Raw genomic sequence first — 44,427 nt, forward strand, 5'->3', positions numbered from 1 at the left:
GCCGCAGTTCGAAATCCCCATAGCCATCGAACGTGGCCCGCGGGTTCCAGCATGAGAGGCTTTCGTACGCCTGCCGGCACCCGAAACCCTTCACCATGTCGGCCGTTGAGCTGACTTTGCTGTTGCCCGATAGCAGACGTTGCCGGCGACCACCTTGGACATCGTAGTCGCGCCAGGAGCCGACGATAGGAACTCGAAGCACAACGTCTGTTCACTTATCGAGATCTGACCTTGCGAACAGCGATCACTTTTTGGAAAAAGGAATGTCAGGGTCGTCCGGATTCCCCATTCCGGACCGCCCTCCGGCGCTTCGGCGTAGTATTTGCCGCCGACCTGGAAGCTCATTGCCTGCTCGCCGATCTTGAAGACCTGCGAGACGCCGAGGTTGATCGGCACCGTCCATTCCTCGGGTGGTGGCGATGCTGTCGGAATATTTCGACATATTCGAAGACGCGGTTACCGCGCACAATGGCTCCATCATCCAGTTCCTCGGCGACTCCGTCTTTGCCATGTGGAACGCTCCCGTCGCCGACAGCGAGCATGCCGTCAACGCCTGCCGCTGCGCGCTCGCCGTGGAACGGGCACTGGCTCTCTTCAACCAGAAGCAAAGGCTGGAGGGGCTGCCGGAATTCCGCACGCGATTCGGGATACACACCGGGACGGCTGTCGTGGGCAGCGTGGGCGCGACCGACCGACTTCAGTACACCGCCATGGGCGATACCATCAATGTCGCCTCGCGCCTGGAAGGACTGAACAAGAACTACGGAACCTCAATCCTCGCAAGCGAGGCCGTGGTCCAGCAGTGTTCGGATCGCATTTCCTTCCGATCCTTGGGAGCAGCGTCGGCAAAAGGCAGAGTTGGCGCACTGCATGTTTACGAGGTTGTGGGACTTGTTCTGCCCGAAAGCATCCGCTCAGCACTGCCGATGCCCGACGCATAAGCCGTAAGGTCTCGCGACGGCTGATGTCCCTATTAATCGAGACACCCACGATGAAACCGGCGACCGTCTTCTGATTGATCCCGTAGCGCTTCGAAAGCGTTCTCAGTCTCTGCTCGACGGATCGCCTATGCCGTCGTGGAGCTACCGTGTAGAATCTGGCCCATAGTGCCTCCTTCCGTTCAAAGGAAAATAATGGACCATCAAAACCTGGGATCAAACACCTAGGACGCTCTTTGGCTCTACAAATCGAGCTGACGCGCTGACCGGATTCGATCGCGCCAGAAGCTATCCTCGCCAAGACGATCTCGAAGGTCACTTAGGGGGCCGAAGACTGTCCCTTGTCGGGATGGCTGGGCTCGAAAGCGGACGGATGCGTCCAGCGTGGCGCCGATCGCTTAGCGCCAACTCCGAACCTTTACCAGTGAGCGAAGGTCGCAGGTCAACCCGTGACATCGTCACCCGCGAAGGCGGACGGCAGCCGTCCGCCCCCGCATTTGCCTGCACTCAGGGCGCCTTTATCATCGGCGGGTGCTTCCATGAGCCGTCGAGGGCTGCCTCCTCCGGCCAGTAGAGGCGCATCGCGACGAAGAACGGGCCCTTGGGGGCGGGCAGCCAATTCGGCTCCTTGTCTTTGCCCGGCGATTCGTTCTGCACATAGAAGGTGTAGCCGCCGTCGGCATCCTTCACGAACTGCGGCAGCATCGGCTCGTTGAGCAAGTAGCGGTTGATCGGATTGGCGACCAGAAGACTTGCCGGCAGATCATACATCGTCAGCGACCAGAAGGCGTGAACGGGCGGCATCTTGTCGGCGTCGAAATGGACGGTGTAGCGATTAGCGCCGTCGAGCTTCTGGCCATCGGCGTCGATGGCGTAGATGGGGTACATTGCCTCCTGTACCGAATTGCCGTAGATGCCGAGAACGGCGGCGGCCATTCGGTACAGATAGTTGTTCTTGAGGTATTCCCGCGTGCCGAACATCTCGCCCGAGGTCACTGTCCCGGCATCGATCTTCTTCCTCAATGCCTCAAGATCGGCCCAGGCATCGGCCACGCCCTGTTCCATGGCGGCTTTCATTTCGGGCGAAAGTGCAGCAACGTCTATGGTCTTTCCCGCGCCGACGCCGATCTTGGCGAAACGCGCCATCAGTTCGGTCTCGGACGGATTGGTCGGGCAGAACTGCAGCACGAAATTCAATATGTTGAAGAACTCGAGCGACTTGCGTTCGTCCTCCGGCGAAAGCGGCTTGACGAAGTCGATCGCCGGTGCGGCCGCAGGCGCGGGCTGGCCGAGGAACGCCGACAACGGCTGTGCTTTGTAAGCGTCCTGGATCTTCTTCACATTGTCGAGATCCTCGGGGTTGAAAAGCTGCGTTCGGTAGGCCGCGGTGACGAGATCGGTCTCCGATTGAAACACCTTCGTCACGCCGGCCGGCGTGTCGCCTTTCCAGCCCGGGCCGGCGACCATGAAGCTGCCGCCGTCGTTGCCGGTGGTGCGGCTGCCGGCGTAGTCGAAGTTGAATGTGTAGGCGTCGATGAACTGGATGCTGAAATAGCGCTCCTTCTCGATCTGCGGCACGGTGAGCACGATCGGCTCCGCGCGCAGGTCCATGCCAAGCATCGAGTAAGGTGTGTCAGAGTTGGGTGTCTGGACCGCCGTGTCGGCCGGCGTGTAGACGCGCGGGATGTTCTTGAGTTGGTTCCAGGGCGCCTTGTATTCCGGGTTCTTTTCGTCGACGAAATAGGCGTGCTGGATGCGATAGCTGTCCACCATCGGGAAGCCGTAGATATAGGCGTCCTTGGCGATGGCGCGGGCCTCTTCCGGCGTCGCATCGGCGGACTGGGCGGGCGTCACGCCCGCGACCGACAACGCGGCTACACAGGCCCATGCAAATTTGCGTCTTGAGAGTTTCATGGCCGTTCCTCCTCCGGGGCACGACCTCACGTTGCGGCATTTTTGCTCGCCGGGCAATCCAAATAACGGTAGCCTACAGGTGTGAGAAGGCTCTGGAACCGGGCGTTCAACGAATCCAATTGCCGCGTCTCACGCAATTGTCCAGCGTGGTTCAAAACGAAAACACCAACCGCTTGCCAGACAACATCTGCAGAGCCCATTCCCAAGCGAGGATGAGCGTCATTGCACGCCAGATCAACGAGCGGCCGCGCGAGATCTTGCAATACCAGACGCCGGCGGAGAAGTTCGCAGAAACCATCACAGTCGGAAATCGCGCCGCCCAGTCGGTATGTGGTGTTTTAAAGCAAAGCTGGTCGACCGAGATCGGGCGCAAAGCGTTCATTTCCCGCGCGTAGGCTAGGTCTCCTTCGGGTCAGTTCACGTCGATGCACGCAGCCCGCCTGAAGGTCCGCTTCTGACATTCCGAGCCTCTAAGCCGCAAGTCCGCTAACGGCCCCCTAACAGACGGTCGCCGCGACAAAATCACCATATTGAAAGTTCAATCGAGTTGGAATCGCAAAAGCCTGAGTTTCGCGACGCTTCACGGTTACGATTTCTGACTGAGATGCCCGTCGGGTGAAGCTGACGCCTGACCATCACCGGCGATATCGTCAGGAATCTCACGCAGAAAGCTCTGTCCCTTCTGCAAGCGGCGTCCGAGTGTCTCGATGAACCCTTCATAACGTTCTCGGCCCTTGGCCTGGGCCGCAGCTTGCGCCTCGCCGGCCAGCGGCGGCGTTACAGACAGCCAGAAGCGCACGAAGAGCGACAGTGTTTCAGCAGTGATGCCAAGATCTCGCTCTAGCCGCTGAGTCTGTCGTGTCAGCCGATCGAGGCGGCGTGTGAATGCGGCTTCGCATTTGTCGGCGCCATCGGGGGATAAGAACGAGGCGACGGCAGCCTCGACAATTGCCGATCGGGAGATTTTCTTGCGGTCGGCAAGATCGGCGATCTGGCGCAGCATATCGGCTGGAAAATAGACGTTCATTCGGTTGCGCATGATTCAAAGGTCCATGTTGTCGTTGGGATCCATAGAAACCTGACGGGCGATACCACTCATCTGGCGGCGCAAAGCTTGCCGCTGGCGAGCAGCGTCTTCCGGTTCGTCATCGAGAATGACGGCGAACTCGTCAGATGGTTTCTGATCGGTCATTTCCCTGGCGATAGCGACATGGTCAGGAAGTTCCGGTTCCCGGCGCAGGCCACCATTGGCAGCATCCTGTTCGGCCTTCTCGATATCGGCGAGCAGATCCTTATCCGGTGCCTGCGGTTTCAGGGCCGACCAGCTATCCGGGTGGGCGAGCGCCGTTTGCGGCTTGAGCTCTGGCGGCGGCAGGATGCGTTCAGTCAGGCGTTTGTCTTCGAAGTAGCGTGCCTTCTTCGCCCGAATCGGCGGAGTAGCAGCCACCATGACGATCTCGTCGGTGGGTGGAAGCTGCATGATCTCGCCGGGTGTCAGCAGTGGGCGCGCGGTCTCGGAGCGCGAGACCATGAGGTGCCCCAGCCAGGGCGACAGGCGGTGGCCTGCATAGTTCTTCATCGCCTTCATCTCAGTGGCCGTGCCGAGCGCATCGGATACACGCTTCGCTGTCCGTTCGTCGTTGGTCGCGAAGCTGACGCGGACATGGCAGTTGTCGAGGATCGAATTATTGGCTCCGTAGGCCTTCTCAATCTGGTTCAGCGACTGCGCGATGAGAAAACTCTTGATGCCGTATCCAGCCATGAACGCGAGCGCGGATTCGAAGAAGTCGAGGCGACCGAGAGCCGGGAATTCGTCCAGCATCATCAGCACACGATGCTTGCGCTCCTTGTAGTGCAGATCCTCGGTCAGGCGGCGGCCGATCTGGTTCAGGACGAGGCGGATGAGTGGCTTGGTCCGCGAAATATCAGATGGCGGCACCACGAGGTAGAGCGTCGCCGGCCGCGGATCCTCGATTAAATCTGCGATGCGCCAGTCGCAGCGCCGCGTCACCTGGGCGACGACGGGATCGCGATAAAGGCCAAGGAAAGACATGGCGGTCGACAGCACGCCGGAGCGTTCGTTGTCGGATTTGTTCAGCAGTTCGCGTGCGGTCGATGCGATCACCGGATGGGGACCGCCCTCTCCCAGATGCGGTGTGGTCATCATCGCCTTCAGCGTGGTCTCGATGGGGCGCTTCGGATCGGAGAGGAAGCGCGCGACACCGGCGAGCGTTTTGTCGGCTTCGGCGTAGAGGACATGGAGGATCGCGCCGACGAGAAGCGAGTGGCTGGTCTTTTCCCAGTGGTTGCGCTTTTCGAGCGAGCCTTCGGGATCGACGAGGACATCGGCAACGTTCTGAACGTCGCGAACCTCCCACTCACCGCGGCGGACCTCCAGCAGTGGATTGTAGGCCGCCGACTTCGGATTGGTCGGGTCGAAGAGGAGCACGCGGCCATGCGTCGCCCGGAAGCCGGCGGTGAGCTGCCAGTTTTCACCCTTGATGTCATGGACAATGGCCGAGCCTGGCCATGTCAGCAGCGAGGGAACGACAAGGCCCACTCCCTTGCCGGATCGGGTCGGCGCGAAGCACAGCACATGCTCGGGACCGTCATGGCGCAAATAATCGTGGTCGAGCAGGCCAAGCACCACGCCGTCGGGTTTGAGGAGGCCGGCCGCCCTCACCTCACCCAGATTCGCCCAACGAGCCGACCCATAAGTCTCGATATTCTTCTGTTCACGAGCGCGCCAGACCGACATGCCGATGGTCACGGCGATAGCGATGAAGCCGCCCGAGGCAGCGATTATCCCACCTCTGGCAAAGAGACCGGGCGCATAGGCGTCGAAGGCATACCACCACCAGAAAATGGCCGGAGGATAGTAGATCGGCATGCCGCCAAGCACGAACCAGGGCACGCCAAGCTGCGCCTGATAGCCGAGTTGCCAGGCGACATACTGCGTCGCGCCCCAGGTGGTGATCAGGATGATCAGAAAGACGACGAGGATCTGGCCCCAAAGGATTTTCGTGGCAGACATGAGCTGCGTCCCTTCCTGTTGATTGCGGCGGTTACAGGCCGAGGCCCCGCTGGCGGCCAAGGCTCCATTCGATGCCGCCGCCCGACTTCGCAACGCCGGTGATGTGCTGACCGAGTTTCTTTTCGAGCGGCGGGGTCCAGGGCACGAGCTGGAAACCGAGGCCCCCATCGCCCTTTGCGATCTCGATCATGGCGAAGCGACCGGAGGAGAGTGTGAGGCGCCGGCGATAGATTCCGGCGACATGCTCGCCGGCCGCAACCTTCACATGCGCCAAGCTCGTCTCCGCCGAGAGCTTCTCGCCAACCGCGTCCAGCTCACGGCGGCGCAGCGTGTTGAGCAGATCGCGCTGGAGGATAATGCGCTGGCCTTGGCGGCGGCCGAGCCCTTCGTCAGCGAGATGTTCTGCGCGCGCCTGAATGGCGTCGCGCGCTTCGCGGCCGAACCCGCCCATCGAGAGCGGCATCTGTTCGCGTTCGACCAGACGATGGTCGAGCCAGGTGGCGCCCGGCGCAGCGATCTGGGCACGAAGATCGAGATCGGAACGGGTGGCGAGCACCAGCGTCGGCCGCTGGTCTTCCGGCCCGCCGAAGCGGCGCACCTCAACGATACCGCCGATCGGCGGGGAATGCTCGAAGGCTTCGATGCCTCTGAAGCGGACATGGTGGGCGCGACCATCGGTACCGTCGATCACGGCATAAGCCTCGCCGGTCAGTTCATCATGTAGGCCGCGATCAACCAGCCGGCCGATGATCGGCGCGCCGGCGCTGCCGCCGTCGACTACATAATCGGTGAAGCCGCGATCCTGTCCGCGCTCGGTGAAGGCACGGTGCATAGTCTTGATGATGTCACCGCGCATGCCAAGATCGCGGAGCGTACGCTCGGCCTCCAGTGCGATGGACCATTCGCCGGAGGCGCCTTGAGTGGCGAGGCCCATCTTCTCGAGATGCTGAAGCCGGCCGACCATCAGGCGTCGGAGTGAAGGATCCGACTTGCCGAAAGGTTCCGGGCGAGTATCGATGAAGCCGACCTCGTCGGCGGCGATCCGAATCTCAATGTCGAGCCCCGTCCACCGTTCGGCGGTGATTTCCTTCTCGAGCGCATTGTGGATTTCGTGCTCGGGCTTTGGGCCGAGCTCGATCGAGACCAGATCCTCCGCACGCGAGCGAATGCCCCGGCTGATATAGTCGCGCGAGATCACCAGATCGGCGCCAGTCTCATCCACACCACGGATCAGCAGGTGAACATGCGGGTTGTCGGTGTTCCAGTGATCGACAGCGACCCAATCAAGCTTGGTGCCGAGATCGGATTCCATCTGGCTGGCAAGGTCGCGGGTAAACGCTCGGAGGTCGCTCATCTCGCCGGCGTCTTCGGGCGAGACGATGAAGCGGAAATGATGACGGTCGTCCTGGCACCAATCGCTGAAGGCGAGATCGTCGGCGCGCTCGTTGGTCGCGTCGAACATCACGCCCTTTTCTCCATCCCGGCTGACTCCTTCGCGTTTGAGGTAGGAAAGATGCGTCGAGAGCGGCGCCGAGCGAAACGCCTTGCCGGAATGACGCGCGATCCGGGCGGCGACTACGACACGGCGGTTGCTGCCGAATAGCCGATTTCGGCTGAAGGTGTTACGGCCGCGGCCGAAGGTCGAGCGGCCACGAGCAATCGTTCCGCCGCCGGAGCGTGACGCCCTACCACTGCCGGTGTGTCCAGCCTTCTTCGCGGCCCGCAGCACCTGATTGATGAAGCTCTTGGGCTTGCCCGCACGGGTGCTCTTGATGCGCCCTGGCCGGACATTGAAATCGCTGTCGGATTCGCTCATGGCCGCGCTCTCCCGCGATCCAAGTCAGGCGCAGTGCCGGAAACAGCCTTGTAATCATTGGAGAAAAAGCGATCAGCGGCACTGTTCCCGACCGACCGGCACGCCAAAAACCCAACCAAGTCAAAGACTTGGGCGACGGTGGACATGGCGCTTTTATCTTGCCTTCCTGCTGTCGTTCTCTTCCGCTCCCCCTGCCATTCTGCATTTCCTCTGCCAGACCACGCCACGCCGCGCCAGAACACGAAACCTCTCATGGACGGTCTCCATCACTGGCACGGTCGACGAACAGGCTGCTTGATGGCGTTACAATGGCAGGCACATCACCTACAGGAATTCCTGCCGACGCGTCGTTGGATTGCGCGCTCGGTGTCGGCAAATCGACGTTCGGACTGCGGGTTGATGGCATTATGAAGAGCGCCGCGTCACGCCAGGCGTCTGGATCGGTGGCTGCGGCCACGACATTTCGCTGCGCGGCTGGGACGTTGCTTCCAACACCGATCAGCGGGGCGAGCTTTGTAACGTAGGCGCGCGTTTCTGCCGGCAAGGGGCGACCCGCGAGAAATTCCTCGTAGCGTCCGGGACCGGCGTTGTAGGCCGCGAGGAAGCCCGGCGAACCGTAGCGATCATGCATCTCGCGCAGATAGGCTGTGCCTGCGAGAATGTTGTCACGCGGGTCATAGGGATCGCGACCGAGGCCGTAACGTGCGCGCAGTTCCTCCCAGGTGTTGGGCATAATCTGCATCAGCCCCATGGCGCCGGCCGACGACAGGGCACGCGCATCGTCGGCGCTTTCGACGCGCCGCACAGACCGTATCCAATGCTCGGGGACGCCGAAGCGCTGGGAGGCTTCAGTGACGAAGGCGCCATGAGGATCGCGTAACGAAGGTTCTAAGAGAGGCGAGCCCTGCGCTGGAGCGGCCAGCAACGCACTTGAAAAAGTCAGGCCGGAACGGAGAAGGAGGATGAAGGGCCATGCAACGCGAAGCCGTCCGATTGGCACCCGTGACACGCATTTCGGACGAACGATCCGCATATCCTATGCTCGTTCGCCGCGCTTCTGGGGACGCGTCCAGTGCAACGACCATGAGGTTACATCAGCGCCATTCTGAAAGAGCCGGGTGCGAATCGGTTGCGGGAATGCGGGATCGTCGAGCAGCAATGACAGATACTCGCCGGCTTTCTCGCCTGTTCGGATCCAGGCGGCGCCGATCTCCGGGCCATTGCCGTCCTTACCCTGATGGACGCGATAGTCGGGAGCATTCTCAGCATCCGACGGTTCAGCAGGGACAATGGCGAGTTCGCAACGGACTGTGAGCGTATGGATGCGTCCGATAAAGCCGGATTTGTCGCCGGTGAATTCTCCGATCTGGGGCATGAAAAGGCTCCTTTGCGATGCTGTGAGGACAGGCTGGATACGCGCGTCATCGCGTTGGCGCGTGCCATTCGAAGCGACCGATGCCGTCTTCGTCGGTGTAAAGTGCTGTTGCCCGACCAATGACCGAACTGGCCGGGATCGGCCCGAGATAGCGGCTGTCGAAGCTCTCGCGGACGTCGGCATTCAGTAGGAAAACCTCGCCCACTGCGATGATAAGGCAGCCCTCCCACCTCGGAAGAGCACGACCCAATCGATCGTGATCAAGTGCCTCCGCTACTTCGATGCCGTCGACCGAAATCGTGCCGCCGGTGCGGCAGGCCGGTTGTCCAGAAACGCCGGCGACGCGCTTCATGAGCGGAACACCAGACGGCAGATAACCGCGCTCGGCAAGGAAGGCCGCAAGTGGTTCCGGCGCGTTGACGACGACCAGGTCGGTGACCCCTGGCGGTTTGCCGGCATCGATCGTGTAGAGACCGATCGGTACGCTCGCGGAGGCGTTCCAGATGAATTTCAGCGGCAATGGAAGGACGGCTGCGACGGCAACGCCTCCTATCGCGAAGCAGGCCGTCACTATGTAACAGAAGCGCCTCACCGCTCGATCTTCCGGCGAAGCTGGAAAGCCCGGTGCTGCTCGATCGTGTAGCTACGCGGCTCGTGACCTGCAGTCAGGCGGTTGTGCACGTGGCGCCAGTGATCGGGCGAAGCTTCGGCTGGATCGACACCGATCGCGTCAACGGCATCGATCGCATGCAGCACACGCTCGACCTTTGGCCAGCCATCGATCTTCAACAGGAGGTCGCCACCTGGCCGCACGAAAGGCAGCGTCTGGAATGGCTCACTTTCTCCGACCGCTCGCACGATATCTATGCGCGAGACGATTGTGCCAAAGTCATTCGCCGCCCAGCGGACGAACGCAAAGACGGTTTCGGGCACAAAGCACACCACGCGCCGTTGACGGTCGAGTATCTGCTCGGAAGCCTTGTGGCCGAAGCGTATCCAATGCTCGATCCGCTTCTCGATCCAGGTGAGTTCGACACGCGTCAGATCGGTTCTCGTTTGAGACGCCGAAATCATGGTTCAACGCCCTCCCCCGGCAGGTCGGAAGAGACTTGTAACCAGTTGGCGCGGCTCTTTACGTTAGATTCTATGTTAGACTCTAAGTTAAGGGCGCGATTTCTCGTTTTTGATCCGCGGCTTACGGCTTGTTTGGGTTCCTGATAGCACGCGCCTGCGGTTCCCGATGGCACGATAGTCCCGGTTCCCGATAGCACGAGGCCGTCCACAGCCTTTTCACTGGTTAACCGTGGTTCGAAAGCAAGTAGCAGACGCCCATTGGCTTCCCCTTCGATGAACAGCGTATATCCGGGCAATGGCTGGCGGCGGATGATGCCGCGGAGTTCGAAGGCAAAACGTTTGAACGGCGAAAGGCTGCCGGATTTCTGGTGAAGGTGGCGGAAATCGAAGCGCCAGCCGGAACGCTGCCTGCCGCCATGCTTGCGCACGAGACGGTAGAGCCAGCGGTCGAGGCCACCGGTTAGATCGAAATATGCCCGATCGATGGTGAGCACGAGCGCATCGTCGAGAATTGAACGGTAGAACCAATCCGGCAGGATCAACTCGATCCCGGCGGGCTTGCCGGATCGGTCGGTACACTCCTGCCATTCGTTGATCCACGAGAAGCGATGGCGGCGCCCTTCGACCGGCTGACGGATCGACGTTGCAACAGTCGTGGATTGGAGCCGGTCCAGGGCCGCTTTCAGGCGCCGATAGTCACGGGCGCCTACCCCGCGGCCGATGTAGGTCAGAATCTCGTAGGGCGTGGCACCCATCAAGCGCGAGGTCCTGAGCCCAGCGTCACGCGCTTCGACGATCTGCGATGCGGCCCAGATGAGGATATCGGCGTCCCAGATCGTTGCCATGCCGTGGTCCGGCACTGCCTCGACGCGGATCGACACCTTGCCGGCTGAGAAGTCGATCGGTGCGATGCGATGGCTCTTCGAGAGCGAAAAGAATGGATAGGCCATGAGATCCTGCGCGTCACGAGGCGCAATGTTGCCGGGAAGCGCACGGAAAAGTTCGAGCTGTCCGCACGCGGCCAGGGGGTGTTGACGTCTCGTCATGATGAGATCGGTTCCGATCAAAGGCCGTGACGACCGATGCGCCCGGGCTGTGCAAAATCGTGCCGCTTGGCAGGCAACACCGTGCCGCGCGGATCGGAAGTCGAAGTGACCGCTCCTCGATTGGCCCATGCCTGCAGATCGTCGACGGCGTAGACCACTCTCCCACCGAGCTTGCGGTAATCCGGTCCTGTTCCGTAGGTACGATGCTTTTCGAGGGTGCGGCCGGAGAGTCCGAGAAAGCGGGCAGCTTCGGGCGTGCGAAGGTAGCGCGGCGGTAAGCCGGTGAGATTGGCGGACATGAGATTGTCTCCGTTGTCGTCAAGGAAGCCGCAGCAAGGGAGCGGCGGACGAAGGCAATGATGGAGAAGGCCAAACGCGTTGTTCAGGTGCGAAAGAAGCCTGGGCTATTTCGCACCTGAAGAGGGATCGCCGGAGGTCCGGCGGCGGAACTTCAACAAGTGTTTGTAGCCGCCATTTACCAATTTGCGGCCATCGCGCACGAGGCGCAGCGTGGTATGCCGGAAGGCAGATTCCTGCCATTCCAGCGCCTTGACAAGCCGCTTGCCAAACAGCGCATGGGCAATGTCGAAATATGAGGCGCCCTCCGAGCGGCCATCAACGGCCCGCAGCATGTGGCCTATTCGTCTTCGCTGAGTGATGGTGAGGCGTTCATCAGGAACATTGCGTCCGGCTTGCATTTTGACAAACCGATAGATGGACGCGAGACGGTCGGACACTTTTGTGTCGAGAGGAATGACAGCGGCAAGCGGCTTGCTCGGATGAGAGCCGTGCAAAAACGTGATCTGCGAATTGGCTACCGAAGCAGGTGCGTGCAGATGCAGACCGACTTCATCCTGTTGCGCATGCGATTGCGACAGGTCGAGCATCATGTCCGATGAGGACGCCATAAGAGGCGGCGTGTTGATGAGATGAACTACACCGGGATTGGCTTCGGCCGTCCAGTAAACCGGCTGTTTAGTCGCGGGTTGATCCGGGCTTGCGACGAAATCGGAGGCCCCAGCGTTGCCGCATCGTTTCGATCGACTGTGCCGGCATGTCGGAGCCTTTTCGTCTGAAACAGGCAAAATCGCTCTGGTATTGCGGATTTCGGCGCAGGAACTCCCACGCTACAGCGTCCGCGGAGGCATCTTTGATGAACTCATACGCAGTCGAACTGCGCCACTGCGATGAATCTGGCTTCATCCACCCCCGTCCCGTTCTTCTTACGAATCGTTCGTAAGGTTGTGGAATACGCCGCGCTATCCCTGAATTCAGGTATTGACGGTCGGCACGGCGGGCCTTTCCAGTTCGCTCCGAAAAGAGGAGCAGCCGGCATGACAACCCTGTTGCAGCCAGGCGATTGCGGGATATTCGAGAGGTGCAACAACTGACCTACCGGAACCGATTGACCTCGGTGAAAGTCTTTCTGCGCGCGATGAAATCGCGCAGCAACGGCAGGAAGAAGACCTTGCTGAAACGGCCGATCGGTGGAGCCGGTTCGAGGTAGAAGGATCTGCCAACAATATCGGTGTTGAATTCATCCAGGATGATCCAAAGCCGTAAATCCAGATTGAGGCCGGCCCGGCGTTTCTCAATATCTGGAATCTCCACAGCGAAACGGGAGGATTCAGGTTGTTTGGTGGTTATGGGGAAAAACAATACCAAGTCGCCATCCGGGCGAGACAACCGGACACCAACGGCGACTGGCCTGCCCTTGCGTCCCTCTGTCTCGCCGCTGGAAGATTGCCTTGCCCAGAGATAAGGGTAGCGGATGACGGCCCCGGTCTGGATGTCGTCATAGCTCATGGCTGTCCTGTCTCGTCTTCCTGTCCGTATTTGCCGACAGCGTCCTCGAACTCGGCGAACAGGTTGTCGGGGATGGTTTCGATCGTGCCGGCGGTACGAACGTCGGACTGACGCATCAGCCGCTTGTAATCTTCGATGTTGAGGAGAACGAGGCGCGGCTTGTTGCGTTGCGTGATCGTCACAGGATGTCGCAACGCCTCGGCGATGATGTCACCGGACTTTCTGGAAAGATCGCTGGTCGAATAAGACCCTGGGGAGCTGGCCATGTCCAATTCCTGTATTTGTTGTATTTACTTGCATATACAGCAAATACGATAATGCTGCAAATGGCCCGCCCGGCGGTAACCGGGCGGGTATCCGTTTCTGGGACCTCAGTCGCCGTTGCGGCGGCTTGGGCGGGACCAGATAAGGCTGTAACCTTCACCGCCTTCATCGTCGAAGAGGTTGGCGAAGATCGGGGCGTTGAAGCTCGGGTCGTCCAGCTTGAGGCCCAGATAGTCTCGGCCCTCATTGGAGCGCTTGGACCAGGCGGCACCGATTTCGACACGGCCGACCACGACGCGATGGCTGGGGGCGTTTTCGCCGGTCGAGCGGGTATCGGGGACGATGCGGACGCCTTTGGCCTGAACGCTGAGGGTGACGATCTCGCCGGTGAATTCGTTGTTTTCGGTCTTCTTGAAGGTGCCGATGGTAGCCATGTCAGTTTCTCCTTGATCTGATGCTTCGAACCCGCACCATGCGGCCTCGATGGTGATCGACCGGCCGGAGGCGATCGACGGCGCATCGCTTGCGACCGGAGCAACGCGAAGGACGGTGCGGGAACGAGTTTCTTGATCCGCGAGGAATGACGGCGCAGCCGTCAGGGGAAGAAAGTCGGTTACGCCCTGTTGCGGCAAAGGCGAGCAAGGCAAAGCCGCCCTTCGGCCAGATACATCCATCGATGAGGCCGTTTGGAGCGGTCGAGATGGGACAGAATATTCTAGGAGAACGTGGCAACCCTGGCGGTCACAGTTGAGCCGATATCGATCTTCGGCGCAGATGGGCACCAGTTTCGCGGCATTTCGGCCCGTGTCTCGAGGTCTCAGCTCGACGCTCGCGTGACACCCGAATGCATTCCCGACGCTCGGCATGAGCAATGACGGCCGCATCCAACGCACAAATGGCCAGGCGCTCTTGAACGGGGAATTCGCCCTTGCCAGTCCTGACACCTCGCAACATAAGAACAAAATAGGAACAAATGCCTTGCGTCGATAAGCAGATTCGTGAGAGAAGTTCCTTCATCAAGGAACTTTCACATGACCGCACCCAAGCCGGCGACGGACGGCGAAGCTATGCCCGAATTGGAATCGGCTGCAGACAAAGCCATAGATTCATGTGACGGCGATGCCCGCGCCGCTGTCATTACGCTTCTTACCGCAAACCGCTTTCTGGAACGTGAGCTCAAACTGGCACGCGTTGCCGTTTCATCAGGCTTTTCCCGCGGCTGGCATCACAGGAACGAGCGATGAATATCAAGCGCAGCAGCCATACCCCGAGCGCCAGCGTCATCGATCAGCAATGGCCGCATCAGGTGGCCCTGCCCGATGATATCTGCACGCAGGACAATTTCTCCATCATCCTCGAATTCTTCCTCGCACGTGGTTGGCGATACTTCACGCGCAATGTGCAAGCCATTTGGCCGAACGGGAAGTATCAGAGCATGCGGCTGTACTGTTTTGCCGATCGCACTTCAGCAGAGGAATTTCAATCTCATTTCGGAGGAGAATTCTTCGATCCGGCTCATGATCGTGACGACGGGCGGGTTCGGGGTGCATGGCGACGAGACGGCGTCTGGACGCGTCTTCTGGAAAGCGGCCCGCTGAAAGTACCGAAGATATTGAGGGATTGATCCATGTGCGGGTGCCATTCGCGATATTGCCGCGGTCCAAAAGCGTATCACGCGGACGGCTCGGCCGATTGGAAGCGAGCTGTGTTCGCTCCTAAGGAGCGAATGGGTCGATTTCACGGATGATCACATCTTCGTCGCCGTCATATTCGCTCGCGGGCACGACGGAGTGGCTGCCGTCACCAGCGCGAAAGATAACGATCGCTGCCATGAGCGTACCGGCGAGGCTGAAGGCGAAGGCGTGGGCGTCGTTGAGAGACATCGTTCCGGCTCCTGTTTCGAGCGGAGAACCATCCCCCGCTGACAGGCGCCCGATGTGTCGGACTGATCGCTGCAATCACCGCGCAGGCGCAAGCCGAAGCGGCGGCACGCCAAGCGTAGCCGACCCCTGGAGGGTTGATGGCCTCAAGCGGTTGGTCTGACCGAGATAGCCGCACGAAAAGGGGGATGAAACGCAACAGAAGCCGTGATGTGGCTCCCGGCCTGGTGCTGAGATATTCTCAAGCAGAAACGCGCTCTGCCGGATGGGGGCGAAGCGAGGGCACGTCAATCGAGAACACATGCTCGACCGCATGCAGGCGCAGCCTCGCGATCACCCGTCCCGTAATATTACGTATGCGTGGCGGCTTCGACCTAATTGCAGCATGGCTGGCTGTCAGGCCTCGACGACCCGCAACACGATACCGATTCTTTCGCCTGTTCGGCCAGCCATCGATCCCGCGGCTTGCAGCTTGCGGGACGAGGTGAGAGTGCCACATGAACCTCACCGTTTACGACAGTCGGCTTGGATGCCTGGTGAAGTTGCATCGGTGCAATGCCGTCACTGACCTCGAAGGTCAACTTGGCAGACGGATCGAGCGCCAGGTGCTCCGTGACCTTGCGGATGATAGCGGTGAACTTGCCTGATGGCATGTGAGTCCGTTCGCCCTCTTCGACATCCCATAACTGGATGAATATTTCTGTCCAGGATTCTGGATTAGCGCCGCAGTCAAGCGCGGAGAACTCTCCAGCCTTGACCTCGGTGACATGATAGCCGGGTTTCACTGCCCGTCCGTCGTAGCTGAACACCAACGGCTTGTCCTTGTGACCTCCGAGGAAGCCAAGAAGGTCACCTATGGTGATGTCGTCGGTCATGATTTTTACAGCTTGTTCAAATTCATGGTTGTCAGGAGTGAGCATCTGCGTTATCCATTGTTTTGACATTTATAGGATTGTTGAAATATGGAAGAACGTCAAGCCCTCATCGCCTTCGGAGCAATGTCCCAGGAAACCCGGCTACGGATCATCAGACTTCTGGTGAAGGCAGGTCAGGACGGCATGGCTGCGGGAACCATCGCCGAGGCAGCGGGCGTGTCGGCCTCGAACGTTTCCTTCCATCTCAAGGAACTGGAGCGTGGCGGTTTGGTTGCTGCCAGACGGGAGGCTCGATCCATTGTCTACACCGCCGAATATCAGGCGCTGAGCGGCCTGATCCGATTCCTCATGGAAGATTGCTGCGCAGGCAATCCCGCCATTTGTGCACCCGCCCTTGTTCCGTCCTGCTGCGAACCTGCGGATACTGTGCAATGAGCCTTGAACTCGAATCGGTCGCGCCTGACGCCTCGGATTTCCTAGCTGCTCTCGAGCTAGAGCAGCTACCCACTGACGATCTGACGGAAAGTGGCCGCCTGTTCTTCCGCTTCAGTCAGAACGGCAAGCTTGTTGGATTTGGCGGCATCGAACTCTGCCAGGGAAATATCCTTCTCCGCTCGATTGTCGTCCTTCCGCAAGCCCGTGGTCAGGGGATTGGCCGCCTCATCACTGAGAGCTTGTTGGAGCAGGCAACCACGTTTGGAGCGAAAGACGCTTACCTTCTGACAACATCCGCCGCCGATTTTTTCGAGGCGATTGGATTCAAGCAAATCCAGCGCGACACTGTCCCGCCAGAGATACTAGCGACAAAGCAAGCGTCTGCACTTTGCCCCTCAACAGCCATGTTTCTGACCCGCCCGGTTTCGAACCAACCATCCCTCCTCCCCCAGGCCTCCAGCACCAAGGAGATCGTACAATGACCGACCGCATCTACAATGTTTTGTTCCTATGCACCGGAAACTCAGCTCGCTCGATCCTTGCCGAAAGCATATTGCGTCAGGAAGGCGCTGGCCGCTTCAATTCCTTCTCGGCAGGCAGCCAGCCCAAGGGCACAGTAAATCCCTTTGCGCTGAAAGTTTTGGAAGCGCTCGACTATCCCACTGACGGGTTTCGTTCGAAAGCCTGGGACGAGTTCGCCGTACCTGGCGCGCCCGAGATGGATTTCGTCTTCACCGTCTGTGATGACGCCGCCGGCGAAGCTTGCCCCGTCTGGCCGGGCCAACCGATGACTGCGCACTGGGGCATCGAGGATCCATCCAATGTCGAAGGCACCGATATCGAGAAGGAACGCGCCTTCAGCACCGCGGCCAGATTCATGAAAAACCGGATTATGGCGTTCCTCAGCCTGCCGCATGCCTCCATCGACCGCATGGCGCTCGACCACCACCTCAAGGCCATCGGCAATCTTGAGGGAACAACCTCGAAAAGCACGGACGCGGCCTAGATCATGTCGACATTTGAACGCTACCTGACCCTTTGGGTGGCCCTGTGCATTGTCGTGGGCATTGCGCTCGGCCACCTTATGCCGGGTCTCTTCCACACGATCGGCGCTGCCGAAATCGCAAAGGTCAACATCCCCGTCGCTGCGCTGATCTGGCTGATGATCATTCCCATGCTGTTGAAGATAGACTTCGCCGCACTCGGTGAGGTCGGCCGTCACTGGCGTGGCATCGGCGTGACGCTGTTCATCAACTGGGCAGTCAAACCGTTCTCGATGGCACTGCTTGGCTGGCTCTTCATCGGCTGGCTGTTCCGGCCTTATCTGCCGGAAACCCAGATCGATTCCTACATCGCCGGGCTGATCATTCTGGCGGCTGCCCCCTGCACGGCCATGGTCTTCGTCTGGTCGAACCTGACCAAGGGCGAGCCACATTTCACCCTATCTCAGGTCGCACTCAATGACGCGATCATGGTGGTCGCCTTCGCCCCGATCGTCGGCCTGCTGCTTGGCCTTTCGGCCATCACCGTGCCGTGGAATACGCTCGTCCTGTCGGTCGTCCTCTACATCGTCATCCCCGTCATCATCGCACAGCTGATGCGGCGCAGCCTGCTCGCATCAGGCGGACAAAAAGCCCTCGACCGCCTCTTGGCGACTTTGCAGCCGCTATCGCTCATCGCGCTTCTGGCGACCCTGGTTTTGCTGTTCGGCTTTCAGGGAGAACAGATTATTTCGCAGCCCACAATCATCGCTCTGCTGGCCGTTCCGATCCTGATCCAGGTCTACTTCAATTCCGGGCTGGCCTATCTGCTGAACCGCATTTCTGGCGAACAGCATTGCGTTGCGGGTCCATCGGCATTGATAGGTGCCTCGAACTTCTTCGAGCTGGCCGTCGCCGCTGCCATCAGCCTGTTCGGGTTCAGCTCTGGTGCCGCACTCGCAACGGTCGTCGGCGTGCTGGTCGAAGTTCCGGTGATGCTTTCGGTCGTCTGGATCGTGAACCGTAGTAAGGACTGGTACGAACGCGGCGCAGCCGTCACAGCCACTGCCACCGCCACCAAAGAAGCCGAAAGGACCGCGTGATGGACGTCACCATCTATCACAATCCCGATTGCGGCACCTCCCGCAACACGCTGGCGCTCATCCGCAATGCGGGCATCGAGCCTACGATCATCGAATATTTGAAAACGCCGCCGACACGCACCGTTCTCAAGGACCTGATCAGCAAGGCTGGTCTCACGGTTCGCGGAGCGATCCGGGAAAAGGGAACACCCTACGCGGACCTTGGTCTCGACGACCCGACGCTGACCGACGACGAGTTGCTCGACGCCATGCTGGAACATCCGATCCTGATTAACCGCCCTTTTGTGGTGACGCCATGGGGTGTGCGTCTCAGCCGTCCGTCGGAGATCGTGCTGGACATTCTCCCGGTCCCACAGAAAGGTCCGTTCGCTAAGGAGGATGGCGAACTGCTGATCGATGCCGAAGGACACCGAATTGCCTGACCTGCCCAACATTGTGGACGAAGCACTTCAGCTTCCCGACCCTGCCCGGCTGTCCAAGCCATTCTCAACACACAAGCCGCGCATCCTGCTGCTCTATGGTTCGTTGCGTAGCCGCTCCTACAGCCGCTTCCTGGCACAGGAGGCAGCACGGCTACTCGAACATTTCGGAGCGGAAACGCAAATCTTCGATCCGACCGGTCTTCCCCTGCCCGACGGCGCGCCGATCGACCATCCCAAGGTGCAGGAACTGCGTGAACTGTCACTCTGGTCCGAGGGCCAGGTCTGGTGCAGCCCGGAGCGTCATGGTGCCATGAGCGGCGTCATGAAATCCCAGATCGACTGGATCCCCCTTGCCGTCGGCTCGGTTCGTCCGACGCAGGGGCGCACCTTGGCCGTCATGCAGGTGTCCGGAGGCTCGCAGAGCTTCAATGCCGTCAACCAGATGCGCATTCTCGGCCGCTGGATGCGGATGATCACCATTCCCAACCAGTCGAGTGTCGCAAAAGCGTATCAAGAGTTCGACGAAGCGGGGCGAATGAAGCCGTCCTCGTATTACGACCGCGTCGTCGATGTCATGGAGGAACTGGTAAAATTCACGCTGCTGACCCGAGACGTTTCCGGGTACCTGACTGACCGCTACAGCGAGCGCAAGGAAGATGCTGAAAAGCTCGAAGCGCGGGTCAAGCTCAAAGCTATTTGATCATCATAGATATCGATTCAGCGGTGCTGCCAAACCTTCACAGCCGACACCATCAGGATCAGGGAAAGGACGGGCAGAAGCACATTGCCAGGCTCTGTGCCAAGCAATCTCCCACCTATGAAGGTGCCGACAATCGAGCCCGCAGCCATGATCAGAAGGAATGTCCGGTTGCGTTTCAGCACGGAGAAGCTCTGATCCCTGCTGTAGCGGGCAAATCCGGCAATCATGGTTGGCAGGCTCACAGCCAGGGAAAGGCTGCCTGCCAGCTTCACGTCGGCACCGAATAGCAAAATCAACGTCGGTATGAGGAGTTCACCGCCAGCTACGCCGAGCAACGAAGCAACAACACCGATAAAGAAGCCCGCCACTGTGCCTGCCGCAATGAGATAGCCTCCGCTCAGGCCAGCCGCGCTGTTGCCACCGTGCCCCAGCAGCAGAACGACGGCGATCAGGACAAGCAGAATGGCAATGATCCTGAAAAGGGTTTCCGAACTGAGCCGCGTCGCCCATCCAGCTCCAACCCATGCCCCGAGAATGCTTCCGGCAAGCAAATTGGCAATCACTCTCCAGTTCTGAAACAATTCCGCGGCGGGGATGGTCTGCATCCGGAACGGCAAAGCCGATGCAACGACCACAAGGCTCATGGCTTTATTGAGAATGATCGCTTCGAGTGGCCCAAACCGAAACAGACCAATGAGAAGCGGCAGCCTGAATTCGGCACCGCCCAAACCTATCAATCCGCCAAGCGTGCCGATGACGGCTCCACCGCCAAACGCTGCCACTCCCGATCGCGAGGAATCCTCGGAATTCTCGCTCACTCGCGTCGTCTCCGTGATGGTCTCGATGCCTGACACCTCAATGCACCATTGCAGGTTCAGTTTGCAAACGCCCTTGCTCGTCTTCGGGCCGCTATATTTCGACAATGTTCGAAATATAGATTGACGACGCTGGACACAGCATCTAGCCTATTTCCATGATTGTCGAAACAGCAGCAAAACAGTTGGAGGCCCTCGGTAATCCGACACGACTACGGGTCTATCGAGCGCTGGTCCGCGCGGGCGAGGAAGGCCTGCCCGTGGGCCATCTCCAGGATAAGATCGGCATTGCCGCGTCAACTCTTTCCCATCATCTCCACCGCCTGATCGCAACGGAACTCGTCACCCAGGAACGGCAAGCAACGACGCTCATCTGCCGTGCTAACTACCCGGTAATGCATGGCCTGCTGGGTTTTCTTGCCAACGAATGTTGCGCGGACGCGGTCTCAATCAAGCGAGACGATACCGCCTGATTCCTCTCTTTTTTGACGTCAATTTCAATAATCCCGGATGAATGGAATATGGCCTCGGCAGTTTCAATTGAGCATCGTCGCAGCGCCATCATCTGGGGATTGGGTCTGACCCAGATCATCGGTTACGGCACGCTCTACTACAGCTTTTCCATCCTCGCTCCTGACATGGCTCGAGATTTCGACTGGTCCCAGGAATGGGTGTTCGGGGTGTTTTCAGCTTCCCTGATTGTCGGTGGACTGGCGGCTCCAACGATCGGCCGCTGGATGGATCGTTACGGGGCTGGCCGCACGATGTCGTTCGGATCGATAATCGCGGCAATTGCCCTACTGCTGTGCGCCTTTGCACCAGAACGGGTAACCTTCATTGCGGGAATGGTGGTCATCGAGATCGCTTCGGCCTTCGTGCTCTACAATGCGGCATTCGCCCTTCTGGTCCAGATCACGCCGCAAACGGCGCAACGAAGCATCACCCATCTCACACTGATTGCTGGTTTTGCCTCGACGTTGTTTTGGCCAATTACCTCCCAGCTTCATGAGCATCTGACATGGCGCGAAGTCTATCTGGTCTTTGCGGGCATCAATCTGCTCGTCTGCCTTCCAATCCATTGGTGGTTGGCATCAACGATGAAGGCGATCAAGGTACGTGAGGCTTCCGCCTCGACGTCGGGGTTTGCAGCGGTGATTGGGAGCATTTCGAATGAAGACCGATCAAGAGCATTCGTGTTGTTGGCTGTCGGCTTCGCGCTGGAAGGATTTGTGCTTTCAGCCCTCCTGATTCACATGGTGCCACTCCTGACCGCGGTCGGCATGGGCGCAACTGCGGTTCTGGTCGGAACCGTTTTCGGTCCTTCCCAGGTCTTCAGCCGGTTTATCAATATGCTGTTCGGGAAAGGCCTGTCGCCACTGGTTCTAGCGGTCATCTCCGCCGCTTTCCTGGTCCTGGGCCTATGCGTGCTGCTGACCACAGCGCCATCGATATCCGGCGGCATTGCTTTCGCCATACTCTTTGGTCTCGGCTCGGGTCTGATGAGCATCGTCCAGGGGTCACTACCCCTGCACCTCTTCGGCTCGGCAGGCTACGGGGCCATGCTGGGGCAAATCTCAGCCATCCGTCTGATCGCCTCCGCCTTGGCTCCATTTCTGTTTTCGTTCCTGATGGCTCACGTCGGAACATGGTCCGCACTTTCCGTCGCCATTGTGCTTGGCGTTGCAGCAGCTATTGCCTTCGCCTGCATTGGCTGGCGCCGTCAGGTACCGGAGTTGGCACCCGAAACCGCTGGCCTCCGAAACAAGTGAGTATCGCGCACTGCGAACTGTTCGAATGAACTCCACATCACGCGCGCCATTCCCAGATCATCGGCTGGCTATGCTCGATGGGAGATGTCGGATTTCTGAAACGCCGATCGAATTGACATTTCCATTGAACTGACGAGTTCCCGGGGAGCGCCGCTCCATTTAGAAAGCACCAGTTCCGAGCTCCCCATTGACGGAAGCAACGTGCTGACATCCTCGACACGGAGGTCTGCAGTCATTGAAACCTGGGGAAGCACGCCCACGGCCGTGCCGGCTGCAATGGCTGCCCGAACGCCCGCCAGGCTCTCACTGGTGCAAACCACACGATAGCTGACGCCCGAAGATTCCAGCAATTCAAGGCAGCGGCTCCGCCACCAACAGGCCTTGTCGAACAAGGCGATAGGGAGCGGGATCCGAGATGAAACGTCCGCGAATGCCGAAGCAGCCCAAACCGCCGGCTCCCGATGAATCACGACGTCACCCGGCAACACGCTCTCAGGTGAATGAATGGCAAGATCGAGTTGTCCTCGTGAAATCATCTCCGGGTATTCCGCGCTGGATCCGCAGCGAACGACGACCTGGGCGTTCGGTTGTGTATCCGAGAACGACGCCAGAATCGAAGCCAGAACCTTTTCCCCGTACTCGTCGGGAATGCCGATCCGAATTTCTCCGCCCGGTTGATGCCCCCGCAGTTCAACGACCGCCTGATCTAAGGTCGAAACCACCCTCCTTGCGATAGCGAGCAATTTTTCCCCGGCTGGCGTGAGTGTCACACCGCGTCCGTGACGCTGGAACAGTAGATGCCCGACCGTTTCTTCTAGTCTTTGCACCTGGAGGCTGATCGCGGATTGCGTCCGCAGCAGACGGGAGGACGCCCGGCTGACATTCCCTTCCTGAGCGACAACAAGGAAGGTACGCAGCAGATCGCTGTCTAGCGAAGACCTCAAGCCATCGTTTGAACTCATGGCTGATATATACCCTATTCGTTTTTCTCATGAAAGCCGGCGACTTAAGCTGAATCCAGTCAGGAGGTCGCCATGCCTGTATCAGCCACACTTCCACGAGCCCGTGATAGACAGATCTGGATACTGGGTGGCGGACTTGCCGCGATCGCCATTTTCATATGGCCTGAATGGGCCGTAGACCTTGCGTGGTTCGTTGGTGCGAGCTTCCTCGACGTTGCCCTGCTGATCGGGGTTGGTCTTTTCTTGTCCGCCTGGGTCGCAGCCAGCGGTGCAGGAGCCGTCACGGCGAAGATATTTCGCGGCCGCCCCGTCGCAACCATTATCCTTGCATCCGCTGCAGGAACAATCACGCCTGTGTGCGGTGTCACTGTCCTTCCGCTGATGACCGGTCTCCTGGCCTCCGGAGTGCCGCTCGCGCCGGTTATGGCGTTCTGGCTATCATCTCCGGTGACCGATCCAGCGATGTTTGCCGCCACATGGGCAACGCTCGGCCTCTCGTTTGCAGTCGCAAAGACACTCAGCGCTTTTGGGCTCGGCATTCTCGCCGGCGGTGTAACAGTAGCCCTAGGAACGACACAGGCGGTGAGAAATCCACTCCGTCGATCAAATCTGGCAGGCGGGGAAACCTGCGGTTCCGTTGTTGCTGGTGGGTTCAAGGCCTGGGTATGGGGCGAGCCGGGTAGAAGCCGCATCTTCTGGACTGATCTCCTGAAGACAACCAGGCTGGTAACGCTCTGCCTGACCCTGGCCTTCGCAGCCGAATACCTTTTGCGCGGCCTGCTGCCGGACCATCTGCTTGGTACCTATGTGGGCGCCAACTCGCCTTTCGCGATTCCCCTGGCGGTCTCGATCGGGGCCCCCATGTATCTGGACGGCTATGCGGCCCTTCCCTTGGTTCGGGCTCTGCTGGACCTTGGCATGTCTCCGGGTGCCGCCCTTGCATTCCTGGTATCCGGCGGTGCCGTCAGTATCTGGGGCGTCCTTGCCGTGGTCCCGGTCCTGAGGACATCCACGCTGATCCTGTTTGTCACGGTGGCCGTCATCGGTTCGGCCACAGCCGGATACTGCTTTGAATGGTACCGGAGCCTGATTTGATGCTCCGTCAGGTCCAAAGGCTCATTGCGGCGATGCGAGGTATGATGTGTCCAAGATGTCGGCCGCAGCATGCACGACGCCTCGCCGAGCTTGATGAGCGGCTGCTCGATGATATCGGGATATCACGAGAGCAGGCGCGAAAGATCGATCAAGCTACCGACATGCCACGGAAATCCTTGCCCAGATCCACACATACGGCGCGATAGCAGCGGACGCGTCGACCGCAAGAAGCTGCATTTGTTAAGGGTCTGTTGCAGGAGAGCACGCCTCATGCGTGTCCGAACCGCAAAACAGGAATGCCAAGCTTGCGAGCCTTGTCGGCAAGATTGTCCTGGATGCCGGTACCGGGGAATACGACGGCCCCGATTGGCATCACAGCCAGCATTTGGTCGTTGCGTTTGAAGGGTGCAGCCTTGGCATGTTTGGTCCAGTCGGGTTTGAAGGCAATTTGCGGCACCTGCCGATTGCCGGCCCATTTGGCGGCGATCAATTCAGCACCCTTGGGCGAACCGCCATGCAGCAACACCATATCCGGATGCTTGGCGCGAACCTGATCGAGTTTCGCCCAGATCAGGTGATGGTTGTCGAAGTCGAGGCCGCCGGTAAAGGCGATCTTCGGACCCGGCGGGATGAGAAGCTGGTTTTCGGAGCATTTCTTTGCCGCCAGGAAATCGCGGCTGTCGATCAGCGAAGCAGTCATCTTGCGATGATTGATCATCGAACCGGCGCGTGGACGCCAGGCTGAGCTGGTGTAACGCTCGAAATGTTCTGCAGCCTGGTCGCGCATCATTTCGAACGTGTCACGGCGCTCGATGAGGGTCTGTCCTTCCGCGATCAGCCGCTCCAGTTCGACCGACTTCACCTCGCTGGCGTCCTGTTCGCTCTGCGACCGGCGCTGTGCCTGCTCGTTGTTATCGAGTTCGCGCTCGATCCTCCCGGCTGCACGGTGAAAGACATTGACGGTAGACCAGAGAAGGGCATCAAGGTCAGGCTCGAGGCGAGTATCTTCAAATGTTGAGATCAGGGCGTCGAAGATGTCGTCAACGGCGCCGGCCACGCGATTGCCTTCCGGCAAGGGCCGCGGATCGGGTTCGTCCTCGAAGGGCCGATAGCCGTATAGCTGAAGCTCGGTCAGTAGATGGTCGGTTGGGGAAGAGGCCTGGACAGTGTCGTGGTCGTGATATGCAGTCATGGGATGCTCCACCGGTTGGACCGCGCTCGTCGCGGCCTTCTAGGCAACGAAGCCGGTGAGCTGGCCGAACCTGCACCCGAAGCGCCAGTATGATTCCTGTCATCACCGGTTCTACGAGTTCGCACAGGCGCGAAAGGCCGAGCGTCAGCGAAGGATGGCGAAGGCCGGCGATTTTGGTTCGCGATGGAAAGTGGCCGGCACTTCCTCGGCGGCCACGCCGGAAAATCGTCGGACGCAGCCATTGCCTGTCCGGTCGGCTTGCCGGTCGATTGCCCTCTCGAAGGCGCGATAGATGCGGCCCCAGTCCAAGGTGGAGTGCATCCAGGGATGCCAACGACCAGACCCAAACCCTCGCCCTCAGAGCTACGCGGACGGCTCCAAAAAACGGGCAACGTCATGAGGCACGAGTTGGACACGAATATTTGCCCGAAACGCATCGATGCCAAGGATGCGTAGGTCCTCGTTGAAATCCCCAAGCGTTGGCGACAGCACGATCGCGTCGATACCGGCAGCATCGGCCCGCTCGATCAAAGAGTCGGATACAGAGTTGCCAGCCGGATCATTGTCGCGAGCAATATATAATCTGCGCAACGACGGTGGAAACAGAATGGCAGCAAGGTGTGCAGCCGAGAGTGCGGCAAGCATCGGCATGTTCGGAAGGATTTGCTGCAGAGACAGCACTGTCTCGATGCCTTCACCGGCTGCGATGACGTCTTCAGCTATTCCGAAGCGCACGGCATGACCGAGCAAGTCACCCATCGCCCGCCGTGGCGTGTCGATCGGCGCCTTGCCGAGCTGGATAGGATCAAAGTCGTCGGGATTGAACAGGGACGGTGCAAGATAAGTACGGTGCACACCTGTGATCTTACCGCCTAGGTCGGTGACGGCAGCAACCATGGCCGGCCAGGTTTGAGTGCGATCAAGCGCGCTTGGCCGATAGTAGCAACGTCGATGGAATCGTAAACAGCCGGCTCCGTGCCCAATGGTGATGCCACGCCCACGAAGATAGGTTTCGGCAAGCGTGCCCGCGATTGGCTGTGACATGGCGAAGAGCCGCCGCGCCGCATCGCTTGAACCAGATGACACGGACGCGACGGCATATTCGTGCTTTGGCCGGTCGGGTGCCAAATGCGTCAGGCTGAGAAAGGTTCGAGCCTCCTCAACGACATCGGCGAAGTCTACCAGACCGCAGCTCTCGCGAATGACGTCAAGCAGATCGCCATGCTCGCCTGTAGCAGCGTCCGTCCATTTGCCGGCCGCGCCTTTGGCGGTATCCTTCAATCGAACGAACATCGAGCGGCCAAGCGTGTTTCGAACGTCACCCACCAGCCAGTAATTGCCCTGACGACGACCATTCGAAAGATAGATGCAGCACACTGTCTCGGCTCGATCAGCGAGACAGCGCGCTAGATCATGCGACCGTAGCATCATGATAACCTCCTTCATACAAAAAGGCCCGCCGTCGCCGGCGAGCCAGTTTCACAAGTCATTCGAGGGGTTATTCGGCCGCGATCGTATGAGGAGTGCCGTCGGCAACCTCATTCTGTGCCGACAGTTCCTCATTCGCCATGACCGTTTCGCCGTCCTTTTCCGCCGATTTCTCCTCGTCCTTGGTTGGGCCAACGCTCTCCGGCATCGGCAGTGCGTCAGGCTCGCCACTTGACGTGCGCAGTTGCTCCGGCAGCCAGCCTGTATCGGCAAGCAGCATTTCTGCTTCAGCAGCCATGTCGCCTTTCCTGAGATGCGCGATCCGGTCAGCCGCGCCCTGCCCTTTTGCCTCGGAGACAGCCTGCAGGATGCGGGCCTTGGTGACGCGGCCAAGGAAAGTGTCCACCGTTGCCCGCCAGCCTGCCGTCACCATGTCGAGGCCAATGGCCTGTGCCAGTCGATCGGCGTGCGCGAGCGCCCGCGGTCGCCGATTCCAGGCCTCATGCACCGCGTTGATCGACAGGCTGACGACATGGGCGAAGAGACCCATGCGGCTGTCGCCATCCCAGCTTGCCAGGGCGTCCCACAAATCGGTCGACTCCCTGGGCAGCGCGTTGGCCCAGCTCTCATGACGGGCACGGATCGCCTCGGCCGAGCTGCTATCGTTCAGCCCCGGCGCCTGGCTGCCGAAGCCTATGCTCTTCAGATCCAGTTCAAGGCAGCTGTCCGAGCCATACTGATAGAAGACCTTGAGGGTCAGGGCATGCAGCGCCGCTAGGAAGGCGACATCCGGCTGATCGCCAAGAGCCTGGCGCAGAGCGAGCGTCCGATGGGCCGTCAGTTCCGTCATCAGGCGATCCGAGATTGGGGACAGGCCGTCTTCTTCTTCACGCTCGGACGGCTGCGCATCGGATTCGACTACAGCTGAATCGCCGCCATCATCGCCGGTAGCGGCAGCATCAACATCGTCCGCCTCGTCGAGCTCGGGCTCCACCGGCCGTTCGTCTTCGGGGCGGATATAGCCACGTTCCACCCGCAGGTTGCCATCATGAGCGATGCTGACAAAAGCGCCGGCGCGTGCAACCTCGGCAGTGTCGAAAGCAAGGGGCCGTTCGTCGAAGCTCTCCAGTGCTGTGTCCAACTCGCCGAAACGTTCATCAACCTCGTCGGAAAGTTCATCAACGTCCGTATTCTCCTCAGACAGGCGATCGTATTCAGCCTGAAGGGCGTCGCGGCTGGCTTGCTCCTCGGCGGTGAGCGGTACACGTTCACCGCGAAGCTGGCGAAGGCCGAAGACATGACCGTAGGCAAAGTCCGGAGAGATCTCGGTCCACTTCCAGCCCTCAGCACGGACTGCTTCCGCTTCGCGTTCGAGCTTCTCCGCAACCAGACGATCGACTAGCGCTACATTCTGCAGCCAGCCGCCATCATCGCCCTGGAACAGGTCACGCATGATATCACCGCCGACCTCGACATAATCATCAATGCCGATGAACTGCACTCGTTTGTCAGACGCCCGCACGGAACCTTCGGTGAGCATGCGGCGGATGGCATAGGGCTGCTTGTCGTAGGAGGACTTCAGCTGTTCGAACACCTGTTCCTGGCGCTCATGGTCACCGGCGACGGTGAAGGCCATCAGTTGGTCAAGCGTCATGCCGTCCTCGGCATAGATATCGAGCAGCTTTGGCGAGACCGATGCGAGCTTCAGCCGCTGCTTGACCACGTTGACCGAGACGAAGAAGGCTGCGGCAATCTCCTCCTCGGACTGGCCCTTTTCGCGCAAGGCCAGAAATGCCCGAAATTGATCGAGTGGGTGGAGCGGCGCACGCTGGACGTTCTCGGCCAGCGAGTCCTCCTCAGCGATACCGCCTTCGCGAATGACGCAAGGAACGGGCGCGGCCTTGGCCAGGCGCTTCTGCTTCACGAGCAGTTGCAACGCCCGGTAACGCCGGCCACCGGCCGGAATCTCGAACATGCCGGTCTCAATACCGGCCTCGTCAGTGACTGGCCGCACGTTGAGGCCTTGCAGGAGCCCTCGCCGGGCAATGTCCTCGGCCAGTTCCTCGATCGAGACGCCAGCCTTGATGCGCCGGACATTCGACTGGCTGAGCACGAGTTTGTTGAAGGGAATGTCGCGTGAGGACGACAGGGTGATCTTCTTGGCAGTGGTCATCAGGATATTCTCCGCGACGGGCAGCCGAGAGCCCATCTCTCGACCTTCCAACCCGTCACGAAAGCAAGCGCCGCCCTCTTCCTCTGGAGGGCGACGCAGCGAAACCGATAATCAGGAATGGCAGGGAGCGGACGACACGGAAATCCGAATCCGCGGTTTCCGGAGTTCAGGCTGCACGCTCGAGCATCTTCTTTGCCTTCGCCTCCAGATCGATACGGGCGTCCTGATGCGGCTTGTGGCGCGCGACAGCGGTTATGCCCTGGACAAAATCGAACACACTCTCGGGCTTGCGGCCTTCTTCGGCGAGCACAGTTTCGATGATCTTCGTCGTCTCTGCCCTTGAGAAGCCGCGGTTGCGCAAGAAGTCGGCGCGGTCGTCGTCATTGCGCGCGACGACCCGCTCGCGCGCCGCGTTGATCCCGTTGACGAAGGGCACGGGCGAGGAATTGGCAAAGCGGGTCAGCGCAGGTGCTGCCTCATGCGCGAAGCGCGAGGCTGCATATTTGGAATGACGGATGGTGATTTCCTGAAAATCTTCCACCCCCCAGAGATTGCGGTTCTGGCAGACGGCGCGAAGGTAGAAGCTCGCCATGCCCAGCGTTTTGGCGCCCACCTCCGAATTCCAGCAGTAGAAGCCCCGGAAATAGAGGTCCGGCTCGCCATTCGGCAGCCGACCGGCTTCAATCGGATTGAGATCGTCCACCAGGAAGAGGAACACATCGCGGTCGGATGCGTATAGGGTCGTCGTATCCTTCGTGATGTCGACGCGTGGATTGTAAATGCCTGTCGTCCAGTCGAGCACGCCTGGAACCTTCCAGCGCGTATCGCCAATGCCATCGCCGGCTATTTTCTGTACGGCAGCGACAAGTTCATGGTCGTAAATACGGCCGTAGTCGGGTCCGGTAACGGCGCGCAATTCGACGCGCCCGTTCTCGATCTCCAACGTCTTCACCTGCTCGGTGCGATGCGATGTGAGGCCGTATTGCAGGTTGATGCCGGCAAGCGATGCCGGGAGCTGACGGAGGTAGGCCGCTGGTGCGCCAACCAGGCTCGCCAACTGACCGAAGCTCCAATGCGTTGGCGCGACAGGCGCGTCTGAACCCGGCAAGATGAGCGCCAGACGCTCGGCATTGTCACGGCTCGCCTCAACCTGGATCGCGGCACTGGCCACCGTTCGCGTCTGGCTACGTTCGGTTCGTCCGTGTACGGCGCTGAACAACTCCGAGAGCGACAGATAACGCTCATCCGCCGGTCGGGAAAACCACTCCGAGGATACGCGTCCGACGCGCTCACCACGATTCACATCCACCTTGTAGCCGCCCGAACGGCCGCGATCGGCGTCCAATATCTCAACATGGGTCATGGGTTGTCTCCATGACGGGCGTCGGGAGCCTCTCTCCCAACCCTCAACCCGTCACGGAAACCCAAATCCAAACTCTAGCTCTGTGCCGAAAGGGGAGATGGCGCGCAAGCGCGAGTAATCTCTTCCCACCATCCGCCAACCTGAAGAGCGCAAGCAATAAGGATCTAAGTGAAGGCGGCGCCTTTTGGCGTAGCGTGTTCTACGACCCCTTTCTAACTCTTTCCGAATTGGTGAGCGCCTCCCCGAGCCGGCCAACCGACTGCTTCATGGCCTTCTCGGCGGACTCTACCAGTGCTTTTGCCCCACCCTCGCAAAAGCCGCCAGCGTCTCCCTGTGCGTTACCATTTCCAGAAACTGTTGATCCGAGAAGGCGGCCGCTGCGCCCATCCACCGTGATCGAGGCGACAAGCTCCACCTCCGTTTCCATTCCCGCAGCCCAGAAACCAGGGACAACGCGCAATCTGCCGCTGATCTCTTCTCCACGCACAATGATCATTCCGCGAGCACCACGCGCGGCAAGGTCTGCACGGTCGACGGGCTGAGCAACGACTTCGGTTTCACTGACCAGTGTCTCAAAGGTCTTCCTGACAGATCCCGTAAACCCGGCGGTCAGATCAAGCGGATAGGTATGAGCAGCGCAATTCATGTCCGAAGGCTTGATAGCCTTCTTCAGGGCGGAAGCGTCGACATATAACAGGTATTTTCCCGGCAGTTTGTCGCCGTATGATGAGTAGACGTTGTAAGCGCCCACGGACATTGGCTCGGCTTTGTATTGGCAAGCCGCTGTGATCGAGGCCAGCGCCGCGACCATGATAATTCTCGATTTCATGCATTTCCCCTCAAGCCCATAAGAAAGAAGCAAACGGGAAGGGAAAAGTCTAGTCAGGTCACAAGACACGCATCGGTTTCGCCTGTCATATTAAAGCGGGCGGAACTTGTTCCTTGCCGCAGGCGCCTCGCGCGATCCTCGTCAGGTTTTGATCAGCATCCGATTTCTATCCAACCCTATCCGTTGTTGCTACTTCCTTCCTCATTGCCTTTCATTTCTCGTCCACACACCTCACTCATACACGTGCGACTGCGTGATCAACAGTTCGGGATTGTTCTCCAACTACTCGCAGCCAGCGGATTGCAACAAAATGTACGACGAGCATATGGAGCCCGATGATGGATGGCAGGAAATTTCTCACACCAGAAGAAGTCACTGAGCGATACCGCGACACGATTTCAGTTGGCACACTCCGGAATTGGCGATCCATGAGAATCGGTCCCGCCTTCGTGAAGGTGGGGAAGTCCGTTCTCTATCCCGCCAACGAACTAGAGGTGTGGGATCAAAAGAATGTCGTGACGTGCGGTGCGGCAAAACGACTCGGAATGAGAAAGGGGGATCAACGATGATAACGCGGGGGTCGGCAAAACCTCTGATCCCCAAAACCTACCCCAACAAATTCATTCTGTCGAATTTCTCTTTATTTTTCAAATAGTTAATTAGATGCGTCGGGTAGTTCATAACGAACCCGCTCGATACCCGTCGGGCATGCAGGATCACGCCGTGTCACGCTCAAATCAAATTCGCTTTAAAAATGTGTGACTTGAGCATCTCTGTCGCGGGCCAAACTGGGCGCGCGACAGGTTGATAGAAAGCAAAATTAGCCCGTTGTCCTATGAGGTCGTGCGCCCTTCCCTGCCCCACAAAGCAACACCGATTTCACGCCCTGCCTGTGATCGGGACGACTGAAAAGGGGCCGACTGCGGACTGTCCGCTCTCGTGTCGCAATCCGGTGAAGCTGCCATTTCCCACCACCTTTATCAATGCTCGCCGGAAAACCGCCGTCTTTCGATTCTCCACCTCTTTGTAAGAGAGGGAGACGCTATGCTCATTGGACGGTTCATATTTCTGTTGGTCATCGGATTCCTTGCTGTCGAAGGCGTCAGCGCCCAAGCGTGGGAGGACATAGATCCCACGACAGTGGGTTGGTCCGCAAAGAGGTTAGAGGCAGCCGAGCAACGGTCGAGAAGTCTCAAGCCGACAGCGCTGATGATCGTCCAGGATGGACGGGCCATCGCTCGTTGGGGCGATACATCCCATAAGGTGAACGTTGCATCTGTTCGCAAGAGCCTCCTGAGCGCGCTGTACGGCATCGCGGTCGCCGAGAGACGGATCAAACTGTCGACCAGCCTTGCCGACCTTGGCATCGATGACAATCCGCCCCGTCTCACGGAGGAAGAGAAGACGGCCACAGTCCGAGACCTGTTGATGGCGCGCTCCGGTATCTACCACCCTGCCGCTCACGAGACGGCTGACATCAAGCGCAAGCGGCCCCTGCGCGGAAGTCACCCACCCGGATCGTTCTGGTTCTACAACAACTGGGACTTCAACGCCTTGGGGACGATCTACCGGCAGCAGACCGGCGAGGACATCTTTCAGAGCTTCGAGGCCCGGATTGCGGCGCCCGTCGGCATGGAAGACTTCTCGGCCAAGGACGGCCGCTACGCCCTAGAGACGCTGTCCGAACACCCCGCCTACCCGTTCCGGCTCAGCGCCCGCGATGCCGCCCGTTTTGGACAATTGTTCCTGAATGGTGGGGTCTGGGGCAACACACAGGTCATTCCAGCTTCATGGATCAGGGAGTCGACCACAGCCTATTCCTGGGCGAAGCGGATACGGCAGGGCTATGGATACATGTGGTGGACGCTTCCCGAGGAAACATGGGGCCGGAACGCTTTCTATGCTTCCGGTTACGGTGGGCAGATCATTGCCGTTGTGCCTTCTAAACGGCTCGTCGTGGTCCAGACCGTCGATCTGAACCAGAACCCCGAGGGGATCCGCACGAGCGCATTCATCGATCTTCTGAAAGAAATCGCCCTCGCTTCACCGTGAAGCGCTTGGTTGCGGCACATCTAGTCGGGCGCCGCTATCGGCTTTGTACAGCTTCGGGGGCCGGAAGGTGACGGTCTGCTTTCGATCTGAATTTGTCGGCAAGCTGCCCTTCGGCTGCCGACCACAGCGAGCCGTTCACCGCTCAACCAGCAGCGTGGCGCATGACGGTCAATTGTGAGGGCTGATCGTTAACCGTCATGCCTGATGGGTTTTTGATCTGCCACTAGGTGCGACCATGATTTGACAAACGCTTGAGTAGAAAGTGCCTTATAGCAATCATTGCGCTGCCGGCACCGGGCAGCTTAGATCGCCTTCCTGGCAGTTCAAATAGGCCTTGAGCTGTTCGATTCTGTTGGCGGTCACAGTAGGGCCAGGTTCTTGTCAAGCGTGGCGAAGAGGACACGACCGCCGGACGCGCTGCCATTGGCATCGTAGAACAGCTTGCCGGTATCGGTCTCATAGATGATGCGGTCGCTGCTGTCCTGCGCCAGGCCAGTCGTGTTCTTGACGAATTGCGCCGCCGTCAGCGTGCCGGTGCCGGAGATGACGGTGAATATTCTCCAGCCGGATCGTATCGTCGGCGACGTTGAAGTCGGTGATCGTGCCGACATTGGGCGACCCCAGTCCCATCGCCTCACAGGGAAGCCTTGTAATGTCAGTGATGAATGAGACGGGTCGCCTCAGTCGATTTGCTGTAATGTGTGTCGGGATCGCCGCATTCGCCTAGATTTCACGTCGAACAGCGACGCAATTAGTTGAGCGGTGTACTCAACTTACGATATGGTGCGTAGAGATGGCCGAGCGCACGCTAGAAGGCGCGTGAATTCGTACGCGGCTCCTTTGTGCAGATTATAACTAAACTAAACAGGAAGGCCCGACGAGTAGGAGTGGCGAGCAAAACTTTAAAGGGGCTGTTTCTCGCTCACCGTCGAGAACTACACGCCTACCTCACCGAGAAGCTCAAGGATTCCGAGACCGCCGCGGATCTCACGCAGGAGGCATTCCTTCGCTTTGCCGAACAGAAGGCTGGCGGCGACACCGCCATCTTGAATGGTCGCTCCTACCTCTACCGCACGGCTCATAACCTCGCGATTGATCATGTACGGCTGCGAACGCGCCAAAGGACGGACGCCGCTTCGCATGACAACATGGCAGCCATACCCGACGATCGGCCCACACAGGAGGATGAGACCGATAGCCGGCAGAAGCTCGACCGGCTGCGGTCAGCGGTGGCGGAGCTGCCTGAGCGAACTCGCCAGATATTTGTACTCAACCGGATTGAAGGTCTGAGTTATGCTGAAACCGCTGATCGCCTCGGGGTGTCGGAAAGCTCAGTGCAGAAACATCTCGCCAAGGCGCTGCTTCACGTCACGCGGCGGTTTCGGCCACAATAGCCAAAAAAGAATCGCCGGGACGTTACCGGATTGGGGCGCGCTGTTCGTCCTATTCTGGAATACGTCTAGGTTGGCGGTGCAAGCAACATGGACCGAAGCGTGGGAAAACGGGACGATTACGAACAAATCGAAGCCGAAGCCGCAGAATGGGTGATCCGCCTAGGGGGTGCATCCGTTAGCGAAAGGGATCGGCGGGAATTCGACGTCTGGCGTTCGAAGAGCCCCAAACATATCCAGGCGTTCGATTTCGCTCTGAAAACGTGGGGAGAACTTGCCAGCTTGCGAAGCGAACCAAGCGCTCTCACAGACGATCTCGAATGGGCGACCCTGCAACGGTCTATTGGCGTGCCTAGTGCGCCTTCGCGTAGCTTCGGTCTCCAACGCCTGTGGCATTTGGCGGCGCTTTCGATCTGTCTCCTTGCGGCAATTGGATTTGGTGGTTTCTGGTACGGAAATCCTGTTACTATGCTGATGGCCGATTACCGAGCGGCACTGGGCGAGACCAGGACGGTTACGCTGCCAGATGGAAGCTCGGTCGACCTTTCGTCAGGAAGTGCGATCGCGCTTCATTTTGACAAGAAGGAGCGGCGCATCGAGCTGCTCCAAGGCGAGGCGTATTTCACAGCTGCACCGATGGTTGGCGATGAAACCCGTCCGTTTGTTGTGCAAGGAGACATCGGCACAGCAACCGCACTTGGCACGCAGTTTCTTGTAGATCGCCATTCGGACGCTGTGGAAGTCGTGGTCGCAGAGCACGAAGTCAGAGTCGCGCTCGCAGGCTCTCATAGCCAAGCCGCGAGCGTTGTTCTGTCTCCCGGCCAATCGGTTCGGTATTCGTCCGCGAAAGGGATGGGCAAGGTCAGCGAACGGAATGTCGAGTTGGCCTCCGCCTGGAGACGCGGACGCCTCGTTTTCGATCAGATGCCGCTTGGCGATGTGGTCGCCGAGTTGAACCGTTATAGGCGTGGGCGGATCGTCATCTCCAATAGCGCCCTGGCAAGCCGGAAGGTAAGCGGCGTGTTTGAGACGAACGACCTTGATGACGCGCTAAATACGATTTCAACCGAGCTTCGCTTACGAGTGGTCGCCATTCCACCGCTTGTGACGGTGCTCTATTAGCTGGCCAGCCGAAGCCATAACCGGAAATTTCTTGCATCCAGACTTCAGCTATTTCAGTCGCTTACGCACACACAAAAAAACCGAAAAAATCTTTACCGAAATACATGACCAGATTCGTCATATTTGCGAACTGGCCGAGGACATCTCTCTGCCGGGCAGATCAACTCGACGGAGAAGGGCTGAGTTATGGGGGTAAAGTCGGAGCGTGGCCGCGATTGCATGAGCGCGCGGCGGTGGCATGTCTGTACGGTGAGCGTAATTGCGCTGGCGGTTGGGCTCAGCGTTGCTTCAGCACCATCTTATGCCCAACAAAGTGCGTCAGGATTGGCCTCACAATCCGCCATCGCGTTCAACATCCCCTCGCAAAGCCTAAACAGCGCAATTCTGGCATATGCTGATCGTGCGGGCATTCAGATATTCTATGATGTGCAGCGTGTGAGCGGGCTGCGTAGCGCGCCCGTTCGAGGTAGCTACACGCGCCAGCAGGCATTGGCGCAACTGCTTGCCGGAACGGGCATCACATACAAGTTTTCCGGCAATACTGTCTCGCTGACCAGTCCCACTAGCGCTGGCGCCGCGGGCACTGTCGCAGCCGATGGCTCGATCGTACTCGAAACGATAACCGTTCAAGGCGCGAATCCGAATTCAACGATGGGCAATCTACCAGAACCCTACGCTGGCGGCCAGGTCGCCCGCGGCGGTCAGGTCGGCATGCTCGGCAATCGCGACGTGATAGACACGCCGTTCAGCCAGACAAGCTACACGAACAAGACCATCCAAGACCAGCAGTCGCGAACTCTCAACGACATCATGGCCAATGAACCGTCTGTAATCATAGGGACCAAAGGCGGCGGAAGGAACGATTGGTGGACCTTTCGAGGATTTCCGGTTCAGACATATTTGGGGAGCAATAGCCTGAACGGGCTGCCCGGCATGGCGCCCCTAAATTATCCATCTACCGATTTCATCGAACGCGTCGAGGTGCTGCGCGGACCAAACGCGCTCCTGAAGGGCACGGCCATGAACGGGCAAGGTGCCCTAGGAGGTACGGTCGATCTGGTCACCAAAAGGGCCGGCGACGAGCCCCTGACCCAACTGACCACACGATACATGTCGGACTCGCAGATCGGCGCCCATGTCGATCTTAGTCGACGCTTTGGCGACAACAAGGAATTCGGCATCCGTTTCAACGGCTCCCTCGACGGAGGGGATACGCCGGTAGATACCCAGGAGTCGAGGTTCCGCAACGCAGCACTCAATCTCGACTATCGTGGCGAGCGCGTCCGGGTGTCAGCCGATTTCGCACATCAATCGTCAAGCCTCAGTGCGGCCGGCAGCACTCTGACGATCAATGGCGTATCGGGCGTCCTTGCATCGCTGTCCAAGGTACCGGATGCACCGAGCAACAAGATCGCCTTTTCACCTTCCTGGGCAGAAGGGTCGCATAAAGTCACGCTGGGCATGCTTCAAGGAGAGGTCGATATTCTGGACAATGTGACGGCTTATGCCGCCATTGGTAAGCAACGGTATGAAGGCGCATCTACCGACGATGATCTGCTACTGCTCGATAATGCTGGCTCGGTTGGCATCCGACCCTCCAGATTTCGTGACAGTGTCGACGTCTTATCCATGCAGGGCGGGGTCAGGGCCACGTTTGATACCGGCCCTGTCGGTCACGCGCTCAGCTTCGACATGTCACGGATCGATTGGAAGTACGGCTCTACTCCACTGAGCCGAGCTGGCGCTGGGGCCGGCGACATTATTCCCGTTGGCTCTCTCTATAATCCGGTTTTCCCCACGACTCCCGTGTTCCCCCCATACCAAGATATCCTGCCGGCCATTGAGAACAAGGCTTCCAGCATCGCCATCGCAGACACGCTATCGTTCCTGAACGATCGCGTCCAGTTCATTGCCGGCGTGCGCTACAATGAAATAGAAGCTCACAGTTTCCAATATTCATCGACCAATATCCAGTCGACGTCGTATAAATCGTCAGCATGGTCGCCGTCTTTCGCCTTGATCGTCAAGCCATGGGAGAATGTGTCACTCTACGCTAACTATATTCAGGCGCTGGAGGTGGGTTCGAGTGTAGGCAGAAATTATGCCAATGCCGGCGAAGTATTTCCTCCTTATACAAGCGAGCAGTATGAGGCCGGCGTCAAGGTGGATTGGGGCTCGGTCACGACCACCCTGGCGGTGTTCCAGATCGCCCAGCCGCAAACAATGTCCATTGACGACCCCGCAGGGGGGCTACCGACGCTGACACTGGACGGTGAGCAAAGAAACCGCGGTCTCGAGTTGGCAGCCTATGGCGAGCTGGTGGACGACGTGAGGATACTTGGCGGTGTCACCTTCATGGACGCGCGCCAGACCAAAAACGACAACGACCGCAACGGCTGGAGAGCCGCTAACACGCCGAATTTCCGGGCGGTGATCGGCGCCGAATGGGATACGCCGTTTATCGACGGACTGACGCTGACCGGGCGTCTGACCCATACCGGCGATGTAGTGGCTCTTAACCGCAGGCGCGACCTGATCATCCCGTCGTGGACACAGATCGACCTCGGCGCGCGTTACACCTTCAACTCGGCCTGGAACGAGAAGCCTGTCACGATAAACTTCAATGTAGATAACGTATTCGACGCAAAGTATTGGAAGGCCTCGCATCCCACGGCGGGCAACCTTATGAGGAGCGATGCTCGCACGTTCCGCCTCTCAACCACCTTCAACTTCTGATGGGAGAGGCAGCAGTCTAGCCATGCGAAACTTAACATTTCGAGCTTCACCAACAATAGGGAGGACTCTGAAAGCTAAAACCTTCCATGCCTTGGCGTACTTATTCTGCCTGCGGCTCGCTCTGTCGCTCTGCGCGCTCCTTGCGAGCGTTCATATTGCATCTACAGAGATAGTGCTGACCGATATCGAGGCCCGCGAGCTGACGATCGCGGCCCCGGCAAGGCGCATCCTTCTGGCGACGCCGTCCTGGTATCCGGCACTCGCTATCCTAGACAATGAGGTTGCAAAGCGGGTTATCGGCATCGGCAGAAATCCCGGCGACACCTTGCCCGAAGCGGAGCGGGACCTGTCCGGCAAGCCGCGTGTGGGAAGCACATGGTCACAGACTTTTTCGATCGAGAAGGCGCTCGAACTGAAGCCGGATATCGTCATTGGCGGACGGCCATCTCGTGTCCAGTCTCAGGCCCTTGAGAGCGCCTTCGCCAAGGCGGGCATTCCCGTCGTTTATGTCGACTTCGACTCCCATCCCGTCAGGGACACCGATCGAAGCTTCGAGATTCTCGGGCGGGTTCTCGGCGCAGAGGACAAGGCGGCCGAGTTTGTCGACTTTTATCGTCGGCATGTACGGACGATAACCGATCGGCTGACAACACCCGGACTTGCTCGGCCGACGTTGCTGATGATGTCGCGCGGCCCCAGCGTGCCATGCTGCCTGGCATCGCCGGATAATGGCGTGACGGCCTATTTCGGCGGGCTGGGTGTGGAGAACCTCGCCGGGGTCACGAATGGCGCCCCCGTTCAGTTCAGCCTCGAATCTATTATCGAGCGTGATCCGGATATCTTCGTGGCCATCGACCTCTTTTCCGACTCCCGTTCGATGTTCGGCCAGCCGCGCAGTCTGGCGCAGGGCACGGCCTCGCTCGAAACGCTGAAGCAGGAGCCGGGTCTTCGCGAACTTGCGGCGATGCGCAACGGCCGCGTCCATGTGCTTGACTCGTATCTCATGAGGTCACCTCTAAACTTCGTGACCTTCGAGGCGCTTGCGAAGTGGATTCACCCCGAGCTTTTCGCTGATCTCGACCCACAGGCGACGCTTGACGAGATCAACCGGCGTTTCCTGAAGACGCCGTTGAAGGGTCCGTTTTGGACAAGCCTCGACCCGGCCACCGATCGATCGTTCGGTGAACGACGGTGACGGAGGATATCGTCAATCCGAGCGGTCCGGCTCCGGATCGCCGCGAGGCCGTGCTTGTTGCTTATGACCGGCAGACCTTGCGGCGGGTGGCCATCGTCGCCGGGCTCGTTGCTATCCTTATCGCATCCTTCCTTGTCGACCTCGCCACGGGTCCGTCGAGCCTCGGCGTCGCGGATACCCTGCGCACGATCCTGTGGCCGGAGGAGGCCAGCCGCAGCACGCTGGTGATCGTCTGGGACGTGAGGATGCCCGCAGCGGTCATGGCCGTGCTGGTCGGCGTGGCTTTGTCGCTCGCCGGGGCTGAAATGCAGACCATCCTCAACAATCCGCTCGCCAGTCCCTTCACGCTCGGCGTGTCGTCCGCCGCCTCGCTGGGGGCGGCGCTCGCCATCGTGCTCGGTATCGGCATTCCCGGCGTGCCGGAAAGCTGGCTGATTACCGGCAACGCGTTCATCTTCGCCTTCGCTTCCGTGCTGCTTTTGCAAAGCCTGACGGGAATGCACGGCGCTGGCGTCGACAGTCTCGTCATGTTCGGCATCGCGCTGGTCTTCACCTTCAACGCGCTGGTGGCGCTGATCCAGTTCGTCGCCGCGCCCGACGCGCTCCAGCAGCTCGTCTTCTGGGGCATGGGCAGCCTTACGCGCGCCAACTGGGAATCCATCGCCATCCTCGGACTCATCATGGTCCTGACCGTGCCGTTCTCGTTTCGTGCATCGTGGAAGCTGACCGCGCTGCGCCTTGGTGAGGATCGCGCTCGCTCCTTCGGCGTGAACGTGACGCGGCTGCGCTTCTTCTCGCTGTTCCGGATCAGCTTGCTCGCCGCGACCTCTGTCGCCTTTGTCGGCACCATCGGCTTCATCGGCCTGGTCGGTCCGCATATCGCGCGGCTTCTGATCGGCGAGGATCACCGCTTTTTCCTGCCAGCGAGCGCATTGACGGGGGCGGCCGTCATGTCGCTCGCCGACATCGCCAGCAAAAGCATTGCTCCGGGCGTCATCGTCCCGATCGGCATCGTCACCTCGCTTGTGGGCTTGCCGGTGTTCTTCGCGCTGATCTTCCGTCGCCGGGAGCGACTGTGATGGACAGCATCCGCGCGCTCACCATCTCCGATCTCTCGGCAGGCTATAGCAACCGGCCGGTTCTTCGCGGCATGCACCTCGCGCCACTCGAACCCGGCAAGGTAACGGCCTTGGTCGGCCCGAACGCCGCTGGCAAGTCGACGCTGCTGCGCGCACTTGCCGGCCTTATACCCGCCAAGGGCTCGGTTCGGTTAGGTGATCTCGATCTCAACGCACTGTCCCTTGCTAAACGGGCGCAGCACGTCGCCTTCATGCCGCAAACACTGCCGCAAAATGCCGAGCTGTCCGTTCTGGAAGGGGTGATCGGAGCGTTGAAGGCGTCTCCACTTGCGGATTTCGACGGCAGCGGTCCGGAGACAAGGCACCGCGCCGTCGACGCGCTGGACCGGCTCGGCATCCTCGATCTGGCGATGGAAGGCATCGGGCGACTGTCAGGCGGTCAGCGCCAGCTAGCCAGTCTGGCGCAGGCGATCGTTCGCGCGCCGGACTTGCTGCTGCTCGATGAGCCGACGAGCGCGCTCGACCTGCGCCACCAGCTCGACGTCATGACAATCGTGCGCGAACTGGCCCGCGAAGGGCGGATTGTCGTCGTGGTGCTGCACGACCTGACGCTCGCGGCGAGCTGGGCCGACCACCTCGTCGTGCTCGACCGCGGCACAGTGGTCGCCGAAGGGCCGCCTGAAGAGGCGCTTTCCCCATCCATCCTTTCCGGCGTCTACGGCGTAGAGGCCCGCGTCGAGCGCTGCTCTCGCGGCCGCCTCCACATCATGGTTGACGGTCCGGCAGCTTCCTCGGAGATACGACATGCAAGCTGACTCCCTACAAGCCACCTGTCTCCTGCAAGCCACCTGTCTCCTGCAAGCTCAGGCCGAAGTTCCGGTTACCAATCCCGAGCATCTTATCGAGCGGGTATTCGATCATTTCGCGGGACACGACGCCGAGATCACGCCGATCGAGCGCGGCTCCTCGGCCGCCTTCTTCTTCGGGCAGGTTTTCATGCAAGCTCGCCCTAACGGCATCGTCATGGGAGTCAAAGCGGAGGATGAGATTGCACTCTCGCGTATGAAGGGGATGGCGGCAAGTCACCTGATCGAGTTCGTTGAAGGCGAACGACCGCGTTTCGCATGGACCGGCGACGGGGCCGGCATTACGCAGTTTCCGAACTTTCGGGAGATGACGGTCGAGCGTATCGTCGATGTCACACCGCACCTGCGGCGCATCACGTTGTCGGGCTCCGACCTCGGACGCTACGCGACCCATGGACAACATCTCAAGCTGCTGATGCCACCAGAGGGCATTTCAAAGCCCGAATGGCCGGTGCCTGGAGAGGACGGTCTGCCCATCTGGCCGTCCGATGACAAACGGCCTCAGGTCCGTACCTACACGGTGCGCAGCCTCGATCTTGTTTCAGGCACTTTCGACGTGGATTTCGTGCTGCATGGCGACCACAGTGTCGGCTCGCGCTGGGCGCTGAATACACGGCGAGGCGATGTCGTTGGAGTCCGAGGGCCGATCGGGCGGCCCGTACCGGAGGCGGAATGGTTTCTGCTTGTCGGCGATGAAACGGCGCTGCCGGGCATAGCGCGCGCCCTTGAAGGGCTGCCCGCGAACGCCCAGGGCATCGCCTTTATTGAAGTCGCTGACAAGAGCGAGGAACAGCCGATCCACTATGGTGCTGGCGTCGAGCTGCGCTGGCTGCACCGCAACGGCGCCGAACCCGGCACAACCTCGCTACTAGTCGATGCCGTGCGTAGCGTCGAGATACCTGCGGCTGGCACCCGCGTCCACGCAATGGCAGGTGTCGAATACAGCGCCTTCAAGGCGATCCGCCGCTACTGGCGGGACGAATTGAAGCTCGACAAGAAGAATGTGCTGCCTGTCGCCTACTGGCGCAGCGGAGTCGCCGAGGGCGAGAAAGTCCCCGACGATAATGATGATTGATCGCTATAGCTGATCTTCTGAAGCCTTCGTTACCTAGGTGTCCGCACATCATATGCCGCCCCTACAGCACGAAATCCTCGAGATGGACGCCGTCGATCCACAGCGAGGCGCAAGCATCGGCGAAATGCATCCTCGCGATCCCCTTCCCCAATCGGCAAAGGGCAATGCGACTCGTCGAGTCGTGCCAGCGAGGGTGCCGGCGCCCGAACTCGGTCGCGAAGTAACCGAAGCAGATTTGTCGGTGGCGTTTCAAGGTGTTGTGTGTTTCAGACGGTGAGTCAGAAACGTTAAGGCAGCAAACCATGAACATGGATAGGGTAACGGGTTGTTTTCCAAGTCGTCACAAAGTCGGCTTCGGGGCCGACAGCTGAAAGTCGGCTTTCAGCACGCTGCAGGCGATAGTTGCCTGCCGCTGGTGGCCAAAGGTCGGCGGATCGAAAAGTCCTGCTTAGCCCTACCTCGGCAAAAGTCTGGTTTTCCGCTGCTGCACGACGACAAGCGAACGCATCGTCGCGAACGGAATACTTAGCGAACTAGCGAAGTTTTCTGTTGCGCCGAGCAGCGTCGAAGTGATAGTTAGCAATATGGCTAAGCATGATCCTGGTCTCTCGCTGTTGTTCCACGCTCTGGCAGACCCAACCCGACGGTCGATCCTCACCCAACTTGCCGAGCGGCCTGCCCGGGTAACGGATCTGGCTGGCCCGACGGGTCTGCGTCTACCCACGGTGATGCGGCACCTTTCCGTGCTGGAGGAGGCAGGATTGATCGCAACGTCCAAGGACGGTCGGGTACGTACCTGCGCCATCGTGCTCGAAGCCATGGAACCGGTCCGAACATGGATCGATGAACAGCGGACCATCTGGGAAGCGCGGCTCGACCGTCTGGAGGCATTTGTGATGGATGTGATGAAGGAACGCGGAAAATGACAACGAACCCGAAGCCGAGCAGTACGACCACTACGCCGTCTCATGACAGGAGTGACCGTTTTGCGACGCTGACCTTCACGCGAAACGTGGCCGCGCCGTTGTCAGTGCTGTGGCAGGCTTGGACGGCCCCGGCCGCGCGGGCGGTCTGGGCTGCCCCGTCCCCGTCGGTCACTGTGGAGTTCTTGGAGGCCGATACTAGGGTCGGCGGACGCGAGGTCTCGCTCTGCAAGGTGTTGGGCCAACCCGACATTCGCTGCGAGTGCGGTTGGCTGGAGTTGCAGCCCGCAGTGCGTAGCGTGAACTACGAGGTGATTTCTTCCGAAGGCGCGACGCAATCGGCGGCATTGATAACTGCCGACTTCGACGATCTGGGCGAACGCAGCAGATTGGCGGTGACGGTCCAGCTTTCCTCGCTAGCCGAGGACATGGAGGCGGGCTACCGACATGGCTTCGGAGCAGGGTTAGATAACCTCGCCGGCGCGGCCGAGCGGACCATGGTACTGCAGCGGGTGATAAGGGCACCGCGGGCTGTAGTCTGGAACACGTGGATGAATCCTGAGACTCTACCGCAATGGTGGGGACCCGACGGGTTTTCCTGTCGTACGAAGAGGATCGACCTGCGGACGGGCGGCGAATGGGTCTTCGACATGATAGGCCCAGATGGCACGGTCTTTCCGAACCATCATCTCTATGGCGA

General features: G+C 59.5%; 49 protein-coding genes and 2 pseudogenes. 23 read left to right on the forward strand and 28 right to left on the reverse strand.

Features of this window, described 5'->3' with window-relative positions:
* Positions 1 to 90: 90 nt before the first annotated feature.
* A complete protein-coding gene (locus BM413_RS29750) occupies positions 91 to 396 on the reverse strand; it encodes a hypothetical protein (RefSeq protein ID WP_091918467.1) in 306 nt (101 codons plus the stop codon).
* A gap of 14 nt (positions 397 to 410) precedes the next feature.
* Between BM413_RS29750 and BM413_RS29755 the strand changes: the two are divergent.
* Positions 411 to 941, forward strand: a pseudogene (locus BM413_RS29755) (adenylate/guanylate cyclase domain-containing protein); the annotation flags it as partial.
* A 504-nt stretch (positions 942 to 1,445) separates the two neighbouring features.
* On the opposite strand, the gene BM413_RS29760 reads toward BM413_RS29755, so the two are convergent.
* The 16 genes from BM413_RS29760 to BM413_RS29840 form a co-directional block, all read right to left on the reverse strand.
* Positions 1,446 to 2,852 (reverse strand): DUF1254 domain-containing protein, encoded by a 1,407-nt coding sequence (locus BM413_RS29760; RefSeq protein WP_091918469.1) that lies wholly within the window; start codon positions 2,850 to 2,852, stop codon positions 1,446 to 1,448.
* A 151-nt stretch (positions 2,853 to 3,003) separates the two neighbouring features.
* Positions 3,004 to 3,234 carry a hypothetical protein gene (locus tag BM413_RS33315; RefSeq protein ID WP_175544493.1) on the reverse strand — a complete coding sequence of 77 codons (231 nt, stop codon included), beginning with the start codon at positions 3,232 to 3,234 and terminating at the stop codon, positions 3,004 to 3,006.
* 204 nt (positions 3,235 to 3,438) lie between these two features.
* On the reverse strand, positions 3,439 to 3,891 hold the full coding sequence (locus BM413_RS29770) for a ribbon-helix-helix domain-containing protein (RefSeq protein ID WP_091918471.1): 453 nt from the start codon (positions 3,889 to 3,891) through the stop codon (positions 3,439 to 3,441).
* Positions 3,892 to 3,894: 3 nt separating this feature from the next.
* Positions 3,895 to 5,886 (reverse strand): conjugal transfer protein TraG, encoded by a 1,992-nt coding sequence (locus tag BM413_RS29775; RefSeq protein ID WP_091918472.1) that lies wholly within the window; start codon positions 5,884 to 5,886, stop codon positions 3,895 to 3,897.
* A gap of 31 nt (positions 5,887 to 5,917) precedes the next feature.
* Positions 5,918 to 7,702, reverse strand: a complete 1,785-nt coding sequence (locus tag BM413_RS29780) for a relaxase/mobilization nuclease domain-containing protein (RefSeq protein ID WP_091918473.1) — start codon at positions 7,700 to 7,702, stop codon at positions 5,918 to 5,920.
* A gap of 250 nt (positions 7,703 to 7,952) precedes the next feature.
* Positions 7,953 to 8,735 carry a lytic transglycosylase domain-containing protein gene (locus BM413_RS29790; protein WP_091918475.1) on the reverse strand — a complete coding sequence of 261 codons (783 nt, stop codon included), beginning with the start codon at positions 8,733 to 8,735 and terminating at the stop codon, positions 7,953 to 7,955.
* Positions 8,736 to 8,738: 3 nt separating this feature from the next.
* The gene (locus BM413_RS29795; protein ID WP_091918476.1) at positions 8,739 to 9,077 is read right to left on the reverse strand and encodes a DUF736 domain-containing protein; all 339 of its coding nucleotides are present in this window, start codon (positions 9,075 to 9,077) and stop codon (positions 8,739 to 8,741) included.
* A 46-nt stretch (positions 9,078 to 9,123) separates the two neighbouring features.
* Positions 9,124 to 9,669 carry a S26 family signal peptidase gene (locus BM413_RS29800; protein WP_091918477.1) on the reverse strand — a complete coding sequence of 182 codons (546 nt, stop codon included), beginning with the start codon at positions 9,667 to 9,669 and terminating at the stop codon, positions 9,124 to 9,126.
* Positions 9,666 to 10,151, reverse strand: a complete 486-nt coding sequence (locus BM413_RS29805; RefSeq protein WP_091918478.1) for a DUF2840 domain-containing protein — start codon at positions 10,149 to 10,151, stop codon at positions 9,666 to 9,668. The genes BM413_RS29800 and BM413_RS29805 overlap by 4 nt, the downstream gene beginning before the upstream one ends.
* Complete coding sequence (locus tag BM413_RS29810) at positions 10,148 to 11,197, reverse strand: replication initiator protein A (protein ID WP_175544494.1); 1,050 nt, start codon at positions 11,195 to 11,197, stop codon at positions 10,148 to 10,150. The genes BM413_RS29805 and BM413_RS29810 overlap by 4 nt, the downstream gene beginning before the upstream one ends.
* A gap of 17 nt (positions 11,198 to 11,214) precedes the next feature.
* A complete protein-coding gene (locus BM413_RS29815; RefSeq protein ID WP_091918479.1) occupies positions 11,215 to 11,496 on the reverse strand; it encodes a helix-turn-helix transcriptional regulator in 282 nt (93 codons plus the stop codon).
* A gap of 105 nt (positions 11,497 to 11,601) precedes the next feature.
* Positions 11,602 to 12,087, reverse strand: a complete 486-nt coding sequence (locus BM413_RS29820; RefSeq protein ID WP_175544495.1) for a DUF2285 domain-containing protein — start codon at positions 12,085 to 12,087, stop codon at positions 11,602 to 11,604.
* Between the two features lie 85 nt (positions 12,088 to 12,172).
* A complete protein-coding gene (locus tag BM413_RS33910; RefSeq protein ID WP_091918481.1) occupies positions 12,173 to 12,400 on the reverse strand; it encodes a transcriptional regulator domain-containing protein in 228 nt (75 codons plus the stop codon).
* Between the two features lie 189 nt (positions 12,401 to 12,589).
* Positions 12,590 to 13,003, reverse strand: a complete 414-nt coding sequence (locus BM413_RS29830; RefSeq protein WP_091918482.1) for a hypothetical protein — start codon at positions 13,001 to 13,003, stop codon at positions 12,590 to 12,592.
* Positions 13,000 to 13,269 (reverse strand): type II toxin-antitoxin system prevent-host-death family antitoxin, encoded by a 270-nt coding sequence (locus BM413_RS29835; protein WP_091918483.1) that lies wholly within the window; start codon positions 13,267 to 13,269, stop codon positions 13,000 to 13,002. The genes BM413_RS29830 and BM413_RS29835 overlap by 4 nt, the downstream gene beginning before the upstream one ends.
* A 105-nt stretch (positions 13,270 to 13,374) precedes the next feature.
* Positions 13,375 to 13,701, reverse strand: coding sequence for a DUF736 domain-containing protein (locus tag BM413_RS29840; protein ID WP_091918511.1), 327 nt, complete (start codon positions 13,699 to 13,701; stop codon positions 13,375 to 13,377).
* Positions 13,702 to 14,298: 597 nt separating this feature from the next.
* On the opposite strand from BM413_RS29840, the gene BM413_RS29845 reads away from it, so the two are divergent.
* Together BM413_RS29845 and BM413_RS29850 are read left to right on the forward strand one after the other, a co-directional pair.
* A complete protein-coding gene (locus BM413_RS29845; RefSeq protein ID WP_091918484.1) occupies positions 14,299 to 14,511 on the forward strand; it encodes a hypothetical protein in 213 nt (70 codons plus the stop codon).
* On the forward strand, positions 14,508 to 14,891 hold the full coding sequence (locus tag BM413_RS29850) for a hypothetical protein (protein ID WP_091918485.1): 384 nt from the start codon (positions 14,508 to 14,510) through the stop codon (positions 14,889 to 14,891). Before BM413_RS29845 ends, BM413_RS29850 begins: the two co-directional genes overlap by 4 nt.
* Before the next feature lie 91 nt (positions 14,892 to 14,982).
* On the opposite strand, the gene BM413_RS33320 is transcribed toward BM413_RS29850, so the two are convergent.
* Both BM413_RS33320 and BM413_RS29855 read right to left on the reverse strand, forming a co-directional pair.
* A complete protein-coding gene (locus BM413_RS33320) occupies positions 14,983 to 15,150 on the reverse strand; it encodes a hypothetical protein (protein WP_175544496.1) in 168 nt (55 codons plus the stop codon).
* A gap of 371 nt (positions 15,151 to 15,521) precedes the next feature.
* A complete protein-coding gene (locus tag BM413_RS29855; RefSeq protein WP_091918486.1) occupies positions 15,522 to 16,067 on the reverse strand; it encodes a DUF6428 family protein in 546 nt (181 codons plus the stop codon).
* A gap of 42 nt (positions 16,068 to 16,109) precedes the next feature.
* On the opposite strand from BM413_RS29855, the gene BM413_RS29860 reads away from it, so the two are divergent.
* Genes BM413_RS29860 through arsH form a run of 6 tightly spaced genes read left to right on the forward strand, consistent with a single transcriptional unit; the run spans position 16,110 to position 19,662 of the window.
* Entirely contained in the window at positions 16,110 to 16,457 is a 348-nt protein-coding gene (locus BM413_RS29860) for an ArsR/SmtB family transcription factor (RefSeq protein WP_091918487.1), read from the forward strand.
* On the forward strand, positions 16,454 to 16,939 hold the full coding sequence (arsN2, locus tag BM413_RS29865) for an arsenic resistance N-acetyltransferase ArsN2 (RefSeq protein ID WP_091918488.1): 486 nt from the start codon (positions 16,454 to 16,456) through the stop codon (positions 16,937 to 16,939). Before BM413_RS29860 ends, arsN2 begins: the two co-directional genes overlap by 4 nt.
* Positions 16,936 to 17,463: an arsenate reductase ArsC gene (locus BM413_RS29870; RefSeq protein WP_091918489.1), complete on the forward strand. Its 528-nt coding sequence runs from the start codon at positions 16,936 to 16,938 to the stop codon at positions 17,461 to 17,463. The genes arsN2 and BM413_RS29870 overlap by 4 nt, the downstream gene beginning before the upstream one ends.
* Before the next feature lie 3 nt (positions 17,464 to 17,466).
* Positions 17,467 to 18,540: an ACR3 family arsenite efflux transporter gene (arsB, locus tag BM413_RS29875; protein ID WP_091918490.1), complete on the forward strand. Its 1,074-nt coding sequence runs from the start codon at positions 17,467 to 17,469 to the stop codon at positions 18,538 to 18,540.
* On the forward strand, positions 18,540 to 18,962 hold the full coding sequence (gene arsC / locus BM413_RS29880) for an arsenate reductase (glutaredoxin) (RefSeq protein ID WP_091918491.1): 423 nt from the start codon (positions 18,540 to 18,542) through the stop codon (positions 18,960 to 18,962). The genes arsB and arsC overlap by 1 nt, the downstream gene beginning before the upstream one ends.
* Complete coding sequence (gene arsH / locus BM413_RS29885) at positions 18,937 to 19,662, forward strand: arsenical resistance protein ArsH (protein ID WP_091918492.1); 726 nt, start codon at positions 18,937 to 18,939, stop codon at positions 19,660 to 19,662. Before arsC ends, arsH begins: the two co-directional genes overlap by 26 nt.
* Positions 19,663 to 19,679: 17 nt before the next feature.
* Here arsH and BM413_RS29890 read toward each other — a convergent pair whose 3' ends face one another.
* Positions 19,680 to 20,480, reverse strand: a complete 801-nt coding sequence (locus BM413_RS29890; protein ID WP_091918512.1) for a sulfite exporter TauE/SafE family protein — start codon at positions 20,478 to 20,480, stop codon at positions 19,680 to 19,682.
* Positions 20,481 to 20,635: 155 nt separating this feature from the next.
* On the opposite strand from BM413_RS29890, the gene BM413_RS29895 reads away from it, so the two are divergent.
* Entirely contained in the window at positions 20,636 to 20,950 is a 315-nt protein-coding gene (locus BM413_RS29895; RefSeq protein ID WP_091918493.1) for an ArsR/SmtB family transcription factor, read from the forward strand.
* A 48-nt stretch (positions 20,951 to 20,998) separates the two neighbouring features.
* A complete protein-coding gene (gene arsK, locus BM413_RS29900; protein WP_091918494.1) occupies positions 20,999 to 22,246 on the forward strand; it encodes an arsenite efflux MFS transporter ArsK in 1,248 nt (415 codons plus the stop codon).
* Between the two features lie 68 nt (positions 22,247 to 22,314).
* On the opposite strand, the gene BM413_RS29905 is transcribed toward arsK, so the two are convergent.
* Positions 22,315 to 23,208 (reverse strand): LysR substrate-binding domain-containing protein, encoded by an 894-nt coding sequence (locus tag BM413_RS29905; protein WP_091918495.1) that lies wholly within the window; start codon positions 23,206 to 23,208, stop codon positions 22,315 to 22,317.
* Positions 23,209 to 23,280: 72 nt separating this feature from the next.
* On the opposite strand from BM413_RS29905, the gene BM413_RS29910 reads away from it, so the two are divergent.
* On the forward strand, positions 23,281 to 24,303 hold the full coding sequence (locus BM413_RS29910) for a permease (protein WP_091918496.1): 1,023 nt from the start codon (positions 23,281 to 23,283) through the stop codon (positions 24,301 to 24,303).
* A gap of 268 nt (positions 24,304 to 24,571) precedes the next feature.
* Here the strand turns inward: BM413_RS29910 and BM413_RS29920 are convergent, their stop codons facing one another.
* The 6 genes from BM413_RS29920 to BM413_RS29940 form a co-directional block, all read right to left on the reverse strand.
* Entirely contained in the window at positions 24,572 to 25,495 is a 924-nt protein-coding gene (locus tag BM413_RS29920) for a DUF2493 domain-containing protein (RefSeq protein ID WP_091918498.1), read from the reverse strand.
* Positions 25,496 to 25,639: 144 nt separating this feature from the next.
* Entirely contained in the window at positions 25,640 to 25,816 is a 177-nt protein-coding gene (locus tag BM413_RS33325) for a hypothetical protein (RefSeq protein ID WP_175544498.1), read from the reverse strand.
* Positions 25,817 to 25,858: 42 nt separating this feature from the next.
* Positions 25,859 to 26,926 carry a DUF7146 domain-containing protein gene (locus tag BM413_RS29925; protein WP_091918513.1) on the reverse strand — a complete coding sequence of 356 codons (1,068 nt, stop codon included), beginning with the start codon at positions 26,924 to 26,926 and terminating at the stop codon, positions 25,859 to 25,861.
* Positions 26,927 to 26,993: 67 nt separating this feature from the next.
* Positions 26,994 to 29,099 (reverse strand): ParB/RepB/Spo0J family partition protein, encoded by a 2,106-nt coding sequence (locus tag BM413_RS29930; RefSeq protein ID WP_091918514.1) that lies wholly within the window; start codon positions 29,097 to 29,099, stop codon positions 26,994 to 26,996.
* A gap of 163 nt (positions 29,100 to 29,262) precedes the next feature.
* Complete coding sequence (locus tag BM413_RS29935; protein ID WP_091918499.1) at positions 29,263 to 30,459, reverse strand: DUF932 domain-containing protein; 1,197 nt, start codon at positions 30,457 to 30,459, stop codon at positions 29,263 to 29,265.
* A gap of 199 nt (positions 30,460 to 30,658) precedes the next feature.
* Positions 30,659 to 31,288 (reverse strand): hypothetical protein, encoded by a 630-nt coding sequence (locus BM413_RS29940; protein WP_244538104.1) that lies wholly within the window; start codon positions 31,286 to 31,288, stop codon positions 30,659 to 30,661.
* A gap of 338 nt (positions 31,289 to 31,626) precedes the next feature.
* On the opposite strand from BM413_RS29940, the gene BM413_RS33915 reads away from it, so the two are divergent.
* Together BM413_RS33915 and BM413_RS29950 are read left to right on the forward strand one after the other, a co-directional pair.
* Positions 31,627 to 31,857: a MerR family transcriptional regulator gene (locus BM413_RS33915; RefSeq protein WP_091918516.1), complete on the forward strand. Its 231-nt coding sequence runs from the start codon at positions 31,627 to 31,629 to the stop codon at positions 31,855 to 31,857.
* A gap of 475 nt (positions 31,858 to 32,332) precedes the next feature.
* A complete protein-coding gene (locus tag BM413_RS29950) occupies positions 32,333 to 33,340 on the forward strand; it encodes a serine hydrolase domain-containing protein (protein WP_091918500.1) in 1,008 nt (335 codons plus the stop codon).
* Positions 33,341 to 33,699: 359 nt separating this feature from the next.
* On the opposite strand, the pseudogene BM413_RS29955 reads toward BM413_RS29950, so the two are convergent.
* Positions 33,700 to 33,958 (reverse strand): annotated as a pseudogene (locus BM413_RS29955) (calcium-binding protein); the annotation flags it as partial.
* Between the two features lie 269 nt (positions 33,959 to 34,227).
* On the opposite strand from BM413_RS29955, the gene BM413_RS29960 reads away from it, so the two are divergent.
* From BM413_RS29960 to BM413_RS30005, 9 genes are all read left to right on the forward strand, one after another.
* Complete coding sequence (locus BM413_RS29960) at positions 34,228 to 34,734, forward strand: RNA polymerase sigma factor (protein WP_091918501.1); 507 nt, start codon at positions 34,228 to 34,230, stop codon at positions 34,732 to 34,734.
* Positions 34,735 to 34,833: 99 nt separating this feature from the next.
* The gene (locus tag BM413_RS29965; protein WP_244538106.1) at positions 34,834 to 35,853 is read left to right on the forward strand and encodes a FecR family protein; all 1,020 of its coding nucleotides are present in this window, start codon (positions 34,834 to 34,836) and stop codon (positions 35,851 to 35,853) included.
* 249 nt (positions 35,854 to 36,102) lie between these two features.
* Positions 36,103 to 38,589, forward strand: coding sequence for a TonB-dependent receptor (locus BM413_RS29970; RefSeq protein WP_175544499.1), 2,487 nt, complete (start codon positions 36,103 to 36,105; stop codon positions 38,587 to 38,589).
* Positions 38,590 to 38,761: 172 nt separating this feature from the next.
* Entirely contained in the window at positions 38,762 to 39,784 is a 1,023-nt protein-coding gene (locus BM413_RS29975) for an ABC transporter substrate-binding protein (RefSeq protein ID WP_175544500.1), read from the forward strand.
* Positions 39,781 to 40,863: a FecCD family ABC transporter permease gene (locus tag BM413_RS29980; RefSeq protein ID WP_091918505.1), complete on the forward strand. Its 1,083-nt coding sequence runs from the start codon at positions 39,781 to 39,783 to the stop codon at positions 40,861 to 40,863. The genes BM413_RS29975 and BM413_RS29980 overlap by 4 nt, the downstream gene beginning before the upstream one ends.
* Entirely contained in the window at positions 40,863 to 41,678 is an 816-nt protein-coding gene (locus BM413_RS29985) for an ABC transporter ATP-binding protein (protein WP_091918506.1), read from the forward strand. Before BM413_RS29980 ends, BM413_RS29985 begins: the two co-directional genes overlap by 1 nt.
* Positions 41,668 to 42,804 (forward strand): siderophore-interacting protein, encoded by a 1,137-nt coding sequence (locus BM413_RS29990; protein ID WP_091918507.1) that lies wholly within the window; start codon positions 41,668 to 41,670, stop codon positions 42,802 to 42,804. Before BM413_RS29985 ends, BM413_RS29990 begins: the two co-directional genes overlap by 11 nt.
* A gap of 584 nt (positions 42,805 to 43,388) precedes the next feature.
* On the forward strand, positions 43,389 to 43,730 hold the full coding sequence (locus BM413_RS30000; protein ID WP_175544501.1) for an ArsR/SmtB family transcription factor: 342 nt from the start codon (positions 43,389 to 43,391) through the stop codon (positions 43,728 to 43,730).
* A partial coding sequence (locus BM413_RS30005) for an SRPBCC domain-containing protein (protein ID WP_091918509.1) occupies positions 43,727 to 44,427 on the forward strand: 701 nt, incomplete at its 3' end. The genes BM413_RS30000 and BM413_RS30005, both read left to right, overlap by 4 nt.

The organism is Mesorhizobium sp. YR577 (genome assembly GCF_900116595.1).
GTDB lineage: Bacteria > Pseudomonadota > Alphaproteobacteria > Rhizobiales > Rhizobiaceae > Mesorhizobium_M.

What these genes read in the sequence shown, in the direction of transcription:
- BM413_RS29985 (WP_091918506.1), top strand. Translation starts at nt 40,863, where the DNA reads ATGGACAGCATCCGCGCGCTCACCATCTCCGATCTCTCGGCAGGCTAT.
- BM413_RS29860 (WP_091918487.1), top strand. Translation starts at nt 16,110, where the DNA reads ATGGAAGAACGTCAAGCCCTCATCGCCTTCGGAGCAATGTCCCAGGAA.
- arsB (WP_091918490.1), top strand. Translation starts at nt 17,467, where the DNA reads ATGTCGACATTTGAACGCTACCTGACCCTTTGGGTGGCCCTGTGCATT.
- BM413_RS30000 (WP_175544501.1), top strand. Translation starts at nt 43,389, where the DNA reads ATGGCTAAGCATGATCCTGGTCTCTCGCTGTTGTTCCACGCTCTGGCA.
- BM413_RS29770 (WP_091918471.1), bottom strand. Translation starts at nt 3,891, where the DNA reads ATGCGCAACCGAATGAACGTCTATTTTCCAGCCGATATGCTGCGCCAG.
- BM413_RS29780 (WP_091918473.1), bottom strand. Translation starts at nt 7,702, where the DNA reads ATGAGCGAATCCGACAGCGATTTCAATGTCCGGCCAGGGCGCATCAAG.
- BM413_RS29775 (WP_091918472.1), bottom strand. Translation starts at nt 5,886, where the DNA reads ATGTCTGCCACGAAAATCCTTTGGGGCCAGATCCTCGTCGTCTTTCTG.
- BM413_RS33315 (WP_175544493.1), bottom strand. Translation starts at nt 3,234, where the DNA reads ATGAACGCTTTGCGCCCGATCTCGGTCGACCAGCTTTGCTTTAAAACA.
- BM413_RS29830 (WP_091918482.1), bottom strand. Translation starts at nt 13,003, where the DNA reads ATGAGCTATGACGACATCCAGACCGGGGCCGTCATCCGCTACCCTTAT.
- BM413_RS29910 (WP_091918496.1), top strand. Translation starts at nt 23,281, where the DNA reads ATGCCTGTATCAGCCACACTTCCACGAGCCCGTGATAGACAGATCTGG.
- BM413_RS29820 (WP_175544495.1), bottom strand. Translation starts at nt 12,087, where the DNA reads ATGATGCTCGACCTGTCGCAATCGCATGCGCAACAGGATGAAGTCGGT.
- BM413_RS29895 (WP_091918493.1), top strand. Translation starts at nt 20,636, where the DNA reads ATGATTGTCGAAACAGCAGCAAAACAGTTGGAGGCCCTCGGTAATCCG.
- BM413_RS29905 (WP_091918495.1), bottom strand. Translation starts at nt 23,208, where the DNA reads ATGAGTTCAAACGATGGCTTGAGGTCTTCGCTAGACAGCGATCTGCTG.
- BM413_RS33910 (WP_091918481.1), bottom strand. Translation starts at nt 12,400, where the DNA reads ATGAAGCCAGATTCATCGCAGTGGCGCAGTTCGACTGCGTATGAGTTC.
- arsN2 (WP_091918488.1), top strand. Translation starts at nt 16,454, where the DNA reads ATGAGCCTTGAACTCGAATCGGTCGCGCCTGACGCCTCGGATTTCCTA.
- BM413_RS33915 (WP_091918516.1), top strand. Translation starts at nt 31,627, where the DNA reads ATGGATGGCAGGAAATTTCTCACACCAGAAGAAGTCACTGAGCGATAC.
- BM413_RS29790 (WP_091918475.1), bottom strand. Translation starts at nt 8,735, where the DNA reads ATGCGGATCGTTCGTCCGAAATGCGTGTCACGGGTGCCAATCGGACGG.
- BM413_RS29950 (WP_091918500.1), top strand. Translation starts at nt 32,333, where the DNA reads ATGCTCATTGGACGGTTCATATTTCTGTTGGTCATCGGATTCCTTGCT.
- BM413_RS33320 (WP_175544496.1), bottom strand. Translation starts at nt 15,150, where the DNA reads ATGTCTCTCAACGACGCCCACGCCTTCGCCTTCAGCCTCGCCGGTACG.
- BM413_RS29870 (WP_091918489.1), top strand. Translation starts at nt 16,936, where the DNA reads ATGACCGACCGCATCTACAATGTTTTGTTCCTATGCACCGGAAACTCA.
- BM413_RS29845 (WP_091918484.1), top strand. Translation starts at nt 14,299, where the DNA reads ATGACCGCACCCAAGCCGGCGACGGACGGCGAAGCTATGCCCGAATTG.
- BM413_RS29855 (WP_091918486.1), bottom strand. Translation starts at nt 16,067, where the DNA reads ATGCTCACTCCTGACAACCATGAATTTGAACAAGCTGTAAAAATCATG.
- BM413_RS29850 (WP_091918485.1), top strand. Translation starts at nt 14,508, where the DNA reads ATGAATATCAAGCGCAGCAGCCATACCCCGAGCGCCAGCGTCATCGAT.
- BM413_RS29815 (WP_091918479.1), bottom strand. Translation starts at nt 11,496, where the DNA reads ATGTCCGCCAATCTCACCGGCTTACCGCCGCGCTACCTTCGCACGCCC.
- BM413_RS29940 (WP_244538104.1), bottom strand. Translation starts at nt 31,288, where the DNA reads ATGAAATCGAGAATTATCATGGTCGCGGCGCTGGCCTCGATCACAGCG.
- arsK (WP_091918494.1), top strand. Translation starts at nt 20,999, where the DNA reads ATGGCCTCGGCAGTTTCAATTGAGCATCGTCGCAGCGCCATCATCTGG.
- BM413_RS29835 (WP_091918483.1), bottom strand. Translation starts at nt 13,269, where the DNA reads ATGGCCAGCTCCCCAGGGTCTTATTCGACCAGCGATCTTTCCAGAAAG.
- BM413_RS29795 (WP_091918476.1), bottom strand. Translation starts at nt 9,077, where the DNA reads ATGCCCCAGATCGGAGAATTCACCGGCGACAAATCCGGCTTTATCGGA.
- BM413_RS29990 (WP_091918507.1), top strand. Translation starts at nt 41,668, where the DNA reads ATGCAAGCTGACTCCCTACAAGCCACCTGTCTCCTGCAAGCCACCTGT.
- BM413_RS29935 (WP_091918499.1), bottom strand. Translation starts at nt 30,459, where the DNA reads ATGACCCATGTTGAGATATTGGACGCCGATCGCGGCCGTTCGGGCGGC.
- BM413_RS29925 (WP_091918513.1), bottom strand. Translation starts at nt 26,926, where the DNA reads ATGATGCTACGGTCGCATGATCTAGCGCGCTGTCTCGCTGATCGAGCC.
- BM413_RS29810 (WP_175544494.1), bottom strand. Translation starts at nt 11,197, where the DNA reads ATGACGAGACGTCAACACCCCCTGGCCGCGTGCGGACAGCTCGAACTT.
- BM413_RS29805 (WP_091918478.1), bottom strand. Translation starts at nt 10,151, where the DNA reads ATGATTTCGGCGTCTCAAACGAGAACCGATCTGACGCGTGTCGAACTC.
- arsC (WP_091918491.1), top strand. Translation starts at nt 18,540, where the DNA reads ATGGACGTCACCATCTATCACAATCCCGATTGCGGCACCTCCCGCAAC.
- arsH (WP_091918492.1), top strand. Translation starts at nt 18,937, where the DNA reads ATGCCGAAGGACACCGAATTGCCTGACCTGCCCAACATTGTGGACGAA.
- BM413_RS29840 (WP_091918511.1), bottom strand. Translation starts at nt 13,701, where the DNA reads ATGGCTACCATCGGCACCTTCAAGAAGACCGAAAACAACGAATTCACC.
- BM413_RS33325 (WP_175544498.1), bottom strand. Translation starts at nt 25,816, where the DNA reads ATGCACTCCACCTTGGACTGGGGCCGCATCTATCGCGCCTTCGAGAGG.
- BM413_RS29920 (WP_091918498.1), bottom strand. Translation starts at nt 25,495, where the DNA reads ATGACTGCATATCACGACCACGACACTGTCCAGGCCTCTTCCCCAACC.
- BM413_RS29760 (WP_091918469.1), bottom strand. Translation starts at nt 2,852, where the DNA reads ATGAAACTCTCAAGACGCAAATTTGCATGGGCCTGTGTAGCCGCGTTG.